Consider the following 56,353-nt stretch of genomic DNA (forward strand, 5'->3'; position numbering starts at 1 on the left):
GCCAGGGGCCCGCAGTCTCGAGGCAGTTTCCCGGCGAGCCATATGGCGTCGAGGAGTTCCTCGTGGGAGAGCTCTACCCCGCTCTCGGCCAGGACCTTCGTCACGCGCGAGATCACGGCGTCACACAGCTCCGCCGAGACGGTGCAGGACGCCTTGGAGGAGGGAAGCCGCGTCCAGGTTCACGCCACCCTTGCGGAGGAAGACGGCGTTGAGCAGCTGATCGGTGGCGAGTTCGCCCTCGGCGCGGCGTTCGAGGAACTCCCGCAAGAGGTCGTCGGTCTCGTCCAAGGCGTCGGGACCAAGGTGCGCGGCGACGATCTCCCGAAGCCGCGACTCGTTGGGCTCGGGGAGATCGAGGCGGACGCAGCGCCGTAGAAAGGCGGGAGGGAATTCCCGTTCGCCGTTGCTGGTGATGACTACGACCGGGAACTCACCGCAGCGGACACGGCCTCGTGTAACCGGGGCAGTCTCATCCGGGTCGACGGTCCGAACGTGTACAGGTGTGTGGCTCGCGGGCAGCCGGGTGAGTTCAGAGATGGCGAACTCACCCTCCTCGAATACGGTCAGCAGGTCGTTGGGCAGATCGACGTCACCCTTGTCCAACTCGTCGATGAGCAGCACGCGAGGGCGCTCCCGGGGCACAAGCGCGTTACCCAGGGGGCCGAGCCGGATGTACTGGCCGATGTCCGGTTCCGTGCCGTCCGCGTCGCGCCGCAAAGTCGCCTCACGCAGCCGGCCAACGGCGTCATAGTGGTAGAGGGCGTCCTGAAGAGTAGAGCGACTGTTCACTGGCCACTGCAGGACACGGCCGAGCGCGAGTTCGTGAGCGATGGCGTAGGCCAGGGAGGACTTGCCCGTACCGGGCTGCCCGGTCACCAGGAGGGGCCGTCGCAGGTGAAGCGCCGCGTTCACCACCTCCACCTCGTCAGGGCCGATGAGGTAGGGCCGCGGGTACGGGACCCTGTCGCCGGTAGCGCTCTCCTGCCGGTCGAACCGGCGCCACGGAGGCGCAGCGGGGAACGGCACCTCACGGCGCTCGCCGTCTCCGCGGAACAGCCACCAGTCGCCGCCGTCGGAGGATGAAAGCCGAGGGCCTGTACCGGCCAGGGGCTCTGAGGTGGTCATGACGCGTGCGATCCTCTCCAAGGGTCACTCAGTTGAAGCGACTCAGTCCGCGGAAGACAGCCCTCCGGTTCCCACACGAGGGAGGGCCGTGCCCGCCGCTCCGCCGGGCAAGCCGCCAAGTCGCTCCGGAAGTCCCGGAGCCGCCCGGGAAGTCCCTCCAAGTCACCGGCGGGAGCTAGGACCTCCAACTTCCCCGCGTCCTCATAGCCGGTGGCCTCACGGTCCCACAGCACGACCGGAACGCCCAGGACGAGACACGTCAGCAACCAGGACCGCCTCTCATCGGCGGGGCCGTGGAGGATCACCCGCGCGGTATCGCGATGCTTGGTCTTGAGCAGATTCACGAGCTGCCTGGAGTCGCCGGATGTCCGGCTGGTGACGAGCACCGACGCGCGGCCGTTCTTCCACCGGCGTTCACGGTCGCCGTCGCGTTCCGGCCTCCGGTCACTGAGTTCCGGGCAGCTCAGAGAGACGCTGTACTCCGCTCCGATCGGCCACGCCGGAAGGATGTCGTCGCGCGCTCCGGGCTCCCACTCGTCGACAGCCAAGTCGAGGCCCGCTCGGTCGACCACGACGGTCACCCACGGCACGTGATCGCCTTGCCCCGGCTCCTGGGCCGCGGCGAAGACCGCCTCGCTCAGGCTGTCCGCTGCCTCCCGCGGCGTCTTGGGTTCCGATTCCGCCTCCTTGAGCACGCGATACGAGCCGTCGTCGCGGACAAGCAGGATCCGGACCCGGTACCGGTCGTCTCCTACGTCGGGGTCATGTGCCAACTCCATCACGACCCGCGTCACCGGCGACGCTGCGCACTTCGCCCACTGGGCCGCATCCGCACGCCGCTCCCCCAGGGCCCCGTCGTGGATACCGAGCCGCTGGGCGGTCTTTCCCGACCACGCGCGCAGGTCGTCACCCAGCCGGGCGTCTGTGGCCGCCGCCACGTACTCGACGAGCCGCAGCAGCGCCGGCACAGGCGGGGCGCCTTCAGTGCCGCTCACACCGTCGGACAGATCCTCCAAGCCTTCCACCACACCGCAAACGTCCTCCTCGCCGAGCAGCGGACGGGTGAGGATCTCTGGAAGAACGACATACCGCAGCGCCTCAGCGGCTGTTCGGGGCAGCAGCGTTGGCTGCTTCTCGCAGACCCGGCGCAGCAGACCGATCAGAACGTCGTACTCATTCACGGAGAGCAGCGACCCGCAGTCGAGTGCCCTGGCCCACGAGAACAGATGAGTCAGAGCAGCACGGGCCGCACCCTGCGCGCCGCTGGCGAGGGCTTCACCGAGCGACGCGATTGCCCGGGGATGCGCCATAAGAAGAGCAACGAGGTCGGCAGCGGTGGGCTCATAGCCCTCGGCCACGTAGCCCAGTTCGCGCGCCAGGGCCCGAGCGTGATCGACTCGGACGCCAGGGTTCGAGAACAACGGCGCGAGCAGCGTCTCCAGTTCACGCTCGGCTGGTGTGCGCTCGACGGCGGGCCCGGCCTCGGGCAGGGAAGCACCGATCGCACTCGGCTCGGGAGACCGACCGGTCTGCTCCTCGACATAGGACGCGAAGTCGCCGTCCCGAGCAAAGGAGGACGCCGGCAGGGCGATCAGCCGACGGGCTCCGTACGCGTGGTCCTCCTCGGTCACGACGCCGACGAGGTGGCCGCCGCAGAAGATCGCCGCCCCGGAGGCTCCGCCCCAGGCGTTCCCGCCGTCGGTACGGACAGTGGGGGCCGGCCCCTGGTCAAGGACGTAGCGGTCCTTGCCTCCGGAGAGGACCGGCAAGACACCGCGTAGGTGCTCCGGTGCCCGGGTCTCTCCCTTGGCGGCCCAGGGATAGCCGAGGCCCTCGTATGGCAGTGGCGCGGTGCCTGCGGGGCAGCCCCAACGGACGGAACCAGGCAGGTCGATCTTTCGGTCGATGCGTAGCAGCGCGACATCGAGTCCGGCCGGGTGGACCCAGAGCAGTTCCGCGTCAACGCTCGTCGCTTCTCCGTCGAGGTGGTGGCCCACCCGTACGGTGACAGCCGGCCATAGCGTTCCCGTGACGCGGTCCTCCAGCACATGGCGGGCGGTTAGCACGAGCCGCGGGGCGATCAGATAGCCGGAGCCGACAGTGAGACGCCCCTCACCGGTGCCCCCACTGCGGATCAGCGCCAGTCTGCGGCGATCCACGTCACTCCTCGTCCAGCGACCCGAACTCGTCGTCTCCGATCTCGGGGCGCCTGCCCCCGATGGCCCGGTCCTTGACCGACAGCTTCAGCACCAACTTGTGGGTGAGGACGGTGGCTTGCTCGCCCCCCGCACCAACAGCAACTACACCGAAGGAAAGCTTGCCATCCCCCTTGGCGGACTTGCGCAGTTCGAGCTGCAGCTCCAGTTCCGCCTCTTCGACGCCGAAGGCGAACTGCTGGTTGACGCCAAGCCGCTGCGACTCGTACAGCTCCTGACGCAGCTCCTCGATAGCTGCAGCCAGACCGATAGTCGACACCTTTCGCCCCCGCCCCCGGTTCAAGACACTCAGAAAATCGTTCGTCGCCGGTACGGTACAACGCTCGCGAGACACCTAAACACCTGGGTCATAGGCCATGACTTGCGCGCCACCGCCCGAGGAGTCCCAGGCGGACTCACGTCGCAGGGAGGATGGCCCCGCACCGTCCTGTCGACGAGCACGAACACGTCGCCCGGCACCTCCTCGACCACCCCCCTGCGCCACGGCGAGGTGAAAGGGACCGCCCGCTGTGTGCCACCGCCGGAGCAGAAGTCGATCAAACAAAAGGAGATGGTGGCGAGTACCTCGTCACGAGGGGCTCCCAGATTCACGTCCCGGCCAGAGGACAGCGCGAGCGTTTCCACACACGACGTGACGGTTCGTCGGGCAGTGAGGGTGAAACCAGAACGGGCTCAGGCTTCCAAGATCATGGCGGGTCGTGAGGCGGAGCGGGGGCTCTGGCGAACTGCGACGGCCCTATCAGACCGGCCTCAAGCGCCGGACTGCCGGACCTCGGAAGCGAACGGCGATGTCACCGTCGGTCGGCACTCCGCAGGATGTCGAGGAGGTCCGAGGGACTGGGGATGCTGCCGCGGTAGAACAAGGCGACGGCGCCGGTAACGACCAGACCAAGGAACGGTCCTGAGACGCCTTCAGGGAAGCCGAGCAAGTGAGCTCCCCACATCGCCAGAACAACTACGCTGCCCGCTCCCACGATGCGCGGCATTCCATGGTCGGTCACCGGGTCGATGCCACTCAGGTCGCTCTCGTCGAGGAGCTCACCGATGCGGCCCTCAACGTAGCGTTCGGTGATTGTGACGAGCATGCCAGCGAGCTTCTGAAGCGCCGGTCCGGGATCGATGTCCTGTTCCGCCTCGGCAAGCCGAAGCGCGCCAACCACTTTGGCCGCGTGGAGCTTGAGCTCACGTCGGCGGTGCCTGCGCGGCTTGCCGTGGCGAGTGCGCCAGGCCCGTCGGACTACCCGTTCGCAGGCACGGACGGACACTTGCGGCATGTCGAGCGGCGGAGTCTCGGCGGCACGCAGGTACGCACGTCCACAGCACGTAGCAGTGCTCAGCAGGACAACAACTGGCCCATATCGCCTTTCGATCATCTGCTTAGGCACTGAGGCGGCGGAGCGCGTCACGCCAGGCCCATCCCATCGGCCGAACGCCGTGAAGCCAGGCGAGACCAACCAAACGGCCGCGAAGATGGCCAGGATAGTGATAAAGGGGCTGAGGAGCGCGATCACGGAGCCTGGATGCTCGGGAATGCCTGCCCAGACCGAGGGGAGATTGGTCAACTTGCCTGCCGTCCAACTGGCTGCCTCCCAAACGCCCTTGGCCAGGTGCGTGAATGGATCGAGTGGAGCAGCATCTCCCTTGGATTCGGCCCCAGTCGGCAGGTCAACGGCGCCATGGACGAGCAATACAATAAGGAGAAGCATCACGAGTCGGCCTGGGGTGAGGGCAAGAAAGGCGTCCCACCATCGCACGAGACAGAGCGGCATGTTCGCGGTCGGTTCGGGACGCCCCGGCAGAACACGAGGCAGCACACGTCGTGCGTCGTTGAGCAGACGCTCGGAAAAGCGCTGAGCGTACTGATGACGACGAGCTCGGATACGGCGGCGTAACGGATCTAGGGCGGCGGCCGTTACTCCGAAAATGATGAGCAGCACCGGGATTGCCGCCATGGTGACGAGGAAGGGCACCAGGGCAGTCTTCCGTAGACCGTCAACCGCCTCCGGGTGTCGGCAGAACAAGGCTGAATCACCCGGTGACTACACCCTCGTAGAGGGTGCGGCTGCAAGAGGACCGTACGCAAGCTGACCTTTAGCGAGCGCCACTGCTGCGATCCCATGACTACTGCGCGGAACCACGTTCGTAGTGCGTCATAGCGCAGATCGGCGCGTGGTGTCAGTCACGATTGTGGCTGGCCAAGGGCATCCTGCGGGAGGGCAAGGATAGTGGGGGCATCATCAACACATCCCACAACGGGCACGCCTCCGAGGGCGCCTACGCACCTCAGCCACTTCCTCCCACTCGCCAAGCTCTCAACTGCCTCCTGCCCACAGCTCCTCCAAGATCCGGACCATACACGGGCCAGTGCCCCGCAGATCACCTCACCCACGGATATTTTGGCTGGTCAGAGAAGCGTGAGGCATGTACCACCAGCAGACGAAGAACCTGTTGGTGTCGTACTCGCCGCAGAAGTTGGGCTTCTTCTAGAGGCACAAGAAAAGGCGCCTGACCTGGGCTTTTACCCGTCAGGCGCCTTCCGCTCGGCCCACTCAGCCCAGGGACCGGTCTACGTCATAGCTCCCAGTTCCTCCCGCCGCTATCCCGCTCCCGACCAGCTCTTCCGGACCAGTCACGGACCAAAACCCGACGCGTCGCGTCGCGTCGGTGCAGCTACTCGATGGGACGGCCGACCGTATCCGTCGCGTGCCTCCGGGACCGTCGGGTGGACCGTGACGGTCCCGGGCCAGGGTGATCAGGGTGTCGGGGGCATGGACAGAGCCAACGACGCGGGCGTCGTCGCGCACGAGGAAGCAGTTGTGGTTTCGGGCGGCGACGGTGGCATGGGGCGTCTCGCTGTTCACAACCGTCCCGCCCTTGTACAGCGCATAGCTCGACAACACGCCGGTCGTCCGGCGGCGTCCGGCGCCATGTAGGCAAGGCGTTGCCGAAGGGGACTCGCAGGTACTCGACCTGGCTTCTCGATGCGGGAGTCAGGGACCTCCTCGATACGTACGTCTAGAGCGCGCATGCGCACGCCTCCCCAAATACGTCGCGTGCAGGTGCTGGCTCAGGCTCAGCGGCCCACGGCCTTGGCCGGCTCCGCCTTGTTCATCGAGGAGCGGCCCTTGATGTCCTTGCGCTGGGCCTCGGCGTAGAGCTGACCCTTGGTACGGCCCTGCGGGCCCGCTCGTCGTTCACGGTGCGCGCGGCGATCTCCTCGGCTCTCTTCGTGGATCCCCGCGCTTCTGGCTCATGTCGTGAGGCATTTCGCCACGTGGCCGTGGCAGGGAACACCCTGCGTACCCACCCTCGGCTGTTTCGTCAGATCATCGAGGTCGGTGGAGGAGCCGGCAGGTGCGACGGACGGCATTTCCCGCTGCCTCTCTTCAGACAGGACCGCAAATAGCCTGGAATCTTCCGGGTGCCCCGGTCCATGAAGGTAAAAGCTTCCGTCTGCGGCTTCTCACCGAGACTGCGGTTCTGCCTACGGCTGCCCGTGTCGGACACGTCGAGCGGGGTACCGCACCGGTGCCGCCCTTGCGGTGCGGCCCTCGTATTCGATCCTTCGGAGGAGGTTCACATGTCTCTGCGCACGCTCTCCCGCTCGTGGCGTCACTGGCGCCGCGGCGCCGACCTGAGCGTCCCGATGCGCGCCACCGACACCGAGGACGCCAACCGCCGGTTTCTGCTCTACGGAGTCCTGCCGCTGTGGGTGGTACCCGCCGTGGCCGACTGGATCATGCACCGCAGGACGCACATCGAATCGACGAGCGGGGCCAAGGAGTCCGCCGTGCACGCCCTGATGATGACCGAGGCAGGCATCCCGGTCACCATGGGCCTGCTCGCCCGCGTCAACCCGCTCGTCCTCACCGTGATGGGCGGCGCGGCCCTCGCGCATTCGGCCACGGCCCTGTGGGACGTCACCCTCGCTACGGGCGAGCGTGAGGTACGCCCCGTCGAACAGCACATCCACAGCTTTCTGGAAGTGCTGCCCCTGACGGCGATGGCGTTCACCGCCTGTCTGCACTCCGAGGAGGTGCGCGCCACCCTGCGAGGCGGCCGAGGCGCGGACGACTGGCGCCTGCTCCCCAAGAGGCATCCGCTGCCCGCCGGGTACCTCGCCGCTCTGGCGGCGCTCATCGTCGCCGGTGTGGCCCTGCCCTATGCGGAGGAGATGCGCCGCTGCCTGCGTGTCCGGTCGGCTGCCGCGTGACCCGGTTTCAGCCGCCCCGGGCCGAACCGCGCCCGCTGGTCGTACGGCACCGGATATTCGTCGGCCGAGGGCCTGAGCACGTCGCGCCTGACGGCCACGGCCGGCTCCTGACCGGAGTCGAGGACGGCCGCATCCTGCGCGTGGATCCGGCGCCACCACACGCCGTTGAGCAGGTGGGGCGTACCGGGGGCCGTCCGCTCGGGTTGATCGCGCAGGCCGACGGCTGCATTCTCGTCTGTGACGCGGAGCGGGGTCTGTTGCGGCTGTCTCCCGACGCCGGTCTCCTCGAGGTGCTGGCCGACCGGATCGGCGGTGAGCCGCTCCGGCTGTGCAGCAACGTGGCGGTGGGCGCGGACGACACCGTGTACTTCACGTCCTCGAGCAGCCGCTACCCGCTGTCCCGGTGGCGCAGCGACCTGCTGGAGCACACCGCATCCGGACGCGCCCTTCGCCTGACGCCCGGCGGCATCCCCGAAGTGCTCGCGGAGGGCCTTGAGTTCGCCAACGGAGTCGTCCTCGCCCCGGACTCCTCACACCTCGTCGTCGCCGAGACAGGAACTCGCCGTCTGATGCGCCTGTGGCTCACCGGGCCGGGCGCCGGCCGCCTTGAGGTGTTCCTGGACGACCTGCCGGGCTATCCCGACAATCTGACGCAAGGACCCTCGGGCGACCTGTGGGTGGCTCTCGCGGCGCCGCCCAATCCATGGGTGGAGTCCCTGCGCAGCGCACCGGCCGGGCTGCGGCGGGCAATGGCGACCGCGGCGTACGTGGTGCGGCCGCGCCCGCCGCGCGTGGCCCGCGTCCTGAGCCTGACTCCCGAGGGGCGCGTCCGCCACGACCTGCGTCGCAGCGGGAGGGGCTGCCGCATGGTGACCAGCGCTACGGAGACGCGGGGAGAGCTGGTCCTCGGCAGCCTCATGGAATCCCACCTCACGGTGTGCGAACCGCCTCGGGAATCCGGGGAGCCACGCCTCACCGGATCCGGGTGACTGCCGCCTTTCCGCCCACAGGGGCAGCAGAAACCAGCACAGCACGTGCCAGACAAGGATGACCGCGACGAGGACCGGGACGAGCCCGTCATGCATCGCGACCCGCAGGATGAGCAGAATTGGATTCGACGCGAAGGCCAGTCCACCCGAGTGGAGCGGTTGTCTCCAGAGACTGGCATCGCCCCCCTCCGTAAATGCGCATCGCCTGCGGGTGTGTGGTCCCAGCACGGCCGGGCAGTCGGAGAGCCGTACAACCAACCGCGCACGAAGGAGTCGTCGCATGCTGATGGCACACCCGGCCGTCCTGAACGGCCTCGTCCAGCAGTACGAGATCCTGCAGGCCCTCAATGCCTCCCGGGGAAGTGCCGAGGTACAACAGCGCATGGACGATGTGGCCTACACCCTGTGCACGGCGACCGGCACCTGCGACGTCGACGCCGCACTCATCGTCGCGCGCTACCAACTCCCGGGCGCCCGCCCCGAGGACGACTCCGTTCTGACTGCCTGACGGCCGGCGCCGGGCCGCGCCACCACGGTGGCGTGCGGGGCGCAAAGCGTTCGGCCGGGGAAAAGCTGCCCTGGACGGCGATGCGATGCCGCTTCCGTCCTCGCGCGTCCGTGCGCGAGACAGTTCCCGCCGACCCGCCCCAGGGCGGGAAGAGGTTGTTCTCCTCGTCCCCAGTACCTTCGGCAGGCTCCGCTCGGAGCGGCCGGGCGCAATCGGCAGCACGTACAAGGGCGAACGGGGTCGCGTCGCGGGGAGTTCAGCGCAGAACGCTCACCGCTAGGGCAGGAAGGTCCTGGTCTGGCGGGTGAGGCAGCGTGGATTGATGGCGACGAGCGGCGCCAGCAGGGCGACCTCAAGAGCGGGCGGGACGTATCGCGGAGCGATCAGAAGCTGCTCCGGCAGGAGGAGATACGCCCGCTGGCCGCCGGCGTCGCGACGACGGCGGGCAGGGCCTCGCCGCTGGTGGCGAGGGTGGTTCCGCCGGGCGTCCGCTCGGGTATGGGGCACGTGCCGTCCTCTGGTCCGTGGCCCTCTCGCGTGCGTGCGTTCCCTCAGACCTGAGCAAGCCGGTCGCGGATGGCTGACACGAAGCCGTCCAGGTCCTTCGGGGTGCGGGAGGTGATCAGCGGGTAGCCGCCCGCCGGATCCACCACGACCGGTTCGTCCACCCACGCCGTGGCACCCGCGTTGGTGATGTCGGTGCGCAGGGACGGGTACGAGGTGAGGGTCTTGCCGCGCAGCACGTCGGCCTCGACCAGCGCCCAGGGGCCGTGGCAGATGGCGGCGACCGGACGGCCGCTCGCCGCGAACGCCTTCACCGTGTCGACGGCGGCCGTCTCCAGACGCAGGCGGTCGGCGTTGAGCGTGCCGCCGGGAATGAGCAGCAGATCGTGCGGGGCGGCGCCCAGGGCTTCGTAGGTGACATCCGGGTTCACGCTCTCACCAAGGTCCTTGTCACCCTGCAAGGTCTGGACGGGATCCGCGCTGACCGCGACGACGGTGACATCGGCCCCGTCCCTGCGCAACTCCCTTAGCGGGAAGAGCAGTTCGTCCTGTTCGACGCCGTAGTTGGTGACGAGCGCCAGCACGCTGCGGCCGTCGAGTCGTCGGTCGGTCATGAGGTGCACCTTTCTGCACGGGGTGTGGGCTTTCGCGAGCCGCTCCGGTCCGGCCGGTCCCCGGTCCCCGGTCCTGTCATCCGACCGTGTACGGGCGTTCCTTGAGGAGCTTCGCGAGATGGGTGTTGATGGCATGCGTGGCGTCGGCAATCACGAGAATGTCGGTGTCGGCCTGAAGCACCTACTCGCGCAGCAGTGGTCAGGCGTCGTCGTCCTCTCCCTTGTTCACACCGGTGTCGAGGCATACGCCGTGGTTGGCGACACCGACCGTCTCGGTCATCGCACCGACCTTGTCCACTTCGGCGCAGAGGTCCGAGAGCGGCAGACAGGCTGCTGGAGGGGGGCAAGCGTTTAATGGGTCGGCGCCTACCGCCCCGGGCGTCGACCGGGCTGGAGCGCCGGGCTCACGCAGGATCATTCGTCGTCCAGCTTCGGCAGGACCTCGCTGCGGTAGAAGTCGAAGAATCCCTGCTGGTCCGGTCCGATCTGGCCGACGTACACCTCGTCGAACCCGGCGTCGACGTATGCGGACACGGCGCGCACGTGCTCGTCCACGTCGTCGCCACAGACCATGCCCTCGGCGACGGCCTCCTCGGTCACGAGCGTCGACGCCTGCTCGAAATGGGCCGGGTCGGGCAGCACCTGCCCGAGTTCGCCCGGCAGGAACTGTGTCGGCCACAGCCGGTGGGCCGTCTTGACGGCTTGCCCCCGGTCGGTGTCCCAGCACACCTTCATGCCGCCCAGTACGGGCTTGTGGCCGCCTCCCGCCCGCCGGAACTGCCCTACCAGGTCCGCGTCCGGCATCATCGTGACGAACCCGTCCCCGATCCGGCCGGCCACGGCGGCGGCCTTGGGCCCGAACCCGGAGACATAGATGGGGACAGGCTCGTCGGGCACCGTGTAGAGGCGGGCGTTCTCCACCGTGTAGTGCTTGCCGCGATGAGTGACCTCGTCGCCGGTCTGCAGGCTCCGGATGACCTGAACCGCTTCCTCCAGCATCTCCAGGCGTACGTCGACAGCCGGCCAGGCGTCGCCGAGGATGTGCTCGTTGAGCGCCTCACCGCTGCCCACGCCGAAGCGGAAACGGTTTCCGGTGAGCACACCGGAGGTGGCGACCGCCTGAGCGTTGACGGCCGGGTGCATGCGGATGGTGGGACAGGTCACGAACGTCGTCACGGGCAGTGACGTCACCTGGGCGAGCGCACCGATCATCGACCAGACGAAGGGGCTCTGTCCCTGCTCATCCGTCCACGGGTGGTAGTGGTCGGAGATGGCCAGGCAGCCGAATCCCGCCTGTTCCGCGGCACGTGCCTGCTCCAGGAGTTCGGTCGGCGTGAATTCCTCACTCGCCAGGAAATATCCGAAACGCGTCATGCTCTGCTCCTCACCTGAACCGTCGCGCGCGATCGCCGACCGCCCGCCTGCACCCGTCACTCCGGGCGCACGGCTCACCGGCCGGAGCGCGCGCGGAGCCCTCTTCCAGCAGCGCCGCCCGCCTATCAGCCTGCGCGGTCCCGGCGAGAGGCTCAACACGAGCGGTTCGAGTCGCCCGTGTACCCACAGGCCGCGATCCAAGTCACGAATCCCCGGCGAACACGAGGCCCGACGTCACCGGGCCAGCCGCCCGCGCCTGGAGCGCGGCGACTCCGCCCAGAACAGGACCTTTGCTCGGCGCAATGATGGGTACCAGGGTGAGCGGTCTTTCCTGAGCATCGACGGGACATGTCGGGTACGGGGCGGGCACGGGGCGGGCAGCGCGCTTATGCCTCGCACGGGCGGTGCGCGTGTTCGCGCGCTTCGGAGCCCTCGTACTCTCCCGCGGTGGCGGCACCAGCCTGGCGGGGCAGACCACGAACACCGCAGTGGTCGTCGACTGGACCAAGTACTGCGACTCGCTGGTGTCGGTCGACCGCGAAGCCCGTACGCGCGTCGTGGAGCCGGGCATCGTCCTGGACGAGCTCAACCGTCAGCACACCACCACCGAGCGGGTCACCGCGCGGCCGTCGCTGACCGGGACACCCCCGGGCGGTCAGTCAGGCGCAGCCTCCCGCCGCTCGCCACGCACGTCCGCGACGGCGACGGCGAGTGCAAGGAGTACGAACGCGAGCGCCGTGAGCAGCCCGAGCTGCAGGGCCCGCCCCCAGTCGTCGTGGTTGGCGACGTGGGCGAAGAAGACGGCGCCGACCATCGCGATGCCCGCCGCCGAGCCGATGCGCTGACCGGTCTGCAGGACGCCACTGGCCGAACCGCCCAGGGACACCGGCACCTTGGACAGCGTGAGCGTGGTGTTCGGCGAGATCACGAGCCCGGAGCCGACCCCGGCCAACAGCAGCGGCACGGCCGCCACCAGGGCCACAGCGCGTCCGGGCACCAACTGCACCACCGCCATCGTGCCCGCAAGGCCGAGCGCGACCCCGACCAGGCCGTACGCCACCAGGCGCCGCCCATGCCTGACCACGAGCCGCCCACCCGCCGCCGCAGCGCCCGCCGACCCGACCGCCACCGGCGTGGCGGCCAGGCCCGCCTGCAGGGCGCTGAGACCGTGCCCGTTCTGCAGAAACAGCGTGTAGACGAAGAACAGCGTCGTGAACCCCGAGAAGTACGCCAGGCCGAGCAGCGCGCCCAGTGAGAAGGACCGCAGCCCGAACAGCCGCAGATCGACCAGCGGTGCGCGGCCCCGCGCCGACTGTCGCGATGCTCGCCGCTCCCACCCCCAGAAGCCCGCGAGCAGCGTCACCCCGGCGGGAATCAGCAGCCACTTGCCCCACCCGGCCCACTGCTGCTCCTGCACCAGGGGCAGCATGATGGCGACGACCCCGGTGCCGAGCAGCACCACACCGACCAGGTCGAAGCCGGTCCGCCCGCGCCCGGCGCGCTCGGTACGGGGCAGCAGCCGCAGGGCCGCCGCGAACGCGGCCACCCCGATCGGCAGGTTCACGAAGAACACCGCGCGCCACCCGTGCTCCGCCCCGAAGCCCCCGATGAGCAGCCCGCCGGCGAGCGGCCCAACCGCCGTCGAGATCCCCACGACGCTGCCGAGCCGCCCGAACGCCCGTGCCCGCAGCGGCCCTTGGAACATCTGCTGGATCAGCCCCGACACCTGCGGCGACACCATGCCCGCGGCGGCACCCTGCAGGAGCCGGAACACGACGAGCCAGGTGGCCCCGGGCGCGAGTCCACACGCCACGGAGGCCAGCGTGAACAGCGCGAGCCCACCCAGAAACACCTCCCGCCGCCCGTACAGATCCCCCAGGCGCCCCGCCGGCACCAGCACGAGCCCGAACGTCAGCGCATAGCCCGACACCACCCACGACAGCTCCGCCTCCGCGGCGCCGAGGCCACGCTCGATGGAGGGCAGCGCCACGTTGACGATCGACGTGTCGAGCAGCGTCATGAACCCGGCGGTCAGCAGGACCCCGAGCGCCCTCCAACTTCTCTGATCTGCGGCTTTGTCCGCGGACGCACGCGCCGTGGGGGTGTCAATGCTGTCCATGCACCCACGCTAGGCAGCACGGGTCCGGTCCCGGCGGGCCGGAGAGCCCATCTGGAGTACGCCGGTGCGAGCTCCGCCCGACGATGCCGGACGGTGGGGGGAGAGCCCCCACAGGCATAGCCACGGATACGACAGCCACATGCGTACGTACGGAGTACGTACGGAGACGGAGACGGACACGTGCTCGACGACCTCTCACCCGAAGAACACCGCCTCGCACCCGAAGAACACCGCGAAGAGCAACTCGACGAACACCGGACCCAGGAACCCATCGTCCGTGACTGGCCCGCCCAGAACATCCAGGGCCCCGACTTCGACCCGGTCCTGACCGAGCTGATGCGCGAAGGCCCCCTCACCCGCATCAAGCTGCCGTACGGCGAGGGCTGGGCCTGGCTCGTGACCCGCTACGACGACGTACGCGCCGTGACGAACGACCCCCGCTTCGTCCGTGGCCCCGTCACCGAACGTCAGATCACCCGCCTCGCCCCGCACTTCAAACCCCGGCCCGGCGCGCTCGCCTTCGCCGACCCGCCCGACCACAACCGGCTGCGCCGCGTGGTCGCTCCCGCCTTTACGGCGCGTGGTGTGGCGCGGCTGCGCGCCCGGGCGCAGGAGACCCTCGACGCCTTGGTGGACACCCTCGTACGGGACGGCGCACCGGCGGATCTCACGGCCCGCGTCCTCGAACCGTTCCCCATCGCGGTGCACTGCGAGGTCATGGGCGTACCCGAGGCCGACCGCCCGCGCCTGCACCGCCTGACCCAGGAGATCGTGTTCCCGTCACGCGACGCGACGGTCACGGGCCGAGCGAAGGACGAGCTGTACGGCTGGCTCGCCGACGAGATCCGCGCCCGCCGCACCGACCGACCCGCCCCCGCCCCCACGACGGAACCCGACACCGACCTCAACGCCGAACCCGCCGCCGGCGACATCATGTCGCTCCTGGCTGCCGGGGTGGACCGCGGCGATCTGACGGAGGAGGAGGCCATCGGCGTCGCGGGCCCGCTGCAGATCGGCGGCGAGGCTGTCACAAACAACACCGGCCAGATGTTCTTCCTGCTCCTCACCCACCCCCACCTCCTCCACCGCATGCGGACCGACCCCGCGATCCGCCCCCGGGCCATCGACGAACTGCTCCGCTACATCCCGCACCGCAATTCGGTCGGCCTCGCCCGCATCGCCACGGAGGACGTGGAGCTGTGCGGCCGACGCATCAGGAAGGGCGACCCGGTCTACGTCTCGTACCTGGCGGCCAACCGCGACCCGGCCGTCTTCCCGGACCCCGAAAGCATCGACTTCGACCGCCCGGACAACCCGCACGTCTCCTTCGGCCACGGCACTCACTACTGCACGGGCGGCCCGCTCGCCCGCCTCCAGATCGACCTTCTCCTCGACACTCTCCTCGACCGCCTCCCCACCCTGCGCCTCGCGACCGCCCCGCATGCGATCCCCTGGCGCCGCAACGCCCTGGTCCGCGGTCCCGAGGCGCTGCCGGTCGCGTGGTGAGTGCGACGCCGTACGGTGAGCGAGTGGAGCGGTCAGTCGTCGGACATGGTCTCCAAGCACGCAAGATCCAGCTCGTCCAGGACTGCGTCCGTCGACCGGCCGGTCAGCATCGCCACCCGCTCCGTTTGCGCGGTTGCCCACCCCGTCAGGCACAGCACAAGCACCCGCAACCCGTCCTGCCCGGACTCCTCCAACACCCTGCCGGTGACGTCCCACGCGTCTGTGGGGACACGTTCCGGCGGCTCAAGCCCCACCACCGTCCGCAGCATGTCGGCAACCACCCTGGATACGTCCGGTGTGAGTGCAGCCAGACGACGATCCTGCTCAGAAGCCGGCCGCCAGGGTGCGGCAGCCGTCGGCGGTGAGGTGAACGCGTTCGCCGTGCAGGATCCGTGGGGTCTCCTCGCGGCCGCCTAGCCCGCGTGCTTCCAGGGAGCGGATGGTGCTGATGCTGATCCGAAGCTCGTCGCGGCTGACCCTGGGCTTGTCGTCGTGGCGGTCGATCGTCACATGGCCCTGGACGACGGCACGCAGGGCGGTGTGCTGCGCCGGCGAGAGGTCGAGCAGCTGGTCGGCGGGCAGGAGGCGCTGGCGCCGCATCTCGGTGACCAGGAGTTCCGCAGTGGCCAGAGCGTCGTCGGCGCCGAGGGAGGTCAGATCCCGTACGAGGACGAGGCGGTCTCGCACCTCGGATCGGGCTTCCAGGAGGTGATCGGCCGCGGCCAGGGCGAGATACGCGAGCTGCCTGATGCGTGCGTAGGACGAGCGGATGCCGAGGCTGTGGTCCATCCGCTGGTGGTTCAGCGCGTCGACAATGTGGAGCGCTGAGTTGGCCAGGTGCTGGGCTCGGCGGATCTGCCGGCTTCCTCCCAGCCGCCAGGCTGGGAGCTTCGCATGCCGCCAGTGCCGGTGATCAGGCGACTGGGTTGATGCCGTGGAGGACATCCCCGGCCCAGAGTCGAAGACCGTCCCTGCCTGTGCCCGGTCCGGTCAGGACGAGTTGAGCAGCGTGGGGTGGGTCCACTTCGGTGACCGTCACCGTGGGATAGCGTCGGATCTCCGTCAGGGTCAGCTCAACGGTTCGGCCGTGCTGACTCACGCAGTGGAAGCGGGCGCCCAGGCGTGTTGTCGCCAGACAGCGCACCACGAGGGCGAGCAGATCGGTGGCGAGGGTGTCCACCTGCACAATTTGGATCTTGGGCGGTGGCTCCACGGAGGGCTCGGTCACGCCGTCATGATCTCAGAGCCTTCGACGGGCTGGCGACGCGCCTGCTGGACGAGTACCGGACGCGTTCCGGTCAGAGCTCTCCCTCGTCGCCGTGCGAGGCTGCCGGAGCGAGCCGGTCTCCAGCGACCACCTCACGACACTTGCTGACATCCGCACCGTCACCGCCCTGGACAACACGGCCGGCGAGCACGGCTACACCCTGCCCTACTTCGCGCACTTGCTCGCCGCGGGCGCGGTGGACTGCCTGCAGGGCGGACGCCACCCGGTGCGGCGGCATCACCGTCTGGCTGCGAGCCGCCGCGCTCGCCCAAGCCGTGGGCCTCGACATCTCGGGGGCATTGCGCCCCGCACGCCCACGCCCATGCCGCCGCATCCGTACCGAACGTGCGCCACCTCGAATGGTTACACGACCATGTCCGCATCGAGCGCCTCCTGTTCGACGGCGTACTCGACGCGCACGGCGGCAGCGCCGCCCCCGGGCGCGAATCGTGCACCCGGCCTCGGTCTGTCCTTGGCCGCCGATCGCGCAACCGAGTGCGGTGCTGTCCCCGCACGACCACTACGGCCACTCGCCCGTGAGCGCCTTGAGGTAGCGCGACGGCGCAGCGGCGAGCGTCATTGCGTGGCAGGACGGACGCGGCGCGGCCTCGACGCACAGCCGCTCATGGGCAGGCATCCCGCAGCCGACGCCGTGCTCCGCTGACGGCGGTTGCCCTGCCGAGCGAGCTGCCTCGGCAGCGCACACACGCGAGCCACTCCGTCATCTCCTCGTGAGTGGTGGCGGTTTGTGCACCTCGCGTGCGAGGTCGTTGCTCACCTGACCACGCGCACGGTACGGAAGTCGGGATCGGCAGCGTCGGGCAGATTCATGCCGGCGCGTACGCCCGTCCGCAGATAGGTGAGGACCGGCTCCGTCAGACGTTCACCGGGCAGGATCACCGGGATTCCCGGCGGATAAGGGGTCACCGCTTCAGCGGCAACTCGGCCTGCGGCCTCGCTGATCGGCACGTCGTCGGTGGCAGCGAAGAAGGCATCCCGCGGCAGGCACGCCTGCTCCATCCTCAACTCGGCGGGCGGCGGTACCGCGACCACCGAAGCCTCGTCCCAGCTGTGTGCCGTGCGGGCGAGGTCACGCAGTGCGTCCAGCAGCGGCGCCGTCGTGGCCGGGCTGTCGGCGTGGGTGATCTGGACATTGATGCGGCGATGGTCGGCGAGGTGCACGTTGATGGAGCGCTGCTCACGCAGCCAGTCAGCAACCCGATACCCCGACAGTTTGGGGCCCGCGAGGTCGATGACGACGGGCAGCGGGTCGAGCGAATCGGCCAGGCCGGGTCCGCAGAAGTCTGCTGCGTCGTTGACGTGCAATCCGTCGATCTTCTCGATTCCGACGCGTAGTTCAGCAGCGGTCTCGAGAGCGTGACTGACGAGTTCGTGGCCGTGCAGGGCCATCTGTCGGCGCCAGCCATCCAGGGCTGCGTAGACGAGCACGGAGGGACTGGTGGTCCCCATCAGGTCCGCACGGTTCTGCAGCACTTCAGGTTCGACAAGGTCGCCTTGCAGGTGGAAGACGGATCCTTGTTCAAGGCCGGTACCCATCTTGTGGATGCTGGTCACGCAGACGTCGGCGCCCGCGTCCATCGCCCACGTGGGCAGGTCCTGGTGGAAGGGCAGGTGCGCGCCCCATGCCTCGTCCACGATCAGGGGGCGGCCGTGCTGATGACAGATCTCCGCGATGCCGCGCAGATCGGCGGCGCTGCCGTACGGAGTGGGGCTGGTCACCAGGGCGCCCCGTGCGTTCGGGTGGGCGGCAAACGCTTCGGCGAAGTCCTGTGCGGAAGGCGGGTGGGCCAGATGCCGCTCCGGGTCCCATCGCGGCTCGACCCACACGGGCTCGATACCGGAAAGAATCAGTGCGGACACCACCGACTTATGGGCGTCGCGTCCCAGCAGCAGCTGCTGCTCGGGACCCGCCACCGACAGCATCGCCGCCTTAACCGACAGGGAACTGCCACACGTCGTGAAAAACGTGTGATCCGCGTGGACGGCGTCCGCCATGAGGCGTTCGGCTTCCTGCAGATACTGACCGCGCATCCGCCGGTCGTCCAGACCGCCCGAGGCCAGGAGATCATGCTCAAAGACCGATGCCCCGAGGATGCGCCGCACCTCGGGGTCCACGCCCAGGCCCTGCTTGTGGCCGGGCGGCGAGAAGGACAGCATGCCCTTGCGCCGGAAAGCATCGACGGCTTCCAGCACCGGCGCCCGCGAATGATCCAGTGACATGCCGTCTACCCTTCCCCGCACGAAGGCTGCTGTCACCGCCCTCCCTCATGGAGTAGCAGAGGTCGCCGGGCGGTGGCCGGCCGTGTGGTGGCGCGGGGCGCCGACTGTCGCCCGGCCCGCGTGGCCGCAGCGTCAACGGCTGTCGGTCTTCCCGCCCGTGTCCTCTGTGGTTGCTGCGCTCGCTGCTTCCGGCGCGCGACGTACGCGCTGGGATGCTGGGGTGCCGGCGTGGAGGGGAATGCAGGGGAACACGTGCAGTTGACGTCTGTGGTGGTCGGCAATCGGTGAACCGGGCCGGCGCCCTCCTCAGCCAAGGACATCTGGGGGCTGATCAGTCCGTGGAGAGTGCCTCGATCAGCCGTCCTGCTTCAGGAGCTTTCAGAGCACGGGCGGCGTCTGCGAGGGCGACCATGCCGACGAGGTCGGTGCCGTCGATGACGGGCAGGCGCCGCACCTTGTGCTCGGCCAGGGTTGCGAAGATCTCGTCCGCGTCGTCGTCAGCGCCGATGGTCACGGCCTCGCCCTGTGCGAGGGTGCCGACTTCCACCTCGCTGGGGTCGAGACCTGTGCCGAGTACCTTGACGACGATGTCGCGGTCCGTGATCACGCCGATGAGACGGTTGTCGTCTCCGCAAATGGGCAGCGCGCCGACCTGGAGGTCTTTTAGTTTGCGGGCTGCCGCCAGCGCGGTCTCGTGTGCCCCGATGCGGTGCGCGCCACCGGTCATGATCTCTCGAGCCGTAATCATGGTGAACGTCATCCCTTCTTCGCCGGGAGTTCCCGCGTGAGTCTGGGTACGAGAAACGGTCCGGCACGGGTGCCCGGAACGATGGCGCCGAAACGGCCGCTGACGGGGCGCCGAAGGGGGAGAACCCGTGCCCGGCCAGCGGGACGGTATACCGCCGGAGCCGACAGGCCAGCGGCGCACTCGCGCTCTCCGGCACTCCCGGGCCGTCCGTTATGGCCACCAACCACAGGGCACCCGCCACACATGACACTCACTCAGTACACGCACCGCTTGCGTGGCCCCGGCCTGAGGTCGGCAGCCACCGCCGGCATCGGAGCGGCAGCCGGCCTGACGGCTGCGGCCGGCCTGCTGCTCGTCCGCAAAGCGGCCACTATCAGCAAGGTCGGCGAAGGACACCCGCTCAAGCACCGCGCGCTGGACCTGGCAGCCGGCGTGATGCAACCGAAGTACCCGATCGACGCGATGAGCACGTATCTCAACGGCTTCCACATGTACGCCGACGACATGGGCCGGCAGGTGGAAGCCACGCACTTCTGCGTCCACCTCCGGCACGACCTGCACCAGTGCGTGATATTCGACCGCAACGCGCCCGACGCCCGGCTGATCGGTATCGAATACATCATCAGCGAGGACCGTTTCCGCGGCCTGCCCGAGGACGAGAAGCGGTTGTGGCACAGTCACCACTACGAGGTCACCTCCGGCATCCTCACCGCCCCCGGCATCCCCGACATGGCAGAACACGCCTACTTCGAGGACCTCGTGACCACGTACGGGAAGACGTTCCACACGTGGCAGTACGACCGCGACGACTTCCCCTACGGGATCCCACAGCTGATGATGGGCTTCACCCAGGACGGACAGGCCGCGGACGAGATGATCCAGGACCGGGACGAGAGGCTCGGTCTCTCCACGACCCACAAGCGGCAGAACCGAGCGGACATACCCGTGCCGGACGTGGCACCGGGAGCCAACGCGTGGGAAAGCGGCCGGAGCGTGCAGACCCGCGTCGAGGAGACCGTTTTCAAGCGGTAGCCGGACCCTCTGAACGCGCTGCCCGGAGAGCATGGACTCTTCGATGCGTCCGGCGTGGTCCATGGGTGTCTCAGCCGCAGTGGCACCGCTCTACGGGTAAACACGGCCTTGTCCAGCCTGCGCAGGCTCTGCCAAGCGGCACAGGCGCTGAGACAGCTCGAGGCGTACGCCTACCAAGCCGAGGTCACGCTCGATGTCGTGGCCATCACTGAACGTCCGGGACCGACTGCTCGCGGTAGAGATCGCCCGGATGGTGGTGCGCGAGGTCCTCGACGATGCGGCGGCCGACGAGCAGGTGGTGCGGTCGAAGCCAGTCTCGGTGACGATCGGGGGCGAGGTCCCTCACCGAAGACAGTCCGGGCCTGTTCGCCCTGGTCGAATCTCAGAGCCGCCTTGGCGAGACCCACGGTGCTGTTGATGATCGCGGCGCGATCGCCGCCCCCGGTGTCGAAGAACATCTGCGGCTGGTGGTCCACGAAGAGCATGACGGCGTAGTCGGGCGTAAGGAGGTCCGCACTCGGGGCGGCCTGCACCTTGGCGATGTCGAACATGAGGGGTCCTTTCGGAGAAGTCGGTACCGTGCCGTCCGCGTTTGGCGGCTCGGCACACCCGAAAACTACGACCGGTCCGACCGACCTACTTTTCTCCCCGTGCCCAGGAGTTGGCACGACAGTGCACTACCCGCGCAAGAGATGTCCGTAGGACCTCGGGTGCTGCGGGGTCGTTGCCGGGATACGTCATACGACGCTGCGCTTGGGCTGAGGGGACGCTGCCCCGCCCCTGGCCTGTATGTGCTCGTTGTCCCGACGGGCTCCTGGCTTGGACCCTGGGGGCAGATCGGCTTGTCGGCGACCTGCGGGCACTAGCCGCACCGGAGGTGACACGGGCGTGGAATCGGCACCCGGCAGGGACGCAGCCATCCCCTCGGTGAATCTGGACTCGGGCGAGGGCGTCGCCGCGCTCGGTGAGGCGTGCCGTCGTCTGGGGTTCTTCTTCGTCCGCCGTCACGCGGTACCAGAGGCGTTGACGGGCCCCGCGTTCGAGGAGACACGGCGCTTTTACGCCCGGCCCGACCGCGAGAAGCGGACGTACGCCGCCAGTGCCCGGTCGCAGTTCCTGGGCTACCGAGGGGTGGGGCAGGAGAAGAGCACCTCGCACGCGGGCGGCGAGGCCTGCGAGCAGTACCGGATCGGAAGGACCACCCACGCCCTTGCGGTGGAGCCGTCGTCCGACTTCTTCCACACGCCGTTCGCGAACTGCTCCGCGCTCTTCGAAAGCCTGGTGGTGCTGGGGAACCAACTCCTCGCGGCCTGTGCCGAGGACCTCTCACTGGACAGTGCGCTCACCGACTCCTGTCAGGCCTCGCCCATGCACCGCCTCGGCCTCAACTCCTACCGGCCCGGACACGGCGCCGACATCGCCAACACCGTCGACTATGCGATGTCACCGCACATCGACCACGCCTACTTCACCGTCGTGCTCCAGGACGAGCCGGGCCTGCAGGTGCAGGGCGAGGACGGCGCCTGGCTCTCCGTTCCCCTGGTCCCTGACGCGGTGTTCGTCTTCCTCGGGGACTACCTGCAGCGGGCCACGAACGGCATCTACCATGCGGCGACGCACCGGGTCGGTACGCGTCCCTGCTGCAATCCCTACTGGACCGGTAGAGCCGCCACTGCATTGTCGATCACCTCGCCGGGCGCCTGGCGCTCGGTACCGCCGTGCGTCCGCGTGCTGGAACCGCAGTCTCACGTCACCGCAAGACGCGCGCTCAGGGCTACGAAGGAGGCGGCGAAGACCCGGCGGATGCCGGTCATCACCTTCGGCCGGGCCAGCACTCGGTTGCGCATGGCAGCGGCACACATCCCGTAGGCGGCGAAGACAGCAAAGGTCAGCGCCATGAAGACGACGCTGAGCTGAAGCATGACGCCCAGGGAGCCGGACTCGTCGGCGGGGACGAACTGTGGGAGGAACGCGACGAAGAACATCGTGAGCTTCGGGTTGAGCAGGTTGGTCAGCACCGCCGAGGCGATCACGCGAGCCGCCGACCACGGCTCGGCCCCCTTCTCGACGGTCAGCGCCTCCTTGTCGCGCAGCGTCGCCCAGGCCATGTACAGCAGGTAACCGACACCGAGGTACTTCACCACCTCGTAGGCGACGGCGTTGGTGTGCAGCAGCGCGGCAAGGCCGGTGATCGTCGCCACCAGATGCGGAACGACGCCGAGAGTGCAGCCAAGCGCAGCGACGACGCTCGCCCGTCGGCCATGGGACAGTCCGACAGCGAGGGTATACACGGCGCCGGTGCCGGGGGTGACCACCACAACCAGGGCGGTCAGCAGGAACGCAGGACTCAAGGGGGACCTCCACAAGGTTCAAGGTCCTTTCACCCTGTCGCGGCAATGGTCCGGATGGCAGAGCCAAAGTGTGCCGGTCTCACAGGTCCATAGAGGGCCGCCCCCTTGAGTGCGGGCAGAGCACCCTAGTCCGCCCGCATCCTGATCAGCCGCCCCTCCACCGTGCCGATCACCAGGCCCCCGTCCGGACCGGTGCTCAGGCTCGTCGGGGTGTAGACATGCCCGCCGAGGGTCAGCGTCCCCCGCCGCACCACCGTGCCTTCCGCTGCTCGCAGCGTGAGCAGCTCGCAGGACCCGGCTCCGGTCACGACGTGGACGAGACCGTGGTGGACGTCGACCCCGGTAACCGGCGCGTCGAAGCGGTGCGCCCAGGCCACAGCACCGCCCGGGTAGGCGCGACGTACGAGGTGGGTGCCGTCGCGTGCCGTGCAGGTGTGGACGAGCCCTGGCCCGGCGTCGTCGTCGACGTACACGGCGGGACCGCCCCGCAAGTGAGGGCCGAGGGAGTCGTCCCAGGCGAGCGGGAACAACCGCTCGATCCCGTTGGGGTCCGCCTGCGCGACCCACTTCTCCCGCGCTTCCGGCCTCACGTCCCCGGCGCCGACGCCGTAGAGGAAGAGAAGATGGGGCGAGCGTCGCACCGGGAAATCGTAGGAACTGTCGCTCTCCCCCAATGCCAAGGTGTCCAGCTGTCGCCCGGAAGGCGTGAGCACGACGCTCTCGTTCGGCGGCCAGCGCGGCCCGGGGAACAGCTCCCGGGAGTCCCGGGCCACCCAGGCACCATCCGTGCGCGCAGCGATGGCAACCGGAAAGTCGAGGCGGAGTTCGGCGAGTTGGGCGCCGTCGGCGAGGGCGAACCGGCACAGCAGGGTGCGCCGGTCACTGCTGTCGCCCTCCAGGACGGTGATCCAGACGCTCTCCTCGTCCGGGGTGACGTACAGCCGGCAGCCGTTGCGTTGCCACGGCCCGTCGGGCGTCGGCACGCACCACTGCAGGGTGCCGTCCGGCGACCAGCACTCCAACAGGACCCCGCTCCGCGCCGCAGCCAGCATCCGGCCGTCCCGCAGCACCTCCACAACAGCCGTCCCTGGCCGCCGGGTCCAGGCGCGGCCCCTCGCGGCGGCGACACCGGCGAGGTATCGCTGCGGTTGGTCGATGTCCGGTCCTTTGACGCGGCTCCAGTCGACGTCCACCGGCATCTGCGGCCAGGAGATCAGCGCCGCGAGCACGTCAGCAGTGACGTCGTACCAGTCGTCGCGCTCGGTGACGGATCGCGTGTACGTCACTCGGCCCGGGTCTTCGAAGTCGACGACCGGCCGAGCGAACGTCACCTCCAAGCGGCGCACGTCCCGCCAGCGCAGGGCACTGACACCGGCCCCGGCGACGGCCACGTCGGTACGGCGCCGGGTCTCCGGCTCGTACATGAGCAGCCCGCCCCGGAGTTCGAACTCGTCCCCGTCCTCCGTGCCCACGGCGAGCACGGGCAAGGCGGGATGGAAGGCGAGCCCCTCGATGCCCTGCTCCACCACGATCTGGTCCCACAGGGCGAGATCGCTCGTCCGGTAGACGACGATCCGACCGTGTCCGTCGCGGCCGCTCGCATGACAACTGACGGCGATCCAGCGGCCGTCCGCACTCACGTCGGTCGTGAAGGGGTGCCCGATCTCGGGGAACGGGTCGTCGGGTATCAGACGCATCGCAGGAGCGTATCTTTCGATGATCCCTGGTCGCCGGTCCTGTCGCTGATCTTGACTGGCCAGTTGAGAAGCCTGGTGTCACGCGCACGAACGGTGCGCCGGACACCAGGCTCTCCTGACTCAGTTCTCGGGAGTGACCGAGGCCCCGGTCACCGGCCGCTACGGGCCGGCAGTTGGCCGCAGTCGCCGCCGGCGCACTTGCTCAGCCAGTCGGCGAAGTCGGCGTCGTACTTGGTGCCGATGGTGTCGCGGAGCAGGCTGTAGGCCGCGTCGTACTCGCCTGCGCGGTAGTGGCCGAGCAGGGTGGCAACGTCCTCGGGGTGCGACTGGAGCATGTAACGGACGCCCAGATAGCCCCACTGGTAGATACGGGTGGTATCGGCGTTGTCGTAGGTGGTCTCGAAGAGCTGGCTGAGCTTGTAGGTGTTCTTGCCCGCCTCCTCGATCGCCCTGTCGTAGGTGATACCGCGGTACGAGTAGGAGACGTACTCGGCGAAACCCTCGATCCACATCACCGTCGGGGTGGTCTGCCCGGCTGCGAAGTCGCCGTACATGTCGAAGCGGCCGTCGAGGTAGTGGGTGTACTCGTGGTTGAGGTTCCAGATCTGGAAGGCGCCGTCCTGCGCCGGCTGCTCGTAGGCGATGAAACGCGGCTGGTTGCCCTCGGCGGCCGGGTCGCCCTCCAGGTACATGCCGCCGTTGTTGGTGTCGATGCCGAAGACGACACCGGCGTAGGTCTTGTAGTCGGTGCTGGAGTTGAAGGCGACGATCTCGATGTTGGTGTTGTTGTCGTCCTTGACCGGGCCGTCGTCCTTGACGATGCCGTGGAACACCGGGTCCTGCTTGAGGACGCTGTCGCATGTGGCCGAGAGTTCGGCCGCGGTCAGCTGCTGCCCGAGGATCTTCGCACTCGGACCGCATTCGTGCTTGATCGTCAGCACGGCATCGCGCACGCGGTTCTGCAGGTCACAGGTGTCGTACTCGGCGCAGTTCTCCTTGTCGAACTCATCCGTCATCTCGGCGAGGCCGACCCAGAGCGGGGCGGTGCGTCCAGTGATCTCGCTGCGGCCGAGCAGCTCCTTGACCAACGGCTTGACGGTGTCCTTGAGGTCGGCGTGCTGCAGGAAGCGGCCGAGTTCGCGTCCGGCGTTGCTGGTCAGGTAGGCCTTGTCGGTGCCGAGCAGATCGTCGTGGGCGACGGCGAAGTCACGCAGTCCGGTGAGGACGCTCGGGTCAGCCTTCACGGCCTGTGCGAACTCCGGCAGTTGGTGGCCGCGGAAGAGCACGGTGTAGGTGTTGTTGACCGCCGCGAGCATCCCGTAGAACTCGTCGTACGACGCGTCATAGTCCTTCTGCAGACGCTTGACCACGTCGAGGTAGCGGGCGTTCTCCTCGGAGCTGTCGATCAGGGTGACCGTCTCGGCGAGGGTCTCTCCGTTGGCCTCGGTGACGTCAAAGGCGTGGGACGAGCCGAAGAAGGCATCCAGGGCACCCTGAATGGCGCTTTTCAGTGTCGGGCCGTATTCGCCGACGTTCTCCGGCTGGTTGTACTGGACGTAGTAGCCGGCACGCAGGTACAGCACCACTTGGGATGCGAAAGTGCTGTTGTTCCCCGGGTAGTTGGTCGCGACGTCCTCGAAGGCGTTCGCCACCGTGACCATCTGTTCTTCGCGGAAGAGGGCCTTGGAGTCCTCACCGGTCACGCTGAACAGCGTGTTGATGCAGGTGGTTTCCGACTGCTTGATCTGCTCGACCAGGGCAGGGCCGGTCTTCGAGGTGAAGTCGCTGACGTTGCAGTCCGCGGCGGCCTTCGCCGCGGAGCGGGCCTTCTTGCGTTCTGCGGCGTTCTGGGCCGCGGGGAGCGGAGGGCGTTGCGCGGAGTCCGAGACCTTCGTGGCCGATCGCTCGGGGTCGGCTGCGTGCCCGGGTGCGAGGTCGGCGGCGAGCACGGTGGCGGAGGCGGGCTGTGGAGCGGGGGCCGACCTCGGTGCGGGCTTGGGTGCCCCGGCGTCGGCCGGGGCCGCCGCGCCCGTGGGGGCGAGCATGGCGAGCCCCAGGCCGGCGACGGCCACGGTGGGTATCAGCAGTTGTGCGAGTTTCCTTGTGGGGGGTCTGCGCATAGCGATGGCCTCCAGGCCAGTCGGCAGCCGTGCTCGGGGCACGGCAGTGGGGGGTGCGGACCTTGACGGCAACGGAAGTTGAGCACCCCCGGAGCTGTCGTGCCCGCCGAAAATGTGCCCGTACAATTTCACAGTTCACATGGCAGTGAGAAGAGGGGTGCAAGCAATGGCAGAAACCGATGGGTCGTCAGAGGGGGCTCCCGAACGGGAACTTGGGATTCCGGGACGGAATCGAAGGAGCCGACCGCACGGCAGTACGGTCGGCTTACGCGCGGCCCGCGGCCAGGTCCATCAGGCGCGCGAGGACGCGGCCGCCCGAGGCGGTGACGCCGTCGTGCTCCCATTCATTGGTGACCCAGACCCGGGTGGCGCCGACTTCGCGTGCCGTGCGCAGGGAGAGGCCGGCGTCGACGTACATGTCGTCGTGGTAGACCGCCGCGGCCAGGGGTACCTGGTTGGCGGCCAGGCGGTGCGGGTCGTAGAGCGAGGGCCAGTCGCCGCGGCGGGCCAGGAGGTCCGCCGCGTCCGCGAAGGGGCGCAGACCCCTGATCTCCCGGAACATCCAGGGGTAGATCATTTCGCCGGTGAGGAGGAGAGGGTCCGCATCCTCGGCGAACTCGGGAAAGCCGGCGAGCGAGCGGGACGCCGCCCAGGCGCTCGGCGAAGACCCTTGCCCGTACAGCGTCTCCTGCATGACGGCGAACAGCGGGTTGTCGGTGAAGCCGGTCTGCGCCTCGACCTGGTGGAGGAAGGTGTCCGTCAACTCGCCGCCCGCGTCCAGGGATTCGTCGAGCAGCCAGTGGATCCGCTCGAACCCGTCGCCCATGCCGAGCGCGAGGCCGAGGGCGCGCAGGCGGCCGATCGTAAGGCGGTCCCCGCCGGGCAGCCGGATGTCGTCGGCCGCGAGGCGATCGGCGATCTTGCGGAGGCGTGGGGCGTCGTGCGGGTAGCGGGTGTAAAAGTCGAGGACCCGCTCCCGCACCCGCGGGTAGGTACGGGCGTACACGTCGTCGGCGGTCGCGGTGAGACCGGGCAGGCCGCCGGTGACGTAGCAGGCCCGCAGGCCCTCTGGGGCGTGCGAGAGGTAGGTCAGCGTGATGAAGCCGCCATAGCTCTGGCCGAGCGTCTCCCAGGGTTCCGCGCCGCACAGTTGACGGCGTATCAGTTCCGCGTCGGCCACGATCGCGTCGGCGCGGAAGTGGGTCAGATGCTCGGCCAGTTGGGCGGCGGATGCGAACCGGGAAGCCGTGCGCGCGGTGACCGGTGTGGAGCGGCCGGTGCCGCGCTGGTCGAGGAGCAGCACCCGGTGCGTCTTGAGCGCCTGGGGCAGCCAGCCCGGTGAACCGGCCGAAGGGCGTGGGGCCTTGCCGCCGGGACCGCCCTGCAGATAGAGCAGCCAGGGCAGTTGTTCACCGCCGCGGGCCGGGTCGACGACCTCGCGCGCGAACACCTCGATGGTCGGGCCGTGCGGGACCGAGTGGTCCAGCGGGACGGTGAAGCAGTGGTCGGTGGTGGCGTACGCCGGGTTCATCGGTCCCTTTCGCAGCGGGGCACGTAATGGTGTGTGACATTGCATGCGCCAGCGTGGCCGAGCCACCCCCTTCCGGGGAGCCCCCACCCGGGCATAGCACCAAGTGATGGGGGGCATCCCACTTCAGGGCTTCAGGACCTCAGAGCTTCAGGACCTCAGGGCCTCAGGCCTCAGGACCTCAGGGCCTCAGGCAGAACGCTTCCGGGTGCGCCGCGCCGCCGAGCCGGCCTCAGCCGAGGAGGAACTGCCGCTGCTGGCCCACAGGGAGCGGACATGACCCAGGTGCTTGGACATGCACTTCTCCGCCGCCTTCGCCTGGCCCGCGAGCATCAGGTCGAGGAGCTCCAGGTGCTCCTCGGCCGAGGGGATCAGCTCGCCGCGCTCGTCCAGAGTGGAGAGCCCGTACAGACGGGAGCGCTTGCGCAGGTCGCCGACCGTCTCGACCAGGCGGTCGTTGCCCGAGAGGGCGAGGAGCGAGAGGTGGAACTGCCGGTCGGCGTCCAGGTAACCGATGAGGTCGTGCTCCCGCGCCGCCCGGACGATCTCCTCGGCGACCGGGCGCAGCGCCTCAAGATCCTCGCGCGCCGCACTGCCGGTGATCCGCCCGATCATGGGGACCTCGATCAAGGCGCGGATCTCCGTGTACTGGTCGAGGTCACGCTCATTGACCTCGGTGACCCGGAATCCCTTGTTGCGGACGGGCTCGACCAGGCCCTCGCGGGCCAGGTCGAGCATCGCCTCGCGTACGGGCGTCGCCGAGATGCCGAAGTCCTCTGCGAGCGTGGGCGCCGAATACACCACACCCGGACGCAGCTCACCGGAGATCAGAGCGGCCCGCAGGGCGTGGGCCACCTGGTCACGCAGCCGCTCCCGGGTGGCGTTGAGGTCGTGGTGCTTCAGGTGCCCCATGCGGTGATGGTCCCTTCGATCTGGTACAGACCACCACCATACAATGTCACGTTGTCCCTGCTGGCGACAGGGTGTAGGTCCGGCTCGAGGTGTAGAACTCCAGCGCGGCCCGGCCCTGTTCGCGCGGCCCATGACTGGACGCCTTGGCTCCACCGAACGGCAAGTGGAAGTCGACGCCGGTGGACGGGGCGTTGACCCGGATCATTCCGGTGTCGAGCCGATCGAGTCCGCTCAGCGCCGTGTTCAGGTCGGCAGTGTGGACGGAGGTGACCAGGCCGTACGGAACGAAGTTGGTGATCCGCACCGCGTGGGCCAGGTCGTCGGCGGGCAGCAGCGCAGCAATGGGGCCGAAGACCTCTTCGCGCAACAGCCGGTGGCCCGCCGGGACCTTCTCGACCAGGGTCGGGGCCGCATACCAGCCGGGCCTTTCGGGCACAGTGCCGCCGGCCAGCACGCACAGGCCGTGCCCGGCGTCGCCCACCTGGCCTCGGGCGTGCTCGTTGATGAGCGGCCCGCACACGGTCGCCGCGTCGGTCGGGTCGCCCACCGGCACGGCACGCAGCGCTTCGGCGAGTGCTTCGCGCAGGGGCTCAAGGGCCGCGCCGACCGCGATGACGCGGCTGGTGGCGGTGCACTTCTGGCCCGCGTACCCGGCGATGGAGGCGGCGATGTGGGCCGCGGCCTGCTCGATGTCGGCGTCCGCGAGGACGACTGCCGCGTTCAGGCCGCCCATCTCGGCCTGGACCGGCACGCCGCGGGCCGTTGCGGCGCGGGCGACGGCCTGGCCGACGGCGGTCGAGCCCGTGAAGGAGACCACGTCGGCGGCGGAGACGAGCGCGTTGCCCTCCGTCGCCCCGCCCGGCAGGACGGTGAACACCCCCGCGGGCATGGCCTGTTGGACGATCTCGGCCAGGCGCCGCGCACACGCCGTGGCCTCGGGTGCGGGCTTGAGGACGACCGTGTTGCCCGCGGCGAGCGCCGGGGCGGACTTCCAGCTCGGAATGGCGAAGGGGAAGTTCCAGGGCGTGATCAGTCCGGCCACGCCGTGCGGGCGGCGGCGGGAGAACAGCAGTCCGGGCCCCGCGGCGGTCTCGTGGACCGCACCGACGGGTTCGTACGGGGCCTGGGCGTAGTAGCGCCAGATCGCGGCGGTGCGGGCGACTTCCGCGCGGGCTTCGGTGATCGGCTTGCCGACCTCGCGGACGGCGAGTGCGGCCAGCTCGACGCGTGCGGCGTCGATGGCGTCGGCGACCGCGCCGAGGGCGGCCGAGCGGGCGGCCGCCCCGCCGAGCAGCCAGCCCGGCTGAGCGGCGCGGGCCCGCTCCACGGTGTCGACCGTCTCGAAGGCGCCGGGCGCCGGGATCCGCAGGAGTACGTCGGAGGGATCGGCCGGGTTGTGTGAGGTGATGACGGGTCCGACGGCGGTCACAGGAGAAATCCTCCGGGGAAGGGGTCGTCCGGGTCGAGGAAGTACTGCGCGGTGCCGGTGATCCAGGCACGTCCGGTGACGGTCGGCACAACGGCCGGCACGCCGCAGTCCACGGTGGTCTCTTCGGTCAGCCGGCCGATGAAGCGGGTGCCGATGAAGGACTCGTTGACGAAGTCCTGGTTCAGGGGCAGTTGGCCGCGGGAGTGCAGCTGCGCCATCCGGGCCGAGGTGCCCGTGCCGCACGGGGAGCGGTCGAACCAGCCGGGGTGGACCACCATCGCGTGGCGTGAGCGGTGCGCGTCGGAGCCGGGGGCGGCCAGGTAGACGTGCTTGACTCCGGCGATCTCAGGACGCTCGGGGTGTACGGGCCGCTGCGGCGAGGCGTTGATCGCGTCCATGACGGCGAGCCCGGCGGCCCGCAGGTCGTCCTTGCGCTCACGGTCGAACGGCAGCCCCAGGGCGTCGAGTTCGACGAAGGCGATGAAGTTCCCGCCGAACGCGAGGTCGTAGGTGACCGTGCCGTACCCGGGCACGGTGATCTTGCCGTCCAGGGCGGCACAGAACGCCGGTACGTTGGTGAACGTGACCGCCGTGGCCGCGCCGTCCGACACCTGGACCTCGACGGTCACGAGTCCGGCCGGGGTGTCGAGCCGGACCGTGGTGACCGGTTCCGTGACAGGCACCATGCCCGTCTCGACCAGGACGGTGGCGACCCCGATGGTGCCGTGCCCGCACATCGGGAGCAGTCCGGAGACCTCGATGTAGAGGGCTCCGTAATCGGCGTCGGGGCGGGTGGGCGGCTGGAGGATCGCGCCGCTCATGGCGGCGTGGCCGCGCGGCTCGTACATCAGGAGCGTCCGGAGGCCGTCCATGTGCTCGATGAAGTGCAGCCGCCGCTCGGCCATGGTGGCGCCGGGGATGACCCCGACGCCACCGGTGATCACGCGCGTGGGCATGCCCTCGGTGTGCGAGTCGACTGCGTGGAAGACGTGGCGTGTACGCATGTCCGCCCTCCCCTACCTGTGCCCGGCGGCGACGGCCTTCTCGGTGGCGGCGCGCACGCCCTCTTCGATCTCCCCGGTGAGCGGGAAGCGCGGCGGGCGTGTGGGGCCGCCCCGACGCCCGACGATGTCCATGGACAGCTTGATGGACTGCACGAACTCCGTCTTGGAGTCCCAGCGCAGCAAGGAGTGCAGGGACTTGTAGAGCGGGACGGCCGTGGCCAGGTCTCCGGAGACGGCGGAGCGGTACAGCTCCGCGCAGCTGGCGGGGAACGCGTTGGGGTAGCCGGCGATCCAGCCGACTGCACCGGCGACGGCCAGTTCGAGCAGGACATCGTCGGCGCCGATCAACAGGTCGAGCTCCGGGGCGAGTTCGGCGAGCTCGTACGCCCTGCGGACGTCACCGGTGAACTCCTTCACGGCCACGACGCTGCCGTCCTGGTGCAGCCGGGCGAGGAGGTCCGGCGTGAGGTCGACCTTGGTGTCGATGGGGTTGTTGTACGCGACCACCGGCACCCCGACGCGGGCGACCTCGGCATAGTGGGCGCGTACGGCCGGCTCGTCGGCGCGGTAGGCGTTCGGGGGCAGCAGGAGCACCGAGCCGCAGCCCGCCTCGCCCGCGTGTTCCGCCCAGCGCCGGGCCTCGCCACTGCCGTACGCGGCGACGCCGGGCATGACCCGCGCCCCGTCGCCCGCGGCCTCGACGGCGGTCCGCACCACCCGGGCCCGTTCCTCGTCGGTGAGGGTCTGGTACTCGCCGAGCGAGCCGTTCGGCACGACACCGTCGCAGCCGTTGTCGAGCAGCCAGCGGACGTGCTCGGCATAGGCGTCGTGGTCGACGGACAGGTCGTCGCGCAGGGGCAGCGTGGTGGCGACCATGATGCCGCGCCAAGGACGGGTGCCGTTCCAGGTGTTGATGGTCATGTCAGAGAGACCTCTCTTGAGAATGTGACATTTCACTTACGTTGCGGGGGGAGACCTAGGCGACGTAGGCGACCTAGGGGCCTAGGAAGGGTCCCGTGGCTCGTTCACGACAGGGGCGTCGAGCGCGGCGAGTGCCGCCAGCGGGACAGGCGTGGCGAACGGGCGGCGCTCCAGCGGGGGTTCGGCGGTCCCGCCGCGGGACGCCAGGCACGCCACGGCCGCACCGCACATCCTCCCCTGGCACCAGCCCATGCCGGCGCGGGTGAGCAGTTTGACGGTGCGGGCGTCCCGCGCCCCGAGGTCCTCGACCGCTTCGTGGATCCGGCCGACGGTGACCTCCTCGCAGCGGCACACGTCGGTGTCGTCCGTGAGCCACCGCGGCCAGCCGGAACCGGGCGCGTGAACGGTGGCCATCGCGTCGGCGAAGGCGCGCATCCGCGCCCTGCGGCGCTTCAGTTCCCGCACCCGGCCACCGTGGACGGGGCCGCCCAGGACCTGGGCGGCGATCGCGATACCCGCCAACTCTCCTTCCGTGTACGCCAGTTGCGCCCCGCCGACTCCCCCGGCCTCGCCCGCCGCCCACAGGCCGCGCACCGATGTCCCCTGAAGATCGTCCAGGGCCAGAGCCCTGGTGCCGTCGGGCAGGGAGCGGGTGGTGCAGCCGAGCGCTGTCGCCAGTTCGATCTGAGGGACGAGGCCGTGCCCGACGGCCAGCGCGTCGCACTCGATCCGGCGGCCCGTCCCCCGCACGGGGCGCCAGTCGCGGTCGAGGCGGGTGACGGTGACGGCCTCCACACGGTCGGCGCCGTGCACCTGGGTCACCGCGCTGCGCAGCCGCACCCGCACCCGGCGCCGCAGCAGCGCGGCGCCGTGGGTCAGGGCTTCAACTGCCTTGTGCGGGTTGGCGACGAGCGCCCGGGGATGCCTGGCGTACCGCAGATATCCGGACGCCTCGACGACGGCCGGCACCCTCGCGCCCGCCGCGGCCAGCGAGGAGGCGACCGCGAGCAGCAGGGGGCCGCTGCCCGCCACGACGACCTTCCGCCCGGGAAGGACCAGGCCGGACTTGAGCATGGCCTGCGCTCCTCCGGCACCCACGACGCCGGGCAATGTCCAGCCGGGGAAGGGCAGTTGACGCTCGTACGCGCCGGTCGCCAGAAGGACCGCTCGGGCCCGTACGCGTACGGGACGCTCGCCGTCGCCGTCGGCACCGGTGACGGCGTGCACCGCCCAGAAGTCGCCGTCCTCCTCACCCCTCGTCATGCTCCACACGTGATGTCCGGGAAGGTGCCGCACCTCGCTCTCAGCAAGCCGTCGGCGCAGATCGGTGTAGGCGGACCAGTCGTGGTGCAGGGCCTCGGGGCGGACGGCACCCACTGCGGGCGCCGGATGCCGGTAGAACTGCCCGCCGGTGTGCGTGGAGGTGTCCAACAGGGATACGGACAGGCCGAGTTCAGCGGCGGCGACGGCCCCGGCAAGACCGGCGGAGCCCGCGCCGATCACCACGAGGTCGTACGACGCGTACGGTTCAGACGGCGATACCGGCACGGCCGTGTCCTTCCTGAGTGGTGACGGCGTCCCCCGGTCGGGCCGGAACGAGGCAGGCCCGCCGGTTGGGCTCTCCATTGATGGTGGCGAGGCAGTCGTAGCACTGCCCGATCCCGCAGAAGGCGCCCCGCGGGCGCCCGCCGTTCCGCGTGGTGCGCCAGGCCAGGATTCCGGCTCCCCACAGCGCGGCGGCAACGGACTGGCCGGGCAGGGCGGTCACGGCACGGCCGTCGAAGGTGATGGGGAGCGGTGGTTCGGGCGATGCGCCGACCAAGTCGGCGGGGGTACGGGCCATGGGCCCCTCTCCTCTCGTGGCGGGTGGACTCTCGTCGCGGGCGGACTCTCGTCGCAGGTGGACTCAGGCGGTCGACGGGAAGCGTTCCGGCCTGAACGGGGTGATGTCGAGCGGCGGTTCGCCGCCGCTCAGGTACCGTGCGACGGCAAGGCCGGTGGCCGGCGCGAGCCCGATCCCCGCGCCCTCGTGGCCGCAGGCATGCAGCAGCCCTGGGACGCGCGGGTCGGGGCCGATGGCGGGCAGATGGTCCGGCAGGTACGGGCGGAAACCGGCGTACGTGCGCATCGCCCGCACCCCGGAAAGGACCGGGAACAGCGCGGTGGCCTGGGCCGCCAGACGCCGCAGCACCTCGACCGAGAGCGTCCGGTCGAAGCCGACCCGCTCCCGGCTGGCGCCGATCAGGACAGGGCCGGCCGGGGTGCCCTCCACCACCGCCGAGCTCTGCAGCGCGGCGGAGCCGCTGGCCACATCGGCGACGTAGTCGGCCGCGTACACCTTGCGGCGCACTACGCGCGGCAGGGGCTCGGTGACGAGGACGAAGCCCCGTCGTGGCCGTACGGGAAGCTCCACCCCCGCGAGGCGGGCGACCTCGCCGCCCCAGGTCCCTGCCGCGTTGACCACGTACGGAGCGTGGTGCTCACCGGCCGCCGTCCGCACCCCGCGGATCTCGCCGGATGCCCCGGTGAGCAGGCCGGTGACCTCCTCGCCCAGGCTCAGCCGGACCCGGTCGCCGCCCGCACGCAGGAGATGCGCGGCGGCGAGCGCGGGCATGACCTGCGCGTCCTGGGGGTAGTGGAAGCCGCCCGCCAGACCGTCGGCGAGGTGGGGCTCCAGGTCGTGCAGGTGGTCGGCCCCGACCTCGTCCGCCGTCACGCCCGCCTTCCGCTGCCGGGCCGCGAAGTCCCGCAGCGCGCCCATCCCCGCCTCGTCGGAGGCGACGACGAGGCCGCCCTTCGACTCGTACTCGATCTCCGGCGGGAGCTCGTCGGCGAGCTCCCGCCACAACTGGGTGGAGAGCAGGGCGAGTTCGAGCTCGGGGCCCGGCGCCTTGTCGGAGAGCAGGAGGTTGCCCTCGCCGGCCCCCGTCGTACCGCCCGCCACGGGGCCGCGGTCGAGCACGGTGACGCGGAGGCCGGACCGGGCGGCGTAATAGGCGCAGGCCGCGCCCATCACGCCCGCCCCGACGACGATGACGTCTGCGGTGTTCCTTGTCAGCACGTCAGTAATATTTCACATTGCACTGCTTCTGCCAAGGGTGGCGATCAACAAGCCCAAGCGATCCCGCAGTTGAAGGGTCAACCACAGCAGCCCACTTGGGAACGGGTGGGTAACGAAGTAGCTCACACCTTGTCAGTGCAATTTCACATTACTATGTTACGGGTCACATTCCAGCCAGCCTCCAGCTCTGGCTGCTCGACTGCTTCCGGAGTGACCACTCATGGACAAGCGCACCTGTACCGCCCTCGCCGTCGCACTGGCGGCGGCCCTCACCCTCGGCACGGCCGGCTGCTCCGGCGGACAGAAGACGGGCGGAACCCGCGGCAAGAACCTCGCGACGGCCAACATCGGCAAGGTGATCGGGGGGACTCCGCAGAAGGGCGGAACCCTCACCGTCCTGTCGAACACGGACTTCACGCACCTCGACCCGGCCCGCAACTGGGTCATGAGCGACATGAACTTCGGGACCCGGCTGCTCTACCGCACCCTGGTGTCGTACAAGGCGGCCCCCGGAACCGCCGGCGGCGAGCTCGTCCCCGACCTCGCGACCGACCTCGGCACCTCCTCCAACGGCGCCAAGACCTGGACCTTCCGCCTCAAGGCAGGGGTCAAGTACGAGGACGGAACGCCGATCACCGCGCAGGACGTCAAGTACAACGTCGAGCGGTCCTTCTCCCCCGACCTGCCCGGCGGCGCCGACTACGCCGCCCGCTACCTCAAGGGCGCCAAGGGCTACCAGGGCCCCGCCGACGGCAAGCACCTGGACTCCATCAGGACACCGGACGACAGGACGATCGTCTTCGAACTGCGCAAGCCCTTCGCCGAGTTCCCCAACGTGACGGTGATGCCCACCTTCGCCCCGGTACCGAAGGCGAAGGACAACGGGCCCCGCTACGACAACCGCCCTTTCTCCTCGGGCCCGTACAAGATCCAGACGTATCAGCGCAACAAGAAGATCGTCCTGGTCCGCAACCCGCACTGGGACCCCAAGACGGACGCGATACGCAAGGCGTACCCGGACAAGCTGGTCATGGTGATGGGGCTGCGGCCCAATCAGATCGACGACCGGATGATCGCCAGCCAGGGCGCGGACGCCTCCACCGTCCCGTGGTACGCGCTGCGGCCGGAGAGCGGGGTGAAGGTGCTGCCCAAGGCCGATGTCCGCAAGCGGCTGCTCGCCGAGTCGACCAACTGCACCGACATGGTGCAGATGCACACCGGACGGGCCCCGTTCACCGACGTGAAGGTCCGTCAGGCCGTGCAGTACGCCCTGGACAGGGACGCCGTGACCACCTCATCCGGCGGCCCTGCCTTCAATGACCCCTCCACCGCCTACATGCCCGCCACCCTCTTCGACGGCAAGCAGCCCGACACCCTGAAGATCCCCGTCAGCGGCAATGCGGACAAGGCGAAGCAGCTGCTCAAGGAGGCCGGAAAGCCTGACGGCTTCAGCACCAAGATGACGGTCTCCAACGGCGACAAGGGACGGGCGGAAGCGATCCAGCAGTCGCTCGCCAAGGCCGGCATCAAGGTCACCATCGAGACGGTCGACCCGTCCGCGTTCTACGCCACCATCGGCGACACCAAGAACCGCACCGACCTCGTCTACACCGGCTGGTGCCCCGACTACCCGTCCGGCTCCACCTTCCTGCCCTTCGTCTTCGACGGCCGCTTCATCAAGGAGAAGGGGAACTCCGGCAACCACTCCCTCTTCCGCGACAAGGCGACCATGCAGCGGATGGACGAGATCGCCGCGATGACCGACGCCGGGAAGGCCGGCGCGGCCTGGCGGGAGCTGGACGGCGAGATCCTCGCCAAGGCGCCGGCCGTGCCCGTCCTGGTCCGGCGCTGGCCGCTGGTGGTGGGGACCAACATCGCGGGCGCGTACGGGCAGACCTCCTTCGGCGGCCAGCTCGACTACGCCTCGGTCGGTCTCAAGAACCCCGCCAAGAGCGAGGGTTGAGGAGCGCCGCCACCATGACCACTACCTCCACATCCGCCGCAACCGCCGCATCCGTACCGGCCGCCGAGGCCGCTGCGGCGGGCAGCGGCCCCTGGCGGCTCGCCCGCCGGGAGCTCGGCCGCCGTGTCTCCGTGCGCATCTCCCTCGTCGTGATCGCGCTCTTCGCGCTCATGGCGGTGGCCGCGCCACTGCTCAGCGCGCTGGGCGGCTGGTCCCCCGAGGAGTTCGACAAGGACGCCGTCGACCCCTATCTCGGCGGGCAGCCGATCGGCCCGCTCGGCGGCATCTCCGCCGAGCACTGGCTCGGCGTCGAACCCGTCACCGGGCGCGACCTGTTCGCCCGGATCGTGCACGGCGGCCAAGTCTCCCTGCTCATCGCCGTCACAGCCACCGCCATCGTCGTGATCGCCGGCACGGCGGCCGGGATCGCGGCCGGCTACTTCGGCGGGCGCACCGACACGGTGCTCTCCCGGCTGATGGACCTGACGATGTCCTTCCCCTCCCTCATCTTCATGATCGCGATGATGTCCGTGGCCCGGGACGTGAACCGGGTCGTGCTGATGATCACCGTCATCGGGGTCTTCGGCTGGCCCGGCATCGCCCGTGTGGTGCGCGGTCAGACGCTCTCGCTCAAGCACCGCGAGTACGTCGACGCCGCCCGCGTCGGCGGTTCAGGATCCTGGCGCATCCTCACCCGCGACATCCTCCCGGGCGTCGCGGGACCCGTCATCGCCTACACCACCCTGATCATCCCCGGGATGATCGCCACCGAGGCGGCCCTGAGCTATCTGGGCGTCGGCGTCCGCCCGCCCACCCCTTCCTGGGGCCAGATGATCGCCGAGAGCGTCGCCTTCTACGACACCGACCCCATGTACTTCGTCATCCCCAGCATCTGTCTCTTCCTCACCGTGCTCGCCTTCACGCTGCTCGGCGACGCACTGCGGGACGTGCTCGACCCGAGGGGAAGCCGCACATGATCGTCTACATCGGGCGCCGGCTGCTCGCGGTGATCGGTGTCCTGATCGCCGTCGCCGCCGTCACCTTCACCATCTTCTACGTCCTGCCGTCCGACCCGGCGGCCGCTGCCTGCGGCAAGTCGTGCAGCACCGAACGCCTGGCGGCGATCCGCGAGCACATGGGCCTTGACCAGCCCCTGTGGCGGCAGTTCGCGGACTTCGTCACCGGCATCTTCACGGGCCGCACCATGGGCACAGGACAGTACGCGCTGCACTGCGACTTCCCGTGCCTGGGCTACTCGTACGAGAACAGCGAAGGCGTGTGGGACCTGCTGATGGACCGCCTTCCGGTCTCCGCATCACTCGCGCTCGGCGCCGCGGTGCTGTGGCTGTGCATCGGCCTGACCGCGGGCGTCACCGCCGCCCTGCACAAGGACACCCTCACCGACCGCGCCCTGATGGTCGGCGCGGTCGCCGCCGCGTCCCTGCCCGTCTACTTCACCTCGATGATGCTCATCTACGGGCTGATCCGCACGGCCGGGCTCCTGCCCTACCCGAAGTACGTGGAGCTGACCTCCGATCCGCTCGGCTGGGCCTCGAACCTGCTCCTGCCCTGGCTGGCCCTGGCCATCCTGTATGCGGCCATGTACGCGCGCCAGAGCCGAAGTTCGATGATCGAGACGATGGCGGAGCCATATATCCGCACCGCCCGCGCCAAAGGCCTTCCGCGCCGCAAGGTCGTGGTCAAGCACGGACTGAGGGCCGGGATGACGCCCATCCTCACCCTCTTCGGGATGGACCTGGGCGGGCTGCTCGCGGGCGCGGTGATCACCGAGTCCATCTTCGGCCTGCCCGGCATCGGGCGGCTCTTCTACGGCGCACTGTCCAGTGGCGACCAGCCGGTCATCCTCGGCGTCACGCTGCTCGCCGCCACCTTCATCGTCGTCGCCAACCTGGCGGTCGATCTGCTGTACGCCGTCGTCGATCCGCGAGTGAGGTACTGATGAGCGCTTCCCAAGACGTGCCCTCCGCGCCGGACCAACCCGTGCTCTCCGTACGGGACTTGACGGTCACCTTCCGCACCCCGCGCGGTGTGGTACGGGCCGTGGACAGCCTCGGTTTCGAGGTGCGGCGAGGCGAGACCCTCGGCATCGTCGGCGAGTCGGGATCGGGCAAGTCCGTCACGTCCATGGCGGTGATGGGCCTGCACACCGGCGCCGAAGTCACCGGCTCGGTCGCACTCGACGGCCAGGAGCTGGTCGGCCGGTCCGAGCGCGAACTGAACCGGCTGCGCGGCCGGCGGATGGCCATGGTCTTCCAGGACCCGCTCTCCAGCCTGCACCCCTTCTACACGGTGGGCGAGCAGATCGCCGAACACCACCGGGTGCACTTCGGCAGTCGGCGAAAGACCGCACGGGAGCGGGCCGTTGACGCCCTGGCCGAGGTCGGCATCCCCGAGCCGCGCCGCCGCGCGGGCGAGTACCCGCACCGGTTCTCCGGCGGCATGCGGCAGCGCGTGATGATCGCCATGGCGCTTGTCTGCGAGCCGGAGCTGCTCATAGCCGACGAGCCGACCACAGCCCTCGACGTCACGGTCCAGGCCCAGATCCTGGAGCTGATCGCCCGGCTGCAGCAGGAACGGGGGCTCGCGGTCGTCCTGATCACGCACGATCTGGGGGTGGTGGCCCGGGTCGCCCACGAGGTCCTGGTGATGTACGGCGGCCGGGCCGTCGAACAGGCCGACGCGGACACCCTGTTCGCGACACCGGCCCACCCCTACACCCGCGGACTGCTCGACTCCCTGCCCCGCCTCGACGACAGCGACGAAGCGCCGCTGCGGACGATTCCCGGCAGCCCGCCGTCCCTGCTCACCCCGGCCATCGGATGCGCGTTCGCGCCCCGCTGCCCCCAGCTCGTCGGCGTCCCCGCCGGGGCGCGCTCCCGCTGCGAGACGCAACTCCCCCTCCTCGAAGGACCGGCCCGGCATCCGGCCGCGTGTCACTTCCCCGCGTACGAAGGCGTCGCCTCATGAGTCTCCTGTCATCCACCGAACCTCTTTTGTCCGTAAGGGACTTGACGATGACATTCCCCGGGCGGCGGCGCTCCGCCCCGGTCCGGGCCGTCGACGGCATCACCTTCGATGTGGCGGCAGGCGAGACGCTGGGCCTCGTCGGAGAGTCCGGCTGTGGCAAGTCCACCACCGGCCGCATGATCGTCCGGCTCCTGGAACCCACCGCAGGCTCCCTCACGTACGACGGGCGCGACATCAGCCACCTGTCACAGCGCGAACTGAAGCCGCTCCGCACAGACCTCCAGATGGTCTTCCAGGACCCGCACTCCTCACTCAACCCCCGCCAGACGGTGGCCCGGATCATCTCCGATCCGCTGCTCGTTCAGGGCAGTTCGGCGGCGGACGCCCGCAGGCGTGCAGTGGAGTTGATGGAGTTGGTGGGGCTCATCCCCGAGCACATCGACCGCTATCCGCACGAGTTCTCCGGTGGCCAGGCCCAGCGCATCGGCATCGCCCGCGCCCTGGCCACCGGGCCCCGGCTCGTCATCGCCGACGAGCCGGTCTCCGCCCTCGACGTCTCCGTACAGGCCCAGATCGTCAACCTGATGGAACGGCTGCAGCGCGAACTCGGCCTCGCCTATCTCTTCATCGCCCACGACCTGTCCGTGGTCAAGCGGGTCTGCGACCGGGTCGCCGTGATGTACCTGGGCCGCATCGTCGAGATCGGCGAGAAGGAACGGGTGTACGCGGCTCCCGCCCACCCGTACACCCGGGCCCTGCTGTCCGCCGTCCCGCTGCCGGACCCGGCGGCCGAGCGGGCCCGCGAGCGGATCACCCTGCTCGGTGATCCCCCGAGCCCGGCCGCTCCCCCGCCCGGCTGCACCTTCCACCCACGCTGCTCCAAGGCGCAGGAAATCTGCCGTACCGAGGCGCCGACACTGCGGATCACGGCACCGGGCACGGCGCGGCAGGTGGCGTGCCACTTCCCCGAAGCTGCCTGAACACGGCAGCGGCTGAACACGGCTGTGCCCCGGCTCCTCGGCAGCAGATGCCGGGAGCCGGGGCACAACCATGGCCGCGGCGCTACGACTTGGTGATCCGCACGGTCTCGCCGTACCCGTCGGCGCTCAGCACCTCGATCCGGACGCCCGCGGCGGAATCGGTGAATGATTCACCGGCCCAGTACGGGGCGTCGTCCAACGGCCGGCAGCCCGACGCGGGCGCGGCACTCGGCTTGGCGTCCATGACCCGGATCGGCCCCTCACCGGTCACCACGGACGAGTCGACCTTGTAGACCAGCGCACCGGTCGAACAGACGTCACCGTCCGCCCGGACGGCCCGTCGGGATTCGACGACATACGCGGTGGTGGGGCCGGTGCGGACGACCGCCATCTTGGTGCCGGACCCGTACTCGACCGCGGTGAGGCGCACGGTGTCGCTGCCCTTCGAGGCCCGGCACACGACCTGACTGTCGTCCGTCCATCCCAACTTCCAGGACTCCCAGGCGAAGTACTGCGGCCCGGCCCCGCCGATCAGACCCATCACGTCCCATCCGCCCACGAAGCGATGGCCGTCGCTGCCCGTGTCGAAGGCGTACAGGTCGGGCAGCCCGAAGGTGTGGCCGGTCTCGTGCGCCACCAGCTTCTTCCCCCAGTGCCACATGTCCTGGCCGAAGGTGACCGCCCACTTGATCCGGTTGCCGTCGGCGACGACGCCCGCCGTCCCCGGCTCGTACACATAGGTGGGGGTGAAGGAGATCGCCGACGCGTTCTTCGTCGCCACGACGTAGACCATGTCGTACGGCGAGAAGTCCACATCCGGATCGGCCGCCGTGACCGCGTCCTTGACGTACGCCTCGTGCTCCTCGTGCGAGAGGCCACGCTCGTATCCGTAGTCGGTGGACTTGTGGGGCATCCTCACCCAGCGCTGATGCTGGGTGATGTCGAGCCGTGCCTTGCCGTACGAGGCGCTGCGCAACCAGTCCGCGCCGGGCGTGAGTTGCGCCGCGTCGTCGGCCGGGGACTCGGTCGCGGGGGCGTCCGCGAAGTCCACGAAGATCATGGCGACCTTGATGGTGCCCACCGGGCGCTTGAACACGGAGTAGTCCGTGTCGTGCCCTTCGTCCGTCCAGCCGGTGGTCCCGCGCAGTGCACAGGCGGACGGCTTTTCGGCGGCCGTCGCGGCGACGGCCGAAGGGGGTACGGCGAGCAGGAGCGGGGCCAGCACCGCGAACAGCAACGGCAGAAGCACCGTCCGGACGGCCGGTGAGGCGTAGCGGCTTCTCACGTGATCACTGCTTCTCATGAAGCCTCCCGATTGATGGCGTGTGACATTTCACATAAGACTGCGCACGCACGCCTCTGTCCGAAAGCTGTCGTCGGTCCATAACATCCGCGCCATGGATCTGGAGATACGGCACCTGCGGGTGGTGTGCGCGATCGCCGAGGCGGGGAGCCTCACCCGCGCCGCCGCCTCGCTCCGCATGACGCAGCCGGGACTCAGCGCCCAACTGCGCCGCATCGAGGCCATGTTGGGCGGAGCCCTGTTCGACAGGCGGCAGTCCGGCGCCGCCCCCACGCCCTTCGGCGAGCTGGTCATCGCGCGCGCCCACGCCATCCTGCCGGGCGTCGACGGTCTGCTCGCCGACACGGCCCGCGCCGCCCGCCGCAGATCGGGGTCGGACCGGATCCGGGTGGGTTCGGTCGGCGCCCCGCTGCTCGGCCACCTCCTCCTGGCCGTCGGCGTTTCGCTGCCCGAAGCCGACCTGACCTCCCGCTGCCAGTACTCCCCCGTCGCCCTGCTCGACGACCTCGCCGCGGGCCGCCTCGAGGCAGCGGTGCTCGGCGACCACCCCGACCAGGAGCTGCCACGACGCGAGGGCGTGGCACTCCACACGATCGTCACCGAGCCGGTCTTCGCCCTCCTGCCGGCGGCCCACCCGCTCGCCGCGCAGGACGAGGTCTCCCTGGCCGACCTCCTGACGGAGGACTGGGCGGTCCCGCGGCCCGACGGCGACCGGACCCGCGAGTACTGGGCTTCCCTCTGCGCCGTGACCGGCCGCGCCCCGTCCGCGCCCTACGAGGCGGAGGGACGGCAACTGATCGAGATCGTACGGGCGGGCCTGGCCGTCAGCCTCTGCCAGGCCACGTTCATCGAGGTACCGGGCGTCGTGGTCCGCCCCCTGGCAGGAAATCCCTTGTGGTACCGGCACATTCTGGCCTGGCGCCACGACGGCCCGCTGGCACCCCGCGGCACCGAGATCCTGCGCCGAGTCGTCGACGGCTATCTGGCGGCCTGCCCGGACAGCCCCGCGTACGCCCGCTGGCGCGACCTGAATCCGGAGGCCGCCCGGCCGCGTCCGGCCCTTGAGAGAGGCCTGGTCTGCGACCAAGCGTCGTCAGCAGCGCCCTAGAGGTCCCGTGGCCGTACCGTCATCCGGATCCCGTCCCGTGCCCACAGCACGAACCGTTCCACCGGCGTCACTTCGTGCCCCGGCGCGGGCCAAAAGCGCAGGCGCTTGAGGAGGACGGCCAGGACCAGCTGGGCCTCGACCGTGGCCAGAGCGGCGCCCTCGCAGCTGCGTGGCCCGATCCCGAAGGGGATGTACGCGAGCCGCGGCCGCTTGGCCACCTCCTGCGGCGTGAAGCGCTCGGGGTCGAACCGCTCCGGCTCGGGCCAGTGCTCAGGGTTCAGATGCACCGCCCAGAACGGATAGAACACCTTCGTCCCGGCCGGGATCTCGTACGGGCCCAGAACCAGGTCCTCGGTCGTCTCGCGTGCGCCGTACGGTCCGGGCGGGAACAGGCGCATCGACTCCTTGAGCACCCTGTCCAGATACGTGAGCCGCCGCAGATCACCGTAGTCGGGCGTGGCGCGCTCGCCCAGCACCCGGTCCAGTTCGGCGGCGACGCGATCGGCCACCTCGGGATGGCGGCCCAGCAGGTGCAGCGTCCACGAGACGGCGACGCCGGTGGTGTGGTGGGCGGCGAGCAGCGTCACCATCACGGTGTCCCGGATCCGCGCCGGGCTCTGACCGGCCTCGACGAGCGCCCCGATCAGGTCGCTCCGATCGGTGCGGCCGCCCGGACGATGCGCCGCCACCACGCGGTCGACCGTCGCGCGCAGATATACGAGGGCCTCCTCGGCCCGCTCCGCCGAGCGCGGGTCGGCCGGCGGCACCTGGTAGAGCCGCCCGAGGTGCTCGGTGAGCACCTCCTCGAACGCGGCGACGACACGGTCCGTATCGGTTTCCGCGCCACCGAGCGCGAACCCGCAGATCATACGGAGCGACAGCCCGGTCAACTCCTGCTGCAGCTCGACGGGTTCGTCCTCGGCCTGTCCCGCCCAGCGGTCCGCGAGCTCCCGCGCCAGCTCGGTGAAGCGGGCGAAGTGCCGCTCGTGAGCCGGTCGTCCGGCGAGCACCGAGAGCAGTAGTCGGCGCCAGGGTCCGTGCTCGTCGGCGGGCAGCACTTGCAGGTTGCCCGCCTCGCACAGCGGGTCCAGGAACGCGAACAGCTTCTCTGGCCGCTTGTCGATGTGCGCCGTGGCCTCCAGAAGCACCGGATCGGCGACCGACACGGCCGTGTCCGCGCCCGGCAGTTGGAAGCGCACGACGGGTCCGTGCGCTTCGTGCAGGCGTAACTGGTATTGGTGCAGCCCGCCCGCAGCCGCAATGGCGCTCAGCCCGCCGTCCTGCTGGTACTCGGGTCCGGGGATACGCAAAACGGTGCCTCCTGTCGCAAGTCCTCCCCTCGGGTCTGCCCGAGGGGCCTCAACTGCCCCCCACACACCGCGCCTCCGACATCGTTGTCGAAGGCGCGGCCTGCATGGATCGCGGTCCTACGGGATGCGGCGAGTTCCGAGGGAGTGCCGCCGCGCACTGGGGCGTGCGATCGACTTACGGCGCGTAGACGGCGTCACTGCCATACAACTCCCTGGTGAACGCCGAGACATCGGCGCTGCGGTCGGAGCCGTCGAGGTTGTACGTCAGATAGACGCCGTACCCCTCGCTGACGGTGCGGCGGGCGAGGTCGGCGGCCGTGCCCTGCGAGGTCCCGCCGATCTCGACGGCCGCCGGCGACAGCTTCGACTTGGGCAGTGCGATCTCGGGGACCTGCCAGGTGCCGTAGTACGGGTTCCAGGCGTAGTCGAACTTCGACGAGACGTCGACACCGCCGTAGGAGAGGCGCGACGCGGCCGGGCCGATGTTGTAGAGACTGATGATCTTGTCCGGCATGTTCGCGCGCAGCGCCGTCACCAGGTGCACGAAGGAGCTGTCGTTGGGCTGGCCGGTGCCGTTGTTGCCGTACTCGGCGTACTCGTCGTCGAAGTCGATGCCGTCGAGGCCGTACTTGGTCACGGTGTCCGACATCTGCTTCGCGAACGCCGAAGCCGCCTGCTGGGAGGGGAAGTTGGCGAAACCCGCGCCCTGGTGGTTGCCGAGCACCGAGAGGACGACCTTGATGCCCTTCTGCTGCAACGGCCTTATCTCCGTGTCCGCGTTGTCGAGGACGCGCTGCACGTTCTCGTTGAAGTGCAGATATGCCTTCTTCTTGCCGGCGTCGTAGTTGATGTTCGCCGCGAAGATCACGGCGACGTCGAAGACGTTGTCGCCGCCGTTGGCGAGGGTGTACTTGCCGACGTTCAGCATGCTGTTGTTGTTCACCTCGACGTACGCCACCGAGGTCGGCCCCTGTTTTGTGGGGGCGGGAGCGGGAGCAGGGGCCGCTGCCGCGCCGGTCGTGGCGGTCGTGGCGAAGGTGAGGGCGGCGACGGCCGAGAGCGCGAGCGCTGCCGTCCGCACTCTGCTCCGTACCAGAGTGAACATCGTTGATCGGTCTCCCATCGCATGGGTCGGCGCCCGACCTGTTCGAAAGCGCCGAGTGAGCCCTCCGAGTTTTCCTTCCCTGTGACCGAATCCCAAGAATCATGCGCAAACTCGTTACGACTCCTACGCATCTCGCGCCGCGGCCCGGCGGCCACCCTTAGGGTTGTCGAACGAGGTGGGTCGGACACGACAGGGGGGCTCGCGTTGGATCACCTGGCCGGAGCGGAACCGAAAGTCGGCCGACTGCCGTCGTCGCCGCGCGCGTGGCTCTGGCCGATCGCCGCCCTCGCCGCCCTCGTGGTCGTCGCCCTCGGGGTCTTCTACGCCGGCCACAGCGAGCCCGGCAGGGTCGACAGGTGGATCGTGGAGCCGACGGCGGACAGTGTGCGGCCGCCGTGGCGGCGCGTCGCTCTGGCCGTTGATTTCCTGGGAGAGCCCGCCGGAGCGGCGGCGCTGGTCGTTGCCGCCGTGGCGGGCTGCCTGCTGCTGCGGCGCCCTCGGGCGGCGGTGTTCATCGTTGCCGGTGCCGTGCTGGCCGTGGGGGCGGCGACGCTGCTCAAGCACTTGGTGGGACGCACCATCCACGGCGAAGGCAACCTCTCCTACCCCAGCGGGCACACCGCCTTTCTCACCGCGCTCGCCCTCATGGTGGCGCTGCTCGCGACCCGCCGGTTCGGCCTCGGCAGGGCGGCCGGCACATGGCTCGTGCTCGCCGCGGCGCTGGTGGCCGGCGCCGCCATGGGCTGGGCGCAGGTCGCCCTGAGCGCGCACTACCCGACCGACGTCCTCGGCGGCTGGTGCACCGCGCTCGCGGTGGTACCGGTGACCTCTTGGCTGGTCGACCGGATCGGCGACCATCGGCGACAGCAGCGCCGCTGACATCGCGTCACGTCAGGCCAGACGGCGGAATACCGGCTTCACCGGTCGACCCGCCAGCCAGGGCGTGGGGTCGGCCGCGTCCACTGCCTTCCGGTACACCGCACACGCCTGGGCCACCACATCGACGGTGCGGTCGATGTCGGCGTCGTCGAGCGCGCTGCTCACCACGAACGACGGGGCCAGCACCCCTCCCGCGAGGAGTTGGCGCAGGAACAGGGTGCGGTACTGCTGCGACGGCCGGCCGTTCTCGTCGAGGGTGGCGAAGACCAGGTTGCTGGCCCGGCCCCGGACGACGATGTGGTCGCCGACGCCGTGGCCGGACGCGGCCTCGCGGACACCGGCCGCCAACCGCTCGCCGAGAGCGTGCAGTTGCGCGGTGATGCCCTCCTCGACGTAGGTGGTCTGCACGGCCATCGCGGCTGCCAGGGAGTGCGTCTCCGCGCCGTGCGTGGTGGAGAGCAGGAACACCCGGTCGCCCGAGTGGCGCAGCCCGCCCCGCTCCATCAGGGCGCGGCGTCCGGCAAGCGCGGAGACGGCGAACCCGTTGCCCAGCGCCTTGCCGAACGTGGAGAGGTCGGGGACGACGCCGTACAGACCCTGCGCGCCCGCCTCGGACCAGCGGAAGCCGGTGATCATCTCGTCGAAGATCAGTACGCAGCCGTGCCGGTCGGCCAGTTCGCGGAGGCCGGCGAGATATCCGGGCGACGGTTCCGTGTGCCCGGCGGGTTCGAGGATCAGGCAGGCGACCTCGTCCTGGTAGCGGGTCAGGAGCTCCTCCGTGGCGGGCAAGTCCCCGTACGGGAAGGACACCGTGAGTTCGGTGGTCGCCGCCGGAATGCCGGCCGACATCGGCGTCGTACCGATGAACCAGTCGTCGGTGGAGAAGAAGGGGTGGTCGGCGCAGATGGCCACCCGTGGGCGCCCGGTGACGGCTCGGGCCAGGCGTACCGCGGCGGTGGTGGCGTCGGAGCCGTTCTTCGTGAACTTCACCATCTCGGCGGTCGGCACCGTGGCCAGGAAGCGTTCCGCGGCCTCGACCTCCACGATGGACGGCCGGACGAAGTTGCTGCCGCGGTCGATTTCCCGCCGCACCGCCTCGAGCACCCGTGGGTGGGCGTGGCCCAGGCTGACCGACCGCAGGCCGGATCCGTACTCGATGTAGCGGTTGCCGTCGACGTCCCATACGTGGGCACCGTGGCCGTGGCTGATCACCGGGGCCAGGTCTTCCGGGTACTGGTCGTCTCCCTTGGCGTAGGTGTGCGCGCCTCCGGGGATCATGGCGTGCAGCCGCTCGTTCGCCTCCCGCGACCGGGGCAGGCGGAACTCCTCAGTGTCCACGGTGACTTCAGCTCTCTTTCTGCGGCAGAAGGTGCTTCAGGGCCTCGGCGAGGCCCGGCGCCTGCCGGTCCCGCTCGGACATCGACGTGACCGGCAGCGGCCAGTCGACGGCGAGCTCCGGGTCGTCGTAGGCGATCGTCACGTCCTCGGCCGGATCGTGCGGGCGGTCGATCCGGTACGAGGTGTCGGCGGTTTCGGTCAGCGCCTGGAAGCCGTGCGCGCAGCCCGCCGGGATGTAGAGGGTCTTCTGCGTCTCGTCGGACAGGTCGAAGTAGGCCCGGTTCCGGTATGTCGGCGAGTCCGGCCGCAGGTCCACGACGACGTCGAAGATCCTCCCGTGCGAGCACCGCACCAGCTTGGCCTCGCCGGCGCCGGAGCGCAGGTGCAGGCCGCGCAGCACGCCCCGTACGGAGCGGGACACGCTGTCCTGGATGAAGGCGTCCGGGTCGAGGCCCACCGAGCGGACCACGTCGGCGTCGAAGGTGCGGCAGAAGAAGCCGCGTTCGTCGGCGTACGGGGTCGGCTCGAAGAGGTACGCGCCGGCGATCTCTGGTACTTCGGTCGCCTTCATGGGGCCTCCCGTAGGGCGTGGGATGGGAACAGGGTCGCGGTCAACTCGGCGAACTGATCCTTGAGTTGCCGGGCGGCGACCGCGTTGCGTTCGGCCAGGGTCCGCCGTACCTCCGCCGATCGCTGCTCCAGCGCCCGGAATTGTTCGAGCAGTCGGTCGGTGTCGACCTCGCGGGCCGGGTGGCAGTACGCTCCCAGGCCCATCCGGTCCATGAGCGCGTCGCTCTTCGCCGCATAGCTGAGGGCGAGCGTCGGAGTGCCGGCCTTCAGAGCGCAGATCAGGTTGTGGTAGCGGGTCGCCACCACAGTGTCGGCGGCCGCGGTCTCCTTCATCAGGTCGGCAAGGGAGGTCACTTCGGCGGCCGCGACCAGCGGCGAGTCCACCGCGTCGACGATCGCGGCGACCACCGGGGCGTCGCACGCGTCGCCGGTGAGCAGCCGGACCGGCCTGCCCTCCTCAACCAGTGTGCGGACGAAGCGAGTTGTCCCGTCGAGGTAGCTCCGGTGGATCTCCTCGGCCCTGGCGCGGTCGTCGTTGCCGCCGTGGAAGTCCATGACGCCTACGCAGACCGTGCCGCCCGGCGGGCCTGCGGGCACGCTCGTCAGAGGCGTCGGCAGGGCGAAGGCGAGGTCCGGGTAGACCTCGTCGTGCGCGGTGTCCACGCCCATCTCCCGCATCGCGTCGCGCGATGGGGCGTCCCGGTACGAGCGGTACGCAGCAAGGCGCGCCGACCGGCGCACCAGGGCCCGGGTCGGCCGGTCGCCGATCGGGGCGGCGCCGACGCCGACCAGCGCGACCCGGGTGCGAAGGAGCCTGCCACTCGCGCAGAGCAGGAACAGCGCGTACGGGAAGCCCCACGGACGCAGCGGCAGCGTGGCCTCCAGGACGCCCATGCCCGGCACGATCACCACGTCGTGCCGGCGCACCCAGGCGGCGGTGCGGGCGGCGTCGACGAACTTGCCCAGACCCTTGCCCGCGATCGCGCCCGCACGTGACGCGGTCCGGTACTCCCCGCGGTACCAGTGCAGCCGTGTCGCGGGGATCCCGTACCGGGACGTGACGGCCTCGGGTCCGCCGCACAGCGCGTCCACGGCCGCGTCCGGGTGCTCGGCGCGGAGGTACCCGAGCACGGCTTCGAGTGACCCGTCGTTGCCGAGGTTGCCGGAGCCGAGGAGGCCGAACACCCCCACCCGTGTACGGGACTTCATGCTCCCCGCCCCTCACGTCCTGCCACGAGGGCGTCGACCGAGACAGTGAGCTTGGCCGGGTTGACCGGGGCGCGGTCCTCGACCCGCTCGCCGGCGCCCGGCCGGGCCCGGCTCGTCATCCAGGCAGCCAGGTGGCGGTAGCACGCGCGCCGGTCGGCGGAGGACAGCGGTGCCCGCCGGATCGCCGCCACGAAGCCCGCGACGTACTCGGCGAGCAGCCGGGGCGTCGGGTGCAGCGGGCCCGCCCTGCGCGGGTCGAGGTTGACGCACCGGGATCGCTTCGACGGGTTCGCCCGCTCGGCGCGGGTGGGGTGGTCGCGGCGGAAGTAAAGGAGCTCCGGCACTTGATGGAACGGTCCGTGCAGGCCGATCTCGGCGACGAACGTGCGGTCCGCGTGGTGGTAGCTGTCGTGCGGCTTCACCCGGCGCAGCACGTCGGCCCGGATCACCCCGTAGAAGTCGTCGCCGCCGGGCTCGAAGAGCATGCTGCGGAAGCGTTCGGGCGCGCGCGGCGAGTCGGTGGCGAGCGTGTACTCGTACGGGACCTTCACCTGGCCGTCCTCGTCGATGACCGCCTGGTCGGCGTGGGCGAGGATCACGTCGGGCCGCTCGTCCAGGGCCTCGACGCAGCGGCGCAGCAGGTCACGGGCGTACAGGTCGTCGTGCGATGCCCACTTGAACAGTTCGCCGTGGCACTCGGTGAAGACGTAGTTGTGGTTCGGCGCCGCGCCGATGTTCCGGGTCAGCCGGATGTAGCGGATACGCGAGTCCCGCTCGGCGTACTTGCGGCAGATGTCCTGGGTTCCGTCGGTCGAGGCGTTGTCGGAGATGACCAGTTCGAAGTCCTCGTAGGTCTGGCCGAGCAGGGCGTCGAGCGACTCGGCGAGGTACTCCTCGCCGTTGTACACGGGCAGGCCGATGCTCAGCCTGGGTTGCGCGGTCATGAGGTCCTCACTTCGGGGATGGGGTTCTGTTGGCGGCACCCGTGCTCGCGCAGGGCGGTCCGCAGCTGCAGCCACCACACGGCCGAGCCGCAGACGGTCGCGGCGGCGACGCCCCAGGCCGAGCCGACCGTGCCCGCCACGGCAGCGCCGCCGAGCCCGCCGGTGACGTAGCAGGCGGAGGCGATCAGCTGGCTGCGCAGGCTGCGCCGGGCCGCGCCGAGTGCGCGAAGGCCGGCCGCGGCGCCGGTGCCGAGTCCGGCGCCCGCGACGCCGAGCGTGACCGGCACGATGAGCTCCGATGCGGAGTTCCAGACACCGCCGAGCACGAACTCGCCGCCCGCGTCCGGCACAAGGAGCAGCGCCCCGCCCCAGAGCAGCGCGGCGACGGCCTGCCCGCCGCCGAGCAGGAGGCAGAACGCGCCGAGGCGGTGCGGGGCCCGCCTCAGTACCCGCGCCGCCTCCGCGACGGTGACCAGGGAGAGACCCATCAGCACAGCCATGAACGGGCCGAGCAGGAGCTCGGCTCCCCGGATCACGCCCACCGCGCCGACCCCGACGATCGCGCCGAGCCCGTACGCGCGCAGCTGGCTCGCGCCGCTGTTGCTGACGTTCTCGACCAGGTACCGGTAGCCGAGGTCCCGGTGCTCGCGAAGCCACTCGCGCGCACCGGTCAACCGGGGCCGGATGCCGGACTGGAAGCAGCCGTACACCGCGGCCACCGCGGCGGAGGCCCCCCAGGCGAGCACGAAGGCCTCCACGCTGCCCACGCGGGCCGCCACCACCAGGGCCGGTACGAGCGCGAGGCCCCACACGAGGTCGTTGACGAACGCCTTCCGCCCGTTGCCGGCGGCGAAGAACGCGAACCGCCAGGCGTCCTGCAGCAGCAGTCCCGGCAGTACGACGCCGAGGCAGGCGAACGCGGGCCCCACGCGGCCACCGAGAGCGAGGCCGACCACCAGAGACGTCGCGCCGAGGGCGGCACCGACGCCGAGCGCGGTACCCGACGACCGCGTCACCGCCGCGCGCCAGGACCAGTCCGGCACGCCGCTGAAGCGCACCATGAGCGGGTCGGTGGCCAGGCCGCGGGAGACGTTGAGCACCACGCCGTAGGTCACCCAGGCGAGGCTGAACACGCCGAACGCGGTCACCCCCAGCGAGCGGGCCACGTAGATGCCCACCACGAAGTTGCTCATGCTGGAGGCCGCCTGGTCGGCAAGGCCCCAGGACAGCCGGCCGACGAGGGCCCGCTTGGCGGATCCGGGCGGCCTCGTCGTCTTCTCCCCCTCGCTGCTCATCTGCGTCAGGCCTTGATCAGCCCGGCGGCGCCCAGGGCTGCGGCCGCGTCGGCGACGGTGTCGAACGGCAGCCCTGACCGCTCGGCGACGTCGAGGAGACTGTGCTCGCCGTCGGAGAGGTTGAGCACCCAGAGCATGGCCAGCTGGGCCTGCTTGGTGTCGCTGCGGCCGCCGAGCGCGTCGTACAGCCCACGGCGGCCCAACTGCGGTTCGCCGTAAGGGCTGAGGTTGAGGTAGCGCCGGTTGCGGTCGAGGACGGTGAACGCCTCGCGGCAGACGGAGAGGGTGTCGGCCATCGCCTCCGGGGAGACGAAGTCCAGGTTGTCCGCCGAGGTGTGGTACTCGGGGTAGCCGGCGTACGGGGTCCGGGTCAGCGAGCCCACGCCGAGGTTGAACCCGGGCGAGCAGTACTGGCGTTCGTCGTAGCCGTACGGAGTGAACTCGGTGATGCGGTGCGGGCGTTCGGAGGCGGCAAGCACGTGCCGCATCACCCGGTCGATCTCCGCGTCGCCGCGTCTGCTCTGCTTGTACGTCAGTCGGCCCCGGTCGCCGGCGCAGGCCAGCACGAGGCCGTGCTTGACGCGCTCGACCCGCTCCGCGTTGCGGGCCAGCCAGGTGATCGCCCCGATGGTGCCGGGCGCGTAGATGAACCGGTAGGTGTAGTACGGCGTCTGCTCCGCCAGCGCCCGTGCCAGGAACGTCGCCACCGCGATGCCGGCCAGGTTGTCGTTGGCCAGTGACGGGTGGCAGACGTGGCAGGAGACGATCACCTCGTCGGGGACCTGTCCGGGGACCACATGCTCGGCGTAGGTGAGGTGGCCGTCCGCGAGGGTGGAGTCGATCCGCACCTCGTACTCCCCCTCCGGCAGCGCGTCCAGGGTCTCCTGGGCCAGGCAGAATCCCCATTCCGGCTTGTAGTAACTCGTGCGGTACGGAACCCAGTTGGGGTGCTCCGGCAGGGTGTGCAGGTGTCCGCGGAGCTCGGACAGGGGCATGGTCGCCGACACCGGCACGCTGTAGCCCAGTACGTGCAGGCTGGACTTGGCGAAGTCGACGACCCGACGGCCCGTGGTGTCGGCGACGTACGCATCCCGGATGTTCCACTCCTGCGGCACGGTCCAGTCGAGCACCTGCGTCCCGGTCGGCACCTCGTGCGTCTGGAGGGGGACGTACTCACCGACGATGTCGAGGGTGGCGCGCACACCATCGCCCGTGATGCTCCGGCAGAGCGGGTACAGCCGCTCCACCAGCGCGTGCATCTGAGCGCCGAGCTCGGTCATCGGCGCCACCGCAGGGTGTCGTCGACGGTGCCCGCCTCGGACGCCGCACGCAGCACGGCGAGACGGGTGAAGCGTTGCTCGAAGTCCTCCCGGGTCAGTCCGAAGTTCCGGTAGGCGTCGGCGAGTTCGAGCGCGCCCCGCTTCACCGTCCACTCGCAGTCGAAGCCGGCTATCGCGGCGCGGAACCGGGAGAAGTCCACCCGGTACGAGCGCGGATCGGCACCGGTCTCCCCGGTGATCACCACCTTCGATCCCGGCACCGCATCGGCGACCTGCTCGGCGATCTCGGCGACCGTGACGTTGTTGGTCTCGCTGCCGATGTTGAACGCCCGGTCGTGCACCGCTTCGCGCGGCGCGGTCAGCGCGGCCGCGAAGGCTCGTGCGATGTCGGCGGCGTGCACCAGCGGGCGCCAGGGGGTGCCGTCGGACAGCACCAACACCTCGCCGGACAGGAGTGCGTGGCCCACCAGGTTGTTCAGGACGATGTCGGCGCGCAGCCGGGGCGAGTAGCCGAAGGCGGTGGCGTTGCGCATGAACACCGGGCTGAAGTCGCCGTCGGCCAGCGCGTGCAGGTCGTCCTCCACCCGCACCTTGGACTCCGCGTACGGAGTCACCGGGCGCAGCGGGGCGTCCTCGGCGACCAGGTCGTCACCGCCCGCGGCGCCGTAGACGGAGCACGTCGACGCGTACAGGAAGCGCCGCGCTCCTGCGTCGCGGGCAAGGCGGGCGAGGCGTACGGACGCGTGGTGGTTGATGTCGTACGTGAGTTCCGGGGCGAGGGATCCCAGCGGGTCGTTGGAGAGCGCGGCCAGGTGGATCACGGCGTCCACGCCGGCCACGTGGTCGGCCGTGACGTCGCGCAGGTCCACCCGGTGCCCCTTCAGTTCGACGGGCGGCGGGCCGAGGATGCAGTCGGCGAACAGGCCGGCGTCGAGGCCGACGACATCGTGCCCGGCGGCCGTGAGGACCGGGGCCATGACGGTACCCAGGTATCCCTGGTGTCCGGTGAGCAGTACGCGCAAGGTTCATTCCCCCTGATTGGAAGTGCCCAGATCGGAAGCGCCCGGATGGGACGTGCCCAGGTCGAGCGTGAGTTTGGTGACGGCGAACGCCTCGGCGTAGCGCGCGTGGCATTCGATGCCGCGGATCCGTGCGAGACCGAGGAAGGCCTCGCGGTCGTACCAGGGGCGGTGCCGCTGCGAGGGGTAGTGCTCCTGCAGCAGCCGCACCTTCTGTTCGGCGATCTCCGGCGACAGCGGCTGGTACACCGCCGGACGGCCGAGATCGCCGTCCCACTTGACGATCTCGTAGCCGAGAACGAGGTGGTCGCGGAACGCGGTGGGTATCAGCTGTGCCAGGCCGCGGTGGTCCTGGTGGGCGTCGTCGGTGCGCGGGGCCAGGATCAGATCCGGCTCGGTCTGCCCGCGCAGTTCCTCGACCGCGGCCTTGGCCTCGTCCCAGTGCACGGGCATCCGGCCGTCCGGCAGCTTGAGCACGGTGAGGCGCAGATCGGCGCCCGGGCAGAAGGCGGCGAGCGCGGCCCGCTCCTCCTGCTCGCGCTCGCTGCCGCCGCCGGAGAGCACCAGGGCGTCGACGCGGATTCCCGGCCGCGCGAGGCACAGCCCGAGGAGCGTGCCGCCGGCGCCGATGGCGATGTCGTCGCAGTGCGCGCCCACCGCGACGATCCGGTCAAGGCGGCCGGCATCGAGCCGGATCACGCGCTCACCCCCGCGCCGTCCCGTTCCCACACGACCCACGGGCGGTCGCCCCGGGCGTAGGCGGCGTCGAGCGCGGCCCGCTCCTTCACGGTGTCGGTCGGCTTCCAGAAGCCGCGGTGCTGGTGCGCCACCAACCGTCCCTGCTTGGCCAGTTGGGCGCAGCCGTCGGCGACCAGGTCCCCGTTCTCCGGTATGTGGTCGAAGACCTCCTGGCGGAGCACGAAGTAGCCGCCGTTCTCCCACAGCGGCAGTTCACTCACCGCGGTGATGCCTCCCACCAGGCCGTCCTCGCCCAACTCCACGCAGTGGAAGGAGGATTGGGGCGGCACCACCATCATCGACGCACCGGCGTCGCGCAACGCGAACTTCTCGATCATCTCGTCGAGAGGGGCGTCGGTGAGCACGTCGGCGTAGTTGGCGAGGAACATCTCATCGCCGTCCAGGTGATGCCGCACCCGGCGAAGGCGTTCCCCGATCGGTGACTCGATGCCGGTCTGCGCGAACGTGATCGTCCAGTCCGAGATGTCCGTGGACAGCAACTCGGTCCGGCCGCCCCGCAGCACGAAGTCGTTGGACGTCGTCTCCTCGTAGGTGAGGAAGAACTGCTTGATGTGGTGGGCCCCGTATCCCAGGCACAGGATGAACTCCGTGTGCCCGAAGTGCGCGTAGTAGCGCATGACATGCCAGATCAGCGGTCGCGGGCCGACCATCGCCATCGGCTTGGGCACGTCGTCGGCGGCGCCGTCGCGCATCCGCATCCCGTAACCGCCGCAGAACAGGACGACCTTCATGGCTTGACCTCGACAATGCTCAGTTCCGGGATGGGAAAGACGAGGCGGCCGCCCCAGTCGTGCACGAAGGAGAGTTGCTCGGTCAGTTCGGCG

The 56,353-nt window shown here is 69.8% G+C and carries 51 protein-coding genes and 5 pseudogenes (2 of these 56 only partly in view); 15 read left to right on the forward strand and 41 right to left on the reverse strand.

The genetic code is table 11. From position 1 onward, the window contains the following. The 6 genes and pseudogenes from AB0G47_RS29125 to AB0G47_RS29150 all read right to left on the reverse strand — a co-directional run. Window positions 1-116 carry the beginning of a NaeI family type II restriction endonuclease gene (locus tag AB0G47_RS29125; protein ID WP_360775982.1) on the reverse strand. 4,309 nt of this gene lie to the left of the window's left edge, so 116 of the gene's 4,425 nt are visible here — the first part of the coding sequence; its start codon is at window positions 114-116; its stop codon lies off the left edge, out of view. Between the two features lie 4 nt (window positions 117-120). Beyond that, a complete protein-coding gene (locus AB0G47_RS29130; protein ID WP_360775985.1) occupies window positions 121-1,125 on the reverse strand; it encodes a MoxR family ATPase in 1,005 nt (334 codons plus the stop codon). Next, window positions 1,122-3,284, reverse strand: a complete 2,163-nt coding sequence (locus AB0G47_RS29135) for a trypsin-like peptidase domain-containing protein (protein ID WP_360775988.1) — start codon at window positions 3,282-3,284, stop codon at window positions 1,122-1,124. Before AB0G47_RS29135 ends, AB0G47_RS29130 begins: the two co-directional genes overlap by 4 nt. Before the next feature lies 1 nt (window position 3,285). Continuing rightward, window positions 3,286-3,600 (reverse strand): trypco2 family protein, encoded by a 315-nt coding sequence (locus AB0G47_RS29140; RefSeq protein ID WP_360775991.1) that lies wholly within the window; start codon window positions 3,598-3,600, stop codon window positions 3,286-3,288. Window positions 3,601-4,132: 532 nt separating this feature from the next. Next, on the reverse strand, window positions 4,133-5,311 hold the full coding sequence (locus AB0G47_RS29145) for a hypothetical protein (RefSeq protein WP_360775993.1): 1,179 nt from the start codon (window positions 5,309-5,311) through the stop codon (window positions 4,133-4,135). A 1,103-nt stretch (window positions 5,312-6,414) separates the two neighbouring features. Continuing rightward, window positions 6,415-6,635, reverse strand: a pseudogene (locus AB0G47_RS29150) (hypothetical protein). A 286-nt stretch (window positions 6,636-6,921) separates the two neighbouring features. Here AB0G47_RS29150 and AB0G47_RS29155 point away from each other — a divergent pair. The 3 genes from AB0G47_RS29155 to AB0G47_RS29165 all read left to right on the forward strand — a co-directional run bounded on the left by AB0G47_RS29155 (window position 6,922) and on the right by AB0G47_RS29165 (window position 9,051). Further along, the gene (locus AB0G47_RS29155; protein ID WP_360775996.1) at window positions 6,922-7,554 is read left to right on the forward strand and encodes a diguanylate cyclase; all 633 of its coding nucleotides are present in this window, start codon (window positions 6,922-6,924) and stop codon (window positions 7,552-7,554) included. Beyond that, the gene (locus tag AB0G47_RS29160; protein WP_360775999.1) at window positions 7,551-8,543 is read left to right on the forward strand and encodes an SMP-30/gluconolactonase/LRE family protein; all 993 of its coding nucleotides are present in this window, start codon (window positions 7,551-7,553) and stop codon (window positions 8,541-8,543) included. Before AB0G47_RS29155 ends, AB0G47_RS29160 begins: the two co-directional genes overlap by 4 nt. 280 nt (window positions 8,544-8,823) lie before the next feature. Beyond that, on the forward strand, window positions 8,824-9,051 hold the full coding sequence (locus AB0G47_RS29165) for a DUF5133 domain-containing protein (protein ID WP_360776001.1): 228 nt from the start codon (window positions 8,824-8,826) through the stop codon (window positions 9,049-9,051). Window positions 9,052-9,327: 276 nt separating this feature from the next. On the opposite strand, the gene AB0G47_RS29170 is transcribed toward AB0G47_RS29165, so the two are convergent. The 3 genes from AB0G47_RS29170 to AB0G47_RS29180 form a co-directional block, all read right to left on the reverse strand. Continuing rightward, the gene (locus tag AB0G47_RS29170; protein WP_360776004.1) at window positions 9,328-9,558 is read right to left on the reverse strand and encodes a hypothetical protein; all 231 of its coding nucleotides are present in this window, start codon (window positions 9,556-9,558) and stop codon (window positions 9,328-9,330) included. A 44-nt stretch (window positions 9,559-9,602) separates the two neighbouring features. Beyond that, window positions 9,603-10,169 (reverse strand): type 1 glutamine amidotransferase domain-containing protein, encoded by a 567-nt coding sequence (locus AB0G47_RS29175; RefSeq protein ID WP_360776007.1) that lies wholly within the window; start codon window positions 10,167-10,169, stop codon window positions 9,603-9,605. Window positions 10,170-10,583: 414 nt separating this feature from the next. Beyond that, entirely contained in the window at window positions 10,584-11,543 is a 960-nt protein-coding gene (locus tag AB0G47_RS29180; RefSeq protein WP_360776010.1) for an LLM class F420-dependent oxidoreductase, read from the reverse strand. A gap of 395 nt (window positions 11,544-11,938) precedes the next feature. On the opposite strand from AB0G47_RS29180, the pseudogene AB0G47_RS29185 reads away from it, so the two are divergent. Beyond that, window positions 11,939-12,151 (forward strand): annotated as a pseudogene (locus AB0G47_RS29185) (FAD-binding protein); the annotation flags it as partial. Window positions 12,152-12,198: 47 nt separating this feature from the next. On the opposite strand, the gene AB0G47_RS29190 reads toward AB0G47_RS29185, so the two are convergent. Beyond that, window positions 12,199-13,662 (reverse strand): MFS transporter, encoded by a 1,464-nt coding sequence (locus AB0G47_RS29190; protein ID WP_360776013.1) that lies wholly within the window; start codon window positions 13,660-13,662, stop codon window positions 12,199-12,201. A gap of 270 nt (window positions 13,663-13,932) precedes the next feature. Here AB0G47_RS29190 and AB0G47_RS29195 point away from each other — a divergent pair, with 270 nt between their 5' ends. After that, a complete protein-coding gene (locus AB0G47_RS29195; protein ID WP_360776267.1) occupies window positions 13,933-15,168 on the forward strand; it encodes a cytochrome P450 in 1,236 nt (411 codons plus the stop codon). 32 nt (window positions 15,169-15,200) lie between these two features. On the opposite strand, the gene AB0G47_RS29200 is transcribed toward AB0G47_RS29195, so the two are convergent. From AB0G47_RS29200 to AB0G47_RS29210, 3 genes are all read right to left on the reverse strand, one after another. After that, a complete protein-coding gene (locus AB0G47_RS29200) occupies window positions 15,201-15,437 on the reverse strand; it encodes a hypothetical protein (RefSeq protein ID WP_360776016.1) in 237 nt (78 codons plus the stop codon). A 55-nt stretch (window positions 15,438-15,492) separates the two neighbouring features. Continuing rightward, on the reverse strand, window positions 15,493-15,957 hold the full coding sequence (locus AB0G47_RS29205; RefSeq protein ID WP_360776019.1) for a hypothetical protein: 465 nt from the start codon (window positions 15,955-15,957) through the stop codon (window positions 15,493-15,495). A gap of 124 nt (window positions 15,958-16,081) precedes the next feature. Beyond that, window positions 16,082-16,396, reverse strand: a complete 315-nt coding sequence (locus AB0G47_RS29210) for a hypothetical protein (protein ID WP_360776022.1) — start codon at window positions 16,394-16,396, stop codon at window positions 16,082-16,084. A 109-nt stretch (window positions 16,397-16,505) separates the two neighbouring features. Here AB0G47_RS29210 and AB0G47_RS29215 point away from each other — a divergent pair. Further along, window positions 16,506-16,864, forward strand: a pseudogene (locus AB0G47_RS29215) (enolase C-terminal domain-like protein); the annotation flags it as partial. Between the two features lie 345 nt (window positions 16,865-17,209). Here AB0G47_RS29215 and AB0G47_RS29220 read toward each other — a convergent pair. Both AB0G47_RS29220 and AB0G47_RS29225 read right to left on the reverse strand, forming a co-directional pair. After that, window positions 17,210-18,676 (reverse strand): aminotransferase class I/II-fold pyridoxal phosphate-dependent enzyme, encoded by a 1,467-nt coding sequence (locus tag AB0G47_RS29220; protein ID WP_360776024.1) that lies wholly within the window; start codon window positions 18,674-18,676, stop codon window positions 17,210-17,212. A 331-nt stretch (window positions 18,677-19,007) separates the two neighbouring features. After that, entirely contained in the window at window positions 19,008-19,424 is a 417-nt protein-coding gene (locus AB0G47_RS29225) for a CBS domain-containing protein (RefSeq protein ID WP_360776027.1), read from the reverse strand. A gap of 243 nt (window positions 19,425-19,667) precedes the next feature. Between AB0G47_RS29225 and AB0G47_RS29230 the strand changes: the two genes are divergently transcribed. Further along, window positions 19,668-20,456, forward strand: coding sequence for an OBAP family protein (locus AB0G47_RS29230; RefSeq protein WP_360776030.1), 789 nt, complete (start codon window positions 19,668-19,670; stop codon window positions 20,454-20,456). Between the two features lie 205 nt (window positions 20,457-20,661). On the opposite strand, the gene AB0G47_RS29235 is transcribed toward AB0G47_RS29230, so the two are convergent. Both AB0G47_RS29235 and AB0G47_RS29240 read right to left on the reverse strand, forming a co-directional pair. Continuing rightward, window positions 20,662-20,802, reverse strand: a complete 141-nt coding sequence (locus tag AB0G47_RS29235; RefSeq protein WP_360776280.1) for a hypothetical protein — start codon at window positions 20,800-20,802, stop codon at window positions 20,662-20,664. Window positions 20,803-20,842: 40 nt separating this feature from the next. Continuing rightward, a pseudogene (locus AB0G47_RS29240) lies at window positions 20,843-21,007 on the reverse strand (hydrolase); the annotation flags it as partial. A gap of 238 nt (window positions 21,008-21,245) precedes the next feature. On the opposite strand from AB0G47_RS29240, the pseudogene AB0G47_RS29245 reads away from it, so the two are divergent. Continuing rightward, a pseudogene (locus AB0G47_RS29245) lies at window positions 21,246-22,073 on the forward strand (2-oxoglutarate and iron-dependent oxygenase domain-containing protein); the annotation flags it as partial. Window positions 22,074-22,201: 128 nt separating this feature from the next. On the opposite strand, the gene AB0G47_RS29250 reads toward AB0G47_RS29245, so the two are convergent. The 11 genes from AB0G47_RS29250 to AB0G47_RS29300 form a co-directional block, all read right to left on the reverse strand. Next, window positions 22,202-22,807 carry a LysE family translocator gene (locus AB0G47_RS29250; protein WP_360776032.1) on the reverse strand — a complete coding sequence of 202 codons (606 nt, stop codon included), beginning with the start codon at window positions 22,805-22,807 and terminating at the stop codon, window positions 22,202-22,204. Between the two features lie 125 nt (window positions 22,808-22,932). Then, a complete protein-coding gene (locus AB0G47_RS29255; protein ID WP_360776035.1) occupies window positions 22,933-24,504 on the reverse strand; it encodes a hypothetical protein in 1,572 nt (523 codons plus the stop codon). Between the two features lie 149 nt (window positions 24,505-24,653). Next, the gene (locus AB0G47_RS29260) at window positions 24,654-26,624 is read right to left on the reverse strand and encodes a collagenase (RefSeq protein WP_360776038.1); all 1,971 of its coding nucleotides are present in this window, start codon (window positions 26,622-26,624) and stop codon (window positions 24,654-24,656) included. Between the two features lie 265 nt (window positions 26,625-26,889). Continuing rightward, window positions 26,890-28,155, reverse strand: coding sequence for an alpha/beta fold hydrolase (locus AB0G47_RS29265; RefSeq protein ID WP_360776041.1), 1,266 nt, complete (start codon window positions 28,153-28,155; stop codon window positions 26,890-26,892). 186 nt (window positions 28,156-28,341) lie between these two features. Beyond that, entirely contained in the window at window positions 28,342-29,064 is a 723-nt protein-coding gene (locus tag AB0G47_RS29270; protein WP_360776044.1) for a GntR family transcriptional regulator, read from the reverse strand. 46 nt (window positions 29,065-29,110) lie between these two features. Then, window positions 29,111-30,493, reverse strand: a complete 1,383-nt coding sequence (locus AB0G47_RS29275; protein ID WP_360776051.1) for an aldehyde dehydrogenase family protein — start codon at window positions 30,491-30,493, stop codon at window positions 29,111-29,113. Beyond that, the gene (locus tag AB0G47_RS29280; protein WP_360776054.1) at window positions 30,490-31,497 is read right to left on the reverse strand and encodes a proline racemase family protein; all 1,008 of its coding nucleotides are present in this window, start codon (window positions 31,495-31,497) and stop codon (window positions 30,490-30,492) included. The genes AB0G47_RS29275 and AB0G47_RS29280 overlap by 4 nt, the downstream gene beginning before the upstream one ends. A gap of 12 nt (window positions 31,498-31,509) precedes the next feature. Beyond that, window positions 31,510-32,418: a dihydrodipicolinate synthase family protein gene (locus AB0G47_RS29285; protein WP_360776057.1), complete on the reverse strand. Its 909-nt coding sequence runs from the start codon at window positions 32,416-32,418 to the stop codon at window positions 31,510-31,512. Window positions 32,419-32,499: 81 nt separating this feature from the next. Beyond that, window positions 32,500-33,966, reverse strand: coding sequence for an FAD-dependent oxidoreductase (locus tag AB0G47_RS29290; RefSeq protein WP_360776060.1), 1,467 nt, complete (start codon window positions 33,964-33,966; stop codon window positions 32,500-32,502). Next, window positions 33,947-34,261, reverse strand: coding sequence for a (2Fe-2S)-binding protein (locus AB0G47_RS29295; RefSeq protein WP_360776063.1), 315 nt, complete (start codon window positions 34,259-34,261; stop codon window positions 33,947-33,949). The genes AB0G47_RS29290 and AB0G47_RS29295 overlap by 20 nt, the downstream gene beginning before the upstream one ends. A gap of 63 nt (window positions 34,262-34,324) precedes the next feature. Beyond that, entirely contained in the window at window positions 34,325-35,479 is a 1,155-nt protein-coding gene (locus AB0G47_RS29300) for an FAD-binding oxidoreductase (RefSeq protein ID WP_360776066.1), read from the reverse strand. 220 nt (window positions 35,480-35,699) lie between these two features. On the opposite strand from AB0G47_RS29300, the gene AB0G47_RS29305 reads away from it, so the two are divergent. The 5 genes from AB0G47_RS29305 to AB0G47_RS29325 are packed head-to-tail and all read left to right on the forward strand — an operon-like array spanning window position 35,700 to window position 41,410. Then, window positions 35,700-37,442: an ABC transporter substrate-binding protein gene (locus AB0G47_RS29305; RefSeq protein WP_360776069.1), complete on the forward strand. Its 1,743-nt coding sequence runs from the start codon at window positions 35,700-35,702 to the stop codon at window positions 37,440-37,442. Window positions 37,443-37,456: 14 nt separating this feature from the next. Continuing rightward, window positions 37,457-38,419 carry an ABC transporter permease gene (locus tag AB0G47_RS29310; RefSeq protein ID WP_360776072.1) on the forward strand — a complete coding sequence of 321 codons (963 nt, stop codon included), beginning with the start codon at window positions 37,457-37,459 and terminating at the stop codon, window positions 38,417-38,419. Beyond that, the gene (locus AB0G47_RS29315) at window positions 38,416-39,402 is read left to right on the forward strand and encodes an ABC transporter permease (protein WP_360776075.1); all 987 of its coding nucleotides are present in this window, start codon (window positions 38,416-38,418) and stop codon (window positions 39,400-39,402) included. Before AB0G47_RS29310 ends, AB0G47_RS29315 begins: the two co-directional genes overlap by 4 nt. Continuing rightward, window positions 39,402-40,430, forward strand: coding sequence for an ABC transporter ATP-binding protein (locus AB0G47_RS29320; protein WP_360776078.1), 1,029 nt, complete (start codon window positions 39,402-39,404; stop codon window positions 40,428-40,430). Before AB0G47_RS29315 ends, AB0G47_RS29320 begins: the two co-directional genes overlap by 1 nt. Then, window positions 40,427-41,410 carry an oligopeptide/dipeptide ABC transporter ATP-binding protein gene (locus tag AB0G47_RS29325; RefSeq protein ID WP_360776081.1) on the forward strand — a complete coding sequence of 328 codons (984 nt, stop codon included), beginning with the start codon at window positions 40,427-40,429 and terminating at the stop codon, window positions 41,408-41,410. Before AB0G47_RS29320 ends, AB0G47_RS29325 begins: the two co-directional genes overlap by 4 nt. A gap of 82 nt (window positions 41,411-41,492) precedes the next feature. On the opposite strand, the gene AB0G47_RS29330 is transcribed toward AB0G47_RS29325, so the two are convergent. Continuing rightward, complete coding sequence (locus tag AB0G47_RS29330; protein WP_360776270.1) at window positions 41,493-42,620, reverse strand: M6 family metalloprotease domain-containing protein; 1,128 nt, start codon at window positions 42,618-42,620, stop codon at window positions 41,493-41,495. Between the two features lie 187 nt (window positions 42,621-42,807). On the opposite strand from AB0G47_RS29330, the gene AB0G47_RS29335 reads away from it, so the two are divergent. Beyond that, window positions 42,808-43,821: a LysR family transcriptional regulator gene (locus tag AB0G47_RS29335; protein ID WP_360776084.1), complete on the forward strand. Its 1,014-nt coding sequence runs from the start codon at window positions 42,808-42,810 to the stop codon at window positions 43,819-43,821. Here AB0G47_RS29335 and AB0G47_RS29340 read toward each other — a convergent pair. Beyond that, window positions 43,818-45,131: a cytochrome P450 gene (locus tag AB0G47_RS29340; protein ID WP_360776086.1), complete on the reverse strand. Its 1,314-nt coding sequence runs from the start codon at window positions 45,129-45,131 to the stop codon at window positions 43,818-43,820. The two genes, AB0G47_RS29335 and AB0G47_RS29340, sit on opposite strands and share 4 nt — an antisense overlap. 175 nt (window positions 45,132-45,306) lie before the next feature. Then, on the reverse strand, window positions 45,307-46,236 hold the full coding sequence (locus tag AB0G47_RS29345; RefSeq protein WP_360776089.1) for an endo-beta-N-acetylglucosaminidase H: 930 nt from the start codon (window positions 46,234-46,236) through the stop codon (window positions 45,307-45,309). 204 nt (window positions 46,237-46,440) lie between these two features. Between AB0G47_RS29345 and AB0G47_RS29350 the strand changes: the two genes are divergently transcribed. Next, on the forward strand, window positions 46,441-47,115 hold the full coding sequence (locus tag AB0G47_RS29350) for a phosphatase PAP2 family protein (protein ID WP_360776092.1): 675 nt from the start codon (window positions 46,441-46,443) through the stop codon (window positions 47,113-47,115). Between the two features lie 12 nt (window positions 47,116-47,127). On the opposite strand, the gene AB0G47_RS29355 is transcribed toward AB0G47_RS29350, so the two are convergent. The 10 genes in view from AB0G47_RS29355 to AB0G47_RS29400 are tightly spaced (at most 7 nt apart) and all read right to left on the reverse strand, a layout consistent with a single transcriptional unit that may run on beyond the window. Further along, window positions 47,128-48,453: a glutamate-1-semialdehyde 2,1-aminomutase gene (locus AB0G47_RS29355; protein ID WP_360776095.1), complete on the reverse strand. Its 1,326-nt coding sequence runs from the start codon at window positions 48,451-48,453 to the stop codon at window positions 47,128-47,130. A 7-nt stretch (window positions 48,454-48,460) separates the two neighbouring features. Then, entirely contained in the window at window positions 48,461-49,024 is a 564-nt protein-coding gene (gene rfbC / locus AB0G47_RS29360; RefSeq protein WP_360776098.1) for a dTDP-4-dehydrorhamnose 3,5-epimerase, read from the reverse strand. Further along, window positions 49,021-50,232, reverse strand: a complete 1,212-nt coding sequence (locus tag AB0G47_RS29365; protein ID WP_360776101.1) for a polysaccharide pyruvyl transferase family protein — start codon at window positions 50,230-50,232, stop codon at window positions 49,021-49,023. Before AB0G47_RS29365 ends, rfbC begins: the two co-directional genes overlap by 4 nt. Then, window positions 50,229-51,176 carry a glycosyltransferase family 2 protein gene (locus AB0G47_RS29370; protein WP_360776104.1) on the reverse strand — a complete coding sequence of 316 codons (948 nt, stop codon included), beginning with the start codon at window positions 51,174-51,176 and terminating at the stop codon, window positions 50,229-50,231. Before AB0G47_RS29370 ends, AB0G47_RS29365 begins: the two co-directional genes overlap by 4 nt. Beyond that, a complete protein-coding gene (locus AB0G47_RS29375; RefSeq protein ID WP_360776107.1) occupies window positions 51,173-52,471 on the reverse strand; it encodes a hypothetical protein in 1,299 nt (432 codons plus the stop codon). The genes AB0G47_RS29370 and AB0G47_RS29375 overlap by 4 nt, the downstream gene beginning before the upstream one ends. Window positions 52,472-52,476: 5 nt before the next feature. Next, window positions 52,477-53,751, reverse strand: coding sequence for a DUF4910 domain-containing protein (locus tag AB0G47_RS29380; protein WP_360776110.1), 1,275 nt, complete (start codon window positions 53,749-53,751; stop codon window positions 52,477-52,479). Beyond that, window positions 53,748-54,773, reverse strand: a complete 1,026-nt coding sequence (locus tag AB0G47_RS29385) for an SDR family oxidoreductase (protein ID WP_360776113.1) — start codon at window positions 54,771-54,773, stop codon at window positions 53,748-53,750. Before AB0G47_RS29385 ends, AB0G47_RS29380 begins: the two co-directional genes overlap by 4 nt. Window positions 54,774-54,776: 3 nt before the next feature. Beyond that, entirely contained in the window at window positions 54,777-55,469 is a 693-nt protein-coding gene (locus AB0G47_RS29390) for a PIG-L deacetylase family protein (RefSeq protein WP_360776115.1), read from the reverse strand. Further along, window positions 55,466-56,260: a glucose-1-phosphate cytidylyltransferase gene (locus AB0G47_RS29395; RefSeq protein WP_360776118.1), complete on the reverse strand. Its 795-nt coding sequence runs from the start codon at window positions 56,258-56,260 to the stop codon at window positions 55,466-55,468. The genes AB0G47_RS29390 and AB0G47_RS29395 overlap by 4 nt, the downstream gene beginning before the upstream one ends. Next, window positions 56,257-56,353: the 3' portion of a class I SAM-dependent methyltransferase gene (locus tag AB0G47_RS29400; protein WP_360776121.1), read on the reverse strand. It continues 1,139 nt past the right edge of the window; the window shows 97 of its 1,236 coding nt (coding positions 1,140-1,236); its start codon lies off the right edge, out of view; the stop codon is at window positions 56,257-56,259. Before AB0G47_RS29400 ends, AB0G47_RS29395 begins: the two co-directional genes overlap by 4 nt.

This window comes from Streptomyces sp. NPDC021622, from assembly GCF_040640795.1.
Classification (GTDB): Bacteria; Actinomycetota; Actinomycetes; order Streptomycetales; family Streptomycetaceae; genus Streptomyces.

Excerpts from the sequence above, each read along its gene's own strand:
- AB0G47_RS29305 (WP_360776069.1), top strand. The coding sequence starts at position 35,700 with ATGGACAAGCGCACCTGTACCGCCCTCGCCGTCGCACTGGCGGCGGCC.
- AB0G47_RS29130 (WP_360775985.1), bottom strand. The coding sequence starts at position 1,125 with ATGACCACCTCAGAGCCCCTGGCCGGTACAGGCCCTCGGCTTTCATCC.
- AB0G47_RS29345 (WP_360776089.1), bottom strand. The coding sequence starts at position 46,236 with ATGTTCACTCTGGTACGGAGCAGAGTGCGGACGGCAGCGCTCGCGCTC.
- AB0G47_RS29395 (WP_360776118.1), bottom strand. The coding sequence starts at position 56,260 with ATGAAGGTCGTCCTGTTCTGCGGCGGTTACGGGATGCGGATGCGCGAC.
- AB0G47_RS29180 (WP_360776010.1), bottom strand. The coding sequence starts at position 11,543 with ATGACGCGTTTCGGATATTTCCTGGCGAGTGAGGAATTCACGCCGACC.
- AB0G47_RS29230 (WP_360776030.1), top strand. The coding sequence starts at position 19,668 with ATGACACTCACTCAGTACACGCACCGCTTGCGTGGCCCCGGCCTGAGG.
- rfbC (WP_360776098.1), bottom strand. The coding sequence starts at position 49,024 with ATGAAGGCGACCGAAGTACCAGAGATCGCCGGCGCGTACCTCTTCGAG.
- AB0G47_RS29165 (WP_360776001.1), top strand. The coding sequence starts at position 8,824 with ATGCTGATGGCACACCCGGCCGTCCTGAACGGCCTCGTCCAGCAGTAC.
- AB0G47_RS29265 (WP_360776041.1), bottom strand. The coding sequence starts at position 28,155 with ATGAACCCGGCGTACGCCACCACCGACCACTGCTTCACCGTCCCGCTG.
- AB0G47_RS29380 (WP_360776110.1), bottom strand. The coding sequence starts at position 53,751 with ATGACCGAGCTCGGCGCTCAGATGCACGCGCTGGTGGAGCGGCTGTAC.
- AB0G47_RS29335 (WP_360776084.1), top strand. The coding sequence starts at position 42,808 with ATGGATCTGGAGATACGGCACCTGCGGGTGGTGTGCGCGATCGCCGAG.
- AB0G47_RS29220 (WP_360776024.1), bottom strand. The coding sequence starts at position 18,676 with ATGTCACTGGATCATTCGCGGGCGCCGGTGCTGGAAGCCGTCGATGCT.
- AB0G47_RS29255 (WP_360776035.1), bottom strand. The coding sequence starts at position 24,504 with ATGCGTCTGATACCCGACGACCCGTTCCCCGAGATCGGGCACCCCTTC.
- AB0G47_RS29295 (WP_360776063.1), bottom strand. The coding sequence starts at position 34,261 with ATGGCCCGTACCCCCGCCGACTTGGTCGGCGCATCGCCCGAACCACCG.
- AB0G47_RS29320 (WP_360776078.1), top strand. The coding sequence starts at position 39,402 with ATGAGCGCTTCCCAAGACGTGCCCTCCGCGCCGGACCAACCCGTGCTC.
- AB0G47_RS29325 (WP_360776081.1), top strand. The coding sequence starts at position 40,427 with ATGAGTCTCCTGTCATCCACCGAACCTCTTTTGTCCGTAAGGGACTTG.
- AB0G47_RS29375 (WP_360776107.1), bottom strand. The coding sequence starts at position 52,471 with ATGAGCAGCGAGGGGGAGAAGACGACGAGGCCGCCCGGATCCGCCAAG.
- AB0G47_RS29280 (WP_360776054.1), bottom strand. The coding sequence starts at position 31,497 with ATGCGTACACGCCACGTCTTCCACGCAGTCGACTCGCACACCGAGGGC.
- AB0G47_RS29260 (WP_360776038.1), bottom strand. The coding sequence starts at position 26,624 with ATGCGCAGACCCCCCACAAGGAAACTCGCACAACTGCTGATACCCACC.
- AB0G47_RS29370 (WP_360776104.1), bottom strand. The coding sequence starts at position 51,176 with ATGACCGCGCAACCCAGGCTGAGCATCGGCCTGCCCGTGTACAACGGC.
- AB0G47_RS29205 (WP_360776019.1), bottom strand. The coding sequence starts at position 15,957 with ATGGACCACAGCCTCGGCATCCGCTCGTCCTACGCACGCATCAGGCAG.
- AB0G47_RS29270 (WP_360776044.1), bottom strand. The coding sequence starts at position 29,064 with ATGGGGCACCTGAAGCACCACGACCTCAACGCCACCCGGGAGCGGCTG.
- AB0G47_RS29365 (WP_360776101.1), bottom strand. The coding sequence starts at position 50,232 with ATGAAGTCCCGTACACGGGTGGGGGTGTTCGGCCTCCTCGGCTCCGGC.
- AB0G47_RS29285 (WP_360776057.1), bottom strand. The coding sequence starts at position 32,418 with ATGACCATCAACACCTGGAACGGCACCCGTCCTTGGCGCGGCATCATG.
- AB0G47_RS29200 (WP_360776016.1), bottom strand. The coding sequence starts at position 15,437 with ATGCTGCGGACGGTGGTGGGGCTTGAGCCGCCGGAACGTGTCCCCACA.
- AB0G47_RS29190 (WP_360776013.1), bottom strand. The coding sequence starts at position 13,662 with ATGGACAGCATTGACACCCCCACGGCGCGTGCGTCCGCGGACAAAGCC.
- AB0G47_RS29315 (WP_360776075.1), top strand. The coding sequence starts at position 38,416 with ATGATCGTCTACATCGGGCGCCGGCTGCTCGCGGTGATCGGTGTCCTG.
- AB0G47_RS29155 (WP_360775996.1), top strand. The coding sequence starts at position 6,922 with ATGTCTCTGCGCACGCTCTCCCGCTCGTGGCGTCACTGGCGCCGCGGC.
- AB0G47_RS29310 (WP_360776072.1), top strand. The coding sequence starts at position 37,457 with ATGACCACTACCTCCACATCCGCCGCAACCGCCGCATCCGTACCGGCC.
- AB0G47_RS29175 (WP_360776007.1), bottom strand. The coding sequence starts at position 10,169 with ATGACCGACCGACGACTCGACGGCCGCAGCGTGCTGGCGCTCGTCACC.
- AB0G47_RS29225 (WP_360776027.1), bottom strand. The coding sequence starts at position 19,424 with ATGATTACGGCTCGAGAGATCATGACCGGTGGCGCGCACCGCATCGGG.